This window comes from Anaerosporobacter faecicola, from assembly GCF_012070565.1.
GTDB lineage: Bacteria > Bacillota > Clostridia > Lachnospirales > Lachnospiraceae > Anaerosporobacter > Anaerosporobacter faecicola.
Window position 1 is genome coordinate 1 of the sequence record NZ_JAAQRO010000049.1, and the last position, 57,671, is coordinate 57,671.

Genomic DNA, 57,671 nt, shown 5'->3' on the forward strand with positions numbered 1-57,671 from the left:
ACTTTCCATCAAAATATTCTTTGCATGCTGCTAGCCTTATTTCTGTCGTATATTTGGACATAAAAATTTCCCCCTAAGTAGATTTGGTTATTTACCTTGTCTACTTAAGGGGAATCATATCAGTTTAGCTCTCTTGGCTTTTTAATCCTACAAGCAATCATTCTTGCGTATGGGGAGCGGGTATCTGCAGCATTTAGTCTTGGCAACAAGATTTCTAATTTATTATTAATACCAGTGTCAGCTTTAGGATCCGTTTTGGCAGCATTTGTTGGACAGAATGTTGGGGCAAGAAACAAAGAAAGAGCAAAACAAGCATACAAAGTAAGTCGAAATGTTGCAGTTGGAATTGCTTGTATCGGTGGGGTAATCATATATCCATTCAGAGAGACCTTACTAGGATTACTTACAAATGATGGAAAGACACTTTCCATAGCAATGGAGTATTTGTTTTGGGTGCTGTTGACGCAACCACTCATGTCTTTATTTCAAAATTATATTGGTGTATTTAATGGGTCAGGGAATACCCGATATTCCTTCTATATTGCTACAGCTAGGTTATGGGTAGTGCGTCTGCCTTTGATTTTGTTTATGCGTAATTTTACGAACTTTGGAAGAAGTGGGATTTGGTATGCGATGGTGATCAGTAACTTTATCATCATCTTATATGCGAAATACCTATTCCGTAAAGTTGATTTTGAACCAAAAATTACAACATAAAGGAATAAAAGACGAAACCCAAAATCATATAGATTAAGAATCATTCATTAAGTATCATAAAGTAAAAGAATAATTCCCAATTTTAATTTGATAAGAGTTCAGCAATAATCTGGAGACCTTTCTGTAAGTCTTCCATTGTCTCAGCAGCAGATAGGGAAATTCGTATATGGGTTAGCTTTGCTTTGCTGCCTACAACGAATTTGTAAGCAGGCATTACAGTGATGCCTCGTTTGCTACAAGCCTTGGTAAATGCTTTTGGTGTCCATTTGTCCGGTAGTTTGTACCAGGCGAACATATTTCCCTGACAGTAGGTCAAAGAAGAGGAATCTAGATATTGATTTAGTAGAGAGGAGCGGAGCGCAAGTTCTGCCCTCTTTTTTTCTATAATGGAATCCACAAGATTGCTGGTAATACAATTACATAATAAGGCAACATTCAACGCAGAAGCCATGGATACGGTATCAATAATTGCTTGACAGATGAGGTGTCCAAAAGAAGCGTCTGCAACAAGGAACGCAGTACGAAGTCCAGGATAGCAAACCTTTGACATACCCGCAAGATAAATGCTTTTTTCTGGGTAATAAGCAGCAATTGGAACTTGTGTATGTTCTAGTAGATAACCATACATATCATCTTCAATGGAGATGAGATCATATTCTCGAATAACGGTTAGAAGTTGCTGTGTCCGTTTTTCACTTCGAAGGGCACCTGTGGGATTTTGGATAGAAGGCATTGTGTAGACACCTTTTATCGTTGTCCGATGACAGATTTGACGAAGACTGTCTGGTGTCATTCCTTCGTCATCCATCTCTACGGCTTCTAGCTGGATGCCCAGTCGCTTGGCAATTGTTTTGATTCCTGGATACGTATAACAGTCCACAGCTAACTTATCTCCTGGTTGAAATAAAGCAGAAAGAATACAGGTAAGAGCGTGATTGATTCCACTGGTGATCAAGATACGGGAAGAGTCGGTATGAATATGGAAACGACTGATCCAAACAGCACCAACTTCTCTATGAGAAAGGAGACCTTGTGGAGCAGTATAGCCTAGAAGATGCATAAAATCCTTCTGTTTCGTTAATTGGGATAGAAGTGGCGTGAGATCTGGATCTAGTTGCTCTAGTGGTTTTACTAATCCAAGGTCGATATTTTGGTAATATGTAGTTAGAGAATGAGCGGTGCTTGCATCAAGAAGGGCAGCTTGTGTACCTACATCACCTGCGATATAGGTACCATTACCAACGGATGCAGCAAGTAAACCGCGTTTGGTTGCTTCTTTGTAAGCACGGGTTACAGTGGTGACGTTAACACCAACAATATGCGCCAGTTCACGTTGTGTTGGTAATCGGTCTCCTGGTTTTAGAACGCCATTGTGAATATCACGTTCAATCGCATCTGCAATGGCAAGGTATAATGCCATATCTGTATTGATTTCTTTTAAATTCCACATGTTGCACCTCCTGTTATGTATTCTGTATATCATTCCGATTTATTAAATCGTACCATTTGTATATTGTGAAATCAATCATAAAATGAAGATACATTGTCTTACCTACAATGCTTCATTGACGGTGCGATCGGTTCGTTCTATAATCCAGGTAATCAAAGAAGTAGAGGAGGAGTATTTGATGAGAATAGAACAAATGAAACTAGAACAAAGGGATGGAGAATTATTAGATCAGGTGGTATCTTATGCGAAAGACTATTTAAAAGAATTAGAAAAATTGCAGGTGTATCCAGATGAAAAATCGCTTAATCAATTAGAAGTATTTGATGAGGAACTGCAAGCAGAAGGAACGAAAGCACAAACGGTTTTAGAGATGTTACAGAATTACGGGAAAGATGCTACGGTTAACCATGGAGGGGGAAAATATTTTGGTTTCGTAATGGGAGGGAATCTTCCCGTAAGCCAGTATGCTAGAGTATTGGCTGATATATGGGATCAGAATGCAGGCTTATATCTATCCTCTCCTATTGCTGGTAAACTGGAGGAAGTTTGTGAAAGATGGCTGGTTTCTCTACTGGGGCTACCAGAACATACAGCAGCTTCCTTTGTAAGTGGTTCTAGTATGGCAAACTTTTATGCTTTATTAACTGCTCGAAATGAAGTACTAAGACGCCAAGGATATGACGTGGTACAACAAGGGTTATATCATACGAAACCAATTCGAGTAGTTTTAGGGGAAGAGGCACATTCGTCTATTATAAAAGCATTGGTGTTGGCTGGTTTTGGGAAGGAGAGTATGGAGTTTGTACCAGTGGATGACCAAGGGAGAATGCGGGCAGACCAAGTGCCGGAATTGGATGAGAATACGGTATTGATCCTTCAAGCTGGGCATGTTAACACGGGAGCCTTTGATCCATTTGATGAATTATGTGATAAAGCAAGAAAAGCAGGTGCATGGATTCATATCGATGGTGCATTTGGATTATGGGCAGCGACATCAAAGACGCGGAAGAATTTGACGAAAGGAATTGAGAAAGCCGACTCGTGGACAGTGGATGCCCATAAGACATTGAATATTCCATACGACAGTGGAATTGCATTTTGCAGAAATCGTGAAAGTCTAGTACGAACGATGCAAGCATCTGGTTCTTACATACAATTTAGCGAACATAGAGATGGAATGCTCTATGGGGTTGAGATGTCGAGAAGAGCAAGAGGAATTGAATTGTGGGCAGCACTAAAATACTTGGGAAGAGATGGTGTTGCGAAACTTATTGATACCTTATGTGAACAAGCCAGTTATCTTGCTAATCGATTGAAAGCAATGGGCTTATTGGTGGAAAATGAAGTTGTATATAATCAGGTAATTGTAAGAAGAGAGACAGAGGAAGAAACGCAACAGTTACTGAAAGCAATTCAGGATTCCTGTGAAATCTGGTGTGGTGGAGCCATACATCAAGGTAGAAAAGTAATTCGCTTTAGTGTGTGTTCTTGGCAGATGACAAGAGAAGCATTGGATCAAAGTGTTGCTTGCATCAGTAAGTTACTGTAGTGGGGTTGCACTTCGTGATTTGACACCCTTACCAAACGGTCTGCAGTGTGCTATACTTTATTATTATTGAGCCGTTAGGAAGGAGAGAGAGAATGAAACAAGCAATTGTACATATCGCATTAGTCGTAAGAGATTATGATGAAGCAATCCAATTTTATACGGAGAAGCTACATTTTACTTTAGTAGAAGATACATACCAACCAGAACAAGACAAGCGTTGGGTCGTCGTATCCCCACCAGGAACCAATGGAACAACGATTCTATTGGCGCGTGCATCGAAACCGGTTCAAGAACCATTCATTGGAGATCAAGCAGGAGGCAGAGTGTTCTTGTTCCTTGGAACGGATGACTTCTGGAGAGATTTTGACGAGATGAAGGAAAAGCAGATTGAATTCGTAAGAGAACCAAAAGAAACAGATTACGGAATCGTTGCAGTATTCAAAGATTTATATGGAAACTTATGGGATCTGGTGCAATTCAAAGAGGGACACCCTATGTATAAACGAGTTATGAAGGAATAATAAGGTATTTGATCCTTTATCCGTAAGAAAGAATGATATAGAGATGGATTGGAAGATGTAGATGAAAGAAAAACGTAAGAAAAGCGCAATGATTATATTACATGAGATATATGGTATGAATCCGTTCATTCAAGATATGGTTTCTAAGTGGAAAGACTTTGGTTATGATGTTGTGGGTCTTGATCTATTGCAACGAGACTCCTTTCCCTATGAGAAAGCAGAGGAGGCGTATTCCTATTTCATCAACCAGGTTGGATTTGATGCCTATATACAAGTCAATGAGCAGATCCATGAACTTAAGAAAAACCATGAGAACGTCTATGTATTAGGATTTAGCGTAGGAGCAACGATTGCATGGAGATGTTCTGAAAATCCAGAATGTGATGGAATTATAGCCTGTTATGGTTCACGGATTCGTGACTATATGAATGTGAAGCCAGCATGTAAGGTGAAATTGATTTTCGCAGAGCAGGATTCTTTTCCTGTTGATCTGGTGATGGAGAGATTACAGGGAATTCCAAACGTGCAATGCGAAAAGTGGAAGGCACATCATGGATTTCTAGATTCCTATTCCATGTATTATCAACCAGAGTATACAGAGAAGATTTTAGGTGAGATGGAAGAATTTTATGATGCCTGTGAGTAGATGATTACGAAGGAATTCGTTCCAATACACTACGTAAGACTGGTTTGTTAGATTCCCGAGCTCTAACAATTTTATGGTGGCAAGCTTAGTTGGAAAAGAAATTTTGGGACAATAATGTAGACGAGTATCAAAATTAGAAGAAATGAGTAGGAAAAGCACAATAAGAGAATATCAGGCATACAATAATAATAAACTATTCGTTTTGAGGTGCTTATACAGTGAAATCATTTCCGAAGCCATTAAGCACCACCGAGGAAAAGTCTTATCTCATGCAATACAAGAACGGAAGTCAGGAGGCTAGAAGTATCCTGATTGAACGTAATTTACGTTTAGTTGCTCACATTGTTAAGAAATATAGTGCCCCAGACAAGGAAGTGGACGATTTAATTTCGATTGGTACCATTGGATTAATCAAAGCTATCGATACGTTTGATGCAGATAAAGGAATTCGTCTGGCTACCTATGCTTCTCGTTGCATAGATAATGAGCTTCTTATGATGCTTCGGAGCGGGAAAAAACAGTCGAAGGAAGTTTATCTGTATGAGCCAATTGGTGCCGATAAGGAAGGAAACGAAATTAATCTCCTGGATATCATTGAGTCAGTAGACGAGGATATCGTTGATACGATGGATACCCGTGAGAATATCGTAAAATTAAAACAATTTGTGCATAAGTTACTAACCGATCGTGAGAAAGAGATAATAATACTACGATATGGACTGGGAGGCAGAGAAGAAGTAACCCAACGAGAAATTGCTGTCAGACTGGGTATTTCAAGAAGTTATGTGAGCAGGATTGAAAAAAAGGCATTGAGGAAATTACGTGAGAAATTTGATAAGTAAGATATGGAAAAAGAAAGAGTGTGATGAAATCGAGCATAGGATTTCATGAACACTCTTTCTTTTGTATGGATAAGATTCGATAAATGATTTCGTAAATAAGCAAGCAAAAGGAAAGGTTTTGTTCATAATTGTTCATAAATTCCCTATTTTTATTTCAGAATTCCTTGCTAAAATAGTATTTGTAAGTAAGATACAAAATACTAGGAGGGAAGAGTATGTGGTTACATAAATTAAGAAAAAGAAAAGGACAGGTATGTGTAATCTTCTTGATGCTGTTAACATCAACTTTGCTCATGGCAGGATCGTTGGGGATATTTACTTCGTTGATAAAGCCTTATGAAGAGTTTGTTGAGGAGACCGATGCACCTTCTGTTCGTGCATTCTTATATGAAGAAGGGCAGGAGGAGAACGTAGAAATGTTTACTCGCTTAGAGGAAGTTGCGCGTGTAATTCCGTTGAAACGATATATGGTGGAGGAAAAAGTAACCTATCAGGAGAAGACGGTTAATGAGACGATCGCTTTGGTAGAATACCAGGAAGAAGCCTTTGCGAATATCCGAATGATTCAGGGGGAGAACACTAGACCGAATGAGGAGGAATGTCTGATGCCATATGCATTAGCCAATTCCTTGGGGATGAAAGTTGGGGAGCAGCTTTTCATACAAGTAGGGGAAACAAGGAAGCAATATACCATATGTGGATTCTATACTGCACCATATTCCTGCAATATTCTCTATCAATCCGAGATCCTTGTGGCCAGTTTACCAGAGGGGGTAACACAGACAGTTAGTTATTCTATCTATGGGAAAGATTCCTATAGTGGTCAGGATATTGTAGATGCTTATGTGGCAGCCAATAATGGGATAATGGATGGCCGATTCGATACCATTGAAGATGTGGTCAGCAACATTACATTAAATGAGAAAATCCTTGGAGGTATTTTGCTAGCGTTAAGCGTGATTGCATTTCTTGTCTGTGTGGTCATGATTCGGTTCTTAATAAAAAATGCACTATATCATGATCGGAAAACAATTGCAGTATATAAAACAATCGGATACCAACAACGGGATATCCTTCATATGTATATGAAATTCTATATGAGCATCGCATTGGTAGGTACATTCGTGGGAGCGGTAGCATCCCCAATCTTGTCATCTAGTTTTATTAAGCCAGCTTTTCGAAACATTGGATTAGAAAAGACGTCCATCAGTTGGTGGCCAAGACTTATTGTTATGATAGGAGTTCTAATACTAATTGCCATACAAGTATTACTTGGTGTTCACAAATGGAAAAAGGTAAAACCAGTCATCGTACTCAATGATCGAGAAAGTACGTTGGGCGTTAAGAAAGTGAAAAATCCCAAATGGAAAGGCAGTATGGATTTTTCTCCAATGCATATGGCACGCCGTTTAATCCAGAGAAATAAAAAAAGTACCATCTATGTAATTATTACCTGTTTCTTATCCATCTATATGGTGAATTTCGCAATTGTTGCATATACCAATGTAAGCAGCATGCCAGAGAATAATTATTATTGGTTAGGATTTGACGAGCATGATGTATCTCTAATTACGATGAATCATGCAAAATTTCAAGAGAATTGTGAAACAATTGCCCAATTACCAGAAGTGGATCGATTGGTTTTGAATAAATTTGATTTCCATGCTTCAATGAAATGGCAGAAAGGGATGGCAAATCCTAATATTGAATGTATGGTCTATGATACTTATGAAGGAATTACAATGCCAATGGTAGAAGGAAGAAACCCCAAAGCTGAGAACGAAATCGTAGTTGGGAATCTTTTAGCGAAGGAACTTCACAAACAGATTGGAGATTATATTGATCTATACTTTGGTACGGATAAAAAAGTAAGCTTGTTAATCGTCGGTACCTTCCAAAGTTTTATGAATATGGGGAGATGTGTTCGCCTACTGGGGGATACCATACTAGGAGCAGGAGTTGACTTCCATTATACCGATGCTTCTGTCTATCTAAAGGATTCGTGTACACCACAAGAATTTGTTGATGCATATGAAGCAGATTATAAAGATAGTATTAAGATACAAAAGAGAACCGATAAGTATGATGAAATGCTGGACGAAATCTGCGACCCACAGTTGGCAGCGATTGGACCTTTTATAGCCATTGTTTTGGTGATTGGTTGTTTGAATATCATCTGTATCATCTACTTACAGAATATAACGAATAGAAGAAAATATGCAATCTACAAGAGTATTGGGTATTCGGTTTCCCACCTAATTCGAATGAATATCTGGTATGTGGGGATAATCGCAGTAGCCTCCGTAATCGTTGCGGTACCAATTTTTGTCTTTGCTTATCCAAAGATCATGACCTTATCCATGAGTATGTTTGGATTTGCAAAATACCCTGTATTTTTCCAACCAGGGATTATGTTTTTTGGGAACCTAGCCTTAATGGTTCTGTTCTTAATCAGTGCCTTATTGACATCAAAATCTCTTCGAGGAAGTCAATTGAAAGAACTAGCACAAGAGTAATCAGGCAAATTGTATAGCAGTTGGTGCAATCCATATTGGAAATATCACATAGAAATGAGAGGGAGATTTATGAAGAATACAATGATACATACGGAGTTATTATGCAAGAGTTTTGTAAGTGATGGAGAAGTCAACAATGTAATTAAGAATATGACATTGGATATCAAAAAGGGTGACTTTACCGTAATCATGGGGAGCTCAGGTTCAGGAAAATCAACGTTACTCTATCTGTTAAGTGGAATGGATGAAGTAACAAGTGGTAAGGTGGAGTTAGAAGGAAAAAACCTTACAGGATTAAAGGAAAAACAATTAGCAGACATACGTAAAGAGAAGATGGGATTTGTGTTCCAGGCAATCAATCTGGTACCAGATTTGAATATCTACGAGAATGTTGCTAGTCCTACATATAAGAATGGAAAATCTCGAAGTGAAAATGCAAATAAGATTACAAAGCTTTTGGAAACAATGGAATTAACCCAGCATGAAAAGAAATATCCAAATCAATTATCAGGTGGACAAAAGCAAAGAGTAGCAATCTGCCGAGCATTGGTGAATGATCCAGAAATCTTGTTTGCCGATGAGCCAACAGGGGCACTAAATTCTGCACAAGGAAAAAATGTATTGGATACCTTCACTTCCATTCATGAGGCAGGGCAAAGCATTGTTATGGTTACGCATGATTTGAAGGCAGCACTCCGTGGAAACCGCATCATTTATCTTAAGGATGGACGAGTTGATGGAGATCTTCGACTGGAGGATTATGAAGAAAATCAAAAAGAAGAAAGAGAGAAAGAAGTCTACCGCTTCCTAAAGGAAAGAGGTTGGTAAAAGAGGAAAAGCATAACTGGTTTTTTCGGTTATAATCTGATATGATTAAGATAGCTATACATTTTCGGGTCAAAAATCAAACAAGATTTTTGGCCCCTAAAGCATGTAGAGTTACGATCATGTAGAGTTACTATAAGTAGAGTTACTATAATAAGAAGGAAGAGATATGCGATTAGATCGATATTTAGCAGAGTCCAATCTAGGAACACGTAAACAGGTACGTCAGTATGTACAGGAAGGAAAAATCAAGGTAAATGGAATCCTTGTGCAGGATCCAGCTAGGGAGGTTATTGAGCAAGAAGAGACCATTACGTATGATGGAAGAATCGTGAAGCATGAGGGAAGAAGATATCTTATGTTTCATAAACCTTCAGGGTGCATTACTGCCAAGACAGACGAAATGCATAAAACGGTTTTTGCTTATTTTCCCGAAGAGGAAGCAAAAGGGTTGTTCCCAATTGGCAGATTGGACAAAGACACAGAAGGGTTGTTGCTGTTTACCAATGATGGAGAATTCAATCAACAACTGATGCATCCAGATCATCATGTCTCTAAGAAATATTTCTTCTGGGTGTTGGGAACATTAGGAGAAGCGCAGATTGTCAAATTACAAGAAGGAGTCTCGCTTAATGGTCAACCAATGACTAGCCCTGCACAGATTGAAATCCTTCATGCAGGAACATATGAGGAATGGAAGAATCAGATTCCGGTAGGAACGTATGATTTTTCAAAACTTGGAACGAAACGAGAAACACAGCTTGTAACAGCAGGTTATATAAGCATAACCGAAGGACGAAGGCATCAAGTAAAGAGAATGCTTAAAGAGATGGGGTGTTATGTGATCTATTTGAAACGAGTTCAGATTGGAACGCTTGTCTTAGATGAAACACTGAAACCAGGAACGTATCGGGAGTTGACTAAACAAGAATATGAAAAGCTGTTATCTTAAATCGAGTAGTATGTAAGATTGGATTTTTGAAGTCATTCACCTACAGAAGGGAGGAGTTCAAGTGAAGATTATCGGATTTCAGGAAATCATGGAACTGAATCGTCTACTGGATGAGAAAGGTTTACATTTTAAGATTCATCTCCGAGATGCCTGTGGCAGGCAGTCCATGTGGATCGAACCATTAGGTAACTGTGCCTGCGAAGGCAGATATGAGGAGATGTATCAGGAATTGGAACAATATTTTCAGAGCAATGGTTATTCGATTGCATATAGTGAGGATCGACTCAATCTATGGATTGTTAATTAATAATCTGTGTTTGTATCGAACATTTTAATGAATCGCTGCCCAATATTGGAGAGATAGAGGTCTTTTCGATAGATGGCGGCGATTTTTGTGTATAGGGCAGGGACATCAATGATTTTGTAGATGAGATGATTACCAGGAATTGCAGGTGTTATGGATCGAGGGGTAATTGCAACGCCTAGACCAGCTTGTGCCCACATTAAGGAGGTTCTGGCATCATCATTTTTACAATAAACTTTGGGTACTTTTCCGATTGTTTTAAAAGAGTTCATCAGTAAATTTTCAAAACGACGATAATAGATCAAAGGGACGTCGGTTAACTGCTCTAAGGTAATGGTATCGGTTAGAAGATGACCTAGATATTCTGTTGAACCTACTGCCACCATAGGTTCTTCTTCTAAGTAGATACAAGAGAAACCTTCTTCATGAAATGGAGTTCGTACAATGGCAATTTCGATGGAACCGGATTTTAGTTTTTCCAGAAGTTGAAAGGTATTTCCTTCGTAAAGTTCAAAACTAACGCCTGGATATTGATCATGAAACTGTTTGAGATACTGGTCTAATAGAACAACACCACAAGAAGAGATGGTACCAAGATGAATGGTCCCTTGTAAGCCAGAACCTAGATCGGTGATTTCTCTTATAGCCGCACTGGATAGATCAACAATGGTCTGTGCACGATTATACAGAATTTCACCGGCATAGGTTAAGGTGATTTTTCTTGAACCACGCTCAAAGAGTTGCGTTCCAAGCTCCTCTTCCAATAGGTGCATCTGGTTACTAAGAGGGGGTTGGGAGATATGTAATCGTTTGGCTGCAGCAGTTATGCTACCTGCTTCTGCAACCATAAGAAAATACTGTAATTGTTTGATGTTCATGAGACGTTACCTACTTTCTAAGACATATCCTTTTGATATGAATTACATACTAAATAGATATTTTTCATATAGTTTTTTGTATGTTATTATAGTAAGGTGTGAGTAAAAAGTCAAATACATATGAATTGTGGTCAAACAATGTCTTGACCATATGATGCCTATGGATCGTATCGCATTTTATGCGTCAATATTCTTGCATCATTATACATTGAACGAGGAAGGAGTACAAGGAAGTATGAAAAAGCTGGTACGTTACTTAAAGGATTTTAAGAAACAACTGATCATTGGACCATTCTTTAAGTTACTGGAAGCAATTTTTGAATTGATCATCCCACTAGTAATAGCAGATATCATTGATCATGGTGTCGCCAATGGGGATAAAGCATATGTTCTAAAGATGGGAGGTGTGATGATCTTACTTGGTGTTCTGGGTTTGTGTTTCGCCCTGATCTGTCAATATAGTGCAGCACGGGCCTCGCAGGGCGTTGGTACCAAATTAAGAAATGACCTATTTTCCCATATTAATCACCTATCCTATAAAGAGATTGATGAATTAGGTACCAATTCGCTGATTACGAGGATAACCAATGACGTAAATCAAATGCAGGTAGTTGTTGCAATGTTGATTCGTTTAGTTATTCGTGCACCATTCTTGATTATTGGATCTGCTGTCATGGCATTGTTTATTGATTTAAAGCTTGGCTTGATTTTCTTAGTAGTAGCTCCATTGGTAGCAGGAGTTCTATACTGGATTATGAGCCGTTCCGTTCCATTTTATAAGGTAAGACAGTCAAAGCTTGACCGCGTTTCCTTAATTACACGTGAGAACTTATCAGGTGCGAGAGTCATTCGTGCATTCTCTAAAAAAGAACAGGAACAGAAACGTTTCGATGAAGCCAATGATGAGGTAGCGGATGTGGCAGTACGTGTTGGTAAATTATCAGCAATCCTTAATCCAGCAACCTTTACAATCTTAAATGTAGCCATCATCATCATCATTTGGTTTGGTGGAATTCGTGTAGACCATGGAATCTTAACACAAGGGGAAATCATAGCATTTGTTAATTATATGACGCAGATTTCTCTTGCATTAGTTGTAGTTGCTAACTTGGTTGTAATATTTACAAAAGGTAGTGCAAGTGCAGCAAGAATCAATGAAATCTTTCAGACAAAGACGTCCATCATGGAAGGAACAAAAGATAAATTACCAAAAGAGCAGCAGAAAGCGCAAACACCGAAGATTGAATTTCGTGATGTTTCCTTTTCTTATCTTGGAAATGAAGAATATTCGTTAGAGCATCTAAACGCAACAATTGAGCGAGGTCAAACCATCGGTATTATAGGTGGTACGGGTTCAGGGAAAACGACATTGGTTAATCTTATGCCTCGTTTTTATGAAGCCACGCAAGGGACGATTTTGGTTGACGGAGTAGATGTGCGAGAATACTCTTTTGAAGCTTTGAGAAAACAGTTTGGTATTGTACCTCAAAAAGCAGCGCTGTTTAGTGGAACAATCCTTGAGAATTTACGTTTTGCAAAAGAAGATGCTACAATGGACGAAATTCAAAAGGCAGTTAGAATTGCCCAAGCAGAGGAGTTCATTCAAAGTAAGCAGGAGGGCTTTGATACGGTAGTAGCACAGGGTGGAAAGAACCTGTCAGGAGGACAGAAACAGAGATTGACCATTGCGAGAGCACTGGTAGGAAATCCGGAAGTTCTGATCTTAGATGATAGTGCAAGTGCGCTGGATTTTGCTACGGACGCAAAACTTCGTACGGCCATTCATGAGAATTGTAAAGGTATGACCGTATTTATCGTATCTCAAAGAGCCAATGCCATTAAGTATGCAGACCAGATTATCGTGTTAGATGATGGAGTTGTGGAAGGAATCGGCACACATAAAGAATTGTTTGAAAGCTGTGAAGTTTATAGAGAAATCTGCTTATCACAGTTAAGTGAAGAGGAGGTGCAACGATAATGGCAAAAACAATGGGAAAGAATCAGGAAAAACAAGATGACCAGATGGCTGTTTTAAAGCGAATCTTGCAATATGCAAAACCATATCGTGGTTACCTCATCTTAGCATTTGTTAGTGCATTTATAAGTGTGGTTGTAAGTCTACTTGTTCCTGTATTGATTGGTCGTGCTATTGATAAGATTATTGGAAAAGGAAATGTTGATTTTAACGGAATGAAACAGATTCTGCTTGTCATGATTTTTACCATTGGAATCAGTGCAATCTTCCAATGGATCATGACGTATTGTACCAACAAGATTACATTCTTTTCTGTACGAGATCTTCGTATGGCAACTTTTAATAAACTAACGCAGGTTCCTTTGCGGTTTATTGATCAGAATTCGCATGGGAATATCATGAATACGATGATTAATGATATTGATCAGATATCCGATGGGCTATTGCAAGGATTTGCCCAATTATTCACTGGTGTACTGACGATTGTTGGAACCTTAGTGATTATGCTAGTGGTTAATGTTAAGATTGGCTTGATTGTAATCATCATGACACCATTGTCCATGGTAGTGGCTTCCTTTATCTCAAAACGTACGTATAACAAATTTAAAGAACAGTCGGCTATTCGTGGAGAAATCGGTGGTTATATTGAAGAAGTAATTGGAAACCAAAAAGTAGTCTCTGCTTTTCATTATGAAGATCGTGCCCAAGAGCATTTTGAAGAAATTAATAAACGGTTATACGATTGTGGTGTTATGGCACAGTTTTACTCTTCTCTAACCAATCCATGTACAAGATTCGTTAATGGACTTGTCTACGCGGTAGTGACCATCAGTGGAGCAGTTTCCGTTATTGGAGGAGCATTTTCAGTAGGACAGTTGACTTGCTTTTTGTCCTATGCAAACCAGTATACGAAACCATTTAACGAAATCTCTGGTGTTATTGCAGAATTACAATCCGCATTTGCATCTGCAAGAAGAGTATTCGCCTTATTGGATCAAGAAATAGAAGAAGATATAGAAGAGGAAGTAACAGCAAAAGCAACACTTGGAAAGATCAATCTTCAAGATGTATCCTTCCGTTATAACAAAGAAGTTCCATTGATTGATGAATGGAATCTGGCAGTGGAACCAGGACAACGGATTGCAATCGTTGGACCTACAGGGTGTGGAAAAACGACGATCATTAATCTCTTGATGCGTTTCTACGATGTAGATGGAGGAAGCATTCAGGTAGATGGTCGTAATATTAAAGATATGAGCAGAAAAGAATTACGAAGCAAATATGGTATGGTATTGCAGGAAACTTGGTTATTCCATGGAACCGTACGTGAGAACATCGCATATGGAAAAGAAGATGCAACCATGGAGGAAATCATTGCAGCAGCAAAAGGTGCGCATGCCCATAGCTTTATCAAGCGTTTACCCAATGGATACGATACGGTCATCTCTGAAGAAGGAGATAATATCTCCCAAGGACAGAAACAACTTCTATGTATTGCAAGAATTATGTTAACGAAACCGCCAATGCTAATTCTTGATGAAGCAACAAGTAATATCGATACCCGTACAGAGATTCGAATTCAGAAGGCATTCAAGAAGTTGATGGAAGGAAGAACAAGCTTTATCATTGCCCATCGGTTATCTACCATCAAAGATGCCGATCGCATCCTTGTAATGGATCGTGGACATATCATTGAACAAGGAAATCATGAAGAATTGTTGCAAAAAAATGGTTTCTATGCACAGCTGTACAATAGCCAGTTTAAGCAAACCGTTTAGGTGTAAAAGATTACTGCAAGTCTTGGAAATAGTAATTCGTACGTAATTTTCTTGTTAGCCAAAAACTATTATATATAAAACAACCTCTCTATAGGTAAACGTAGTAATCCTACAGGATTATGTATATGCTATCGTACCTATTGAGAGGTTGTTTTTTGTTCAAACTTCATACAACAATCGTAATCTATGTGTTAGAAATTGTAAGTGCAAAGAGTGAACTTCTTAATACGAACAACGAATGAACCGTTGTTATTCAATTGTATAGACAAAGTCAAGCTGCTTCATGCAAGCTTCAATCTGTAACATCTCTTGTGAGGTTACTGGTCTTCCAGAAAAATAGTAGTCCACTGTTCCTAGATGGGTAGGATCAGACGAGCAAGGAAGAAGATGAATCAACTGATTGATGGTACCCGTATTCCCGTCTACAAAATGTACAGGATGTGAGAAAATCTGTTGAAAAGCTTCTTTAAAGTAATTAAAATGTGTGCATCCCAAAACGATGGTGCCCACTGCAGTAAGATCATATTCTTGTAATGCGGTCTGTAGGTAAGAAAGAACCGCTGGTGACTGAAAGATTCCCTGCTCTGCAAAGGTTACAAGACCTGGTAGGGCAAGCAATTCTGTTTCGCCTTCTGCATCCACCTGCGTGACTAATTTCTGTAATTTGTCTCCATGAATGGTAATTGGTGTGGCAGCAACTAAAATCTGTTTTTTTTCATCTTCGTATAAATCAATTGCTTTTTTAACAGCGGGTTCCATACCAACGATTGGAATTCCAAAACTTTTACGATATTCTTTATCCAAGAGACTAGTAGCGGTATTACAAGCAATTACAATCGCATCAACCTCTTTCTCCTGTAAGAATGAAAAAATATCGGTGATGAAAGCCTTCACTTGTTCCGGTTCCTTTTCTCCATAGGGAACATGTTCTTTGTCGGCATAATAGATAAAATCAGCATTGGGAAGTCTCTTCCGTGCATTATGTAAGACGGACAAACCACCAAACCCTGAATCGAATACTCCTATTTTCATTTTCTTTGGTGACCCTTCTTTCAAAATTCTAATTCAAACGACATTATTATACCATAAATGTTCTAGAAAGTGGGAGTAAAATAGTATAATTCTAACCGTAAAATTGACATGGTTTTCGGTCTATAGTAATATTGCTTATAGAGGAAACATTATGAATGCAAAGGTCAAAAAGTCTGCATATGATGTACAGGGGAGAAAAGGAGAATTTTCATGGAAAATCGAATGGTTTTGATCATAGAAGATGAAAAAGAATTGGCACAAATTTTAGGGGATTACTTAGAGGTGGAAGGGTTCTTTAGTGAGCTTGCCTACGATGGAGAAAGTGGATTACGTATGTTTCTGGATAAGAAACCAGATATGGTAATTTTGGATATTATGTTACCGAAGATGGATGGAATTGAAGTTTGCAAACGAATTCGTGAGGTATCCGATGTGCCAATTTTGATCTTATCCGCAAAGAACGGGGAGATGGATAAAGTAATTTCCCTTGGAATTGGTGCGGATGATTATGTAACCAAACCATTTGGAGCATCGGAACTGATTGCCCGTGTAAAAGCCCATATTCGTCGTTATACAGCAAAACAGGAGAAACAGGATCCAGCGAAAAAAGAGACATTATGTATTGGAAATCTTAAGTTGAAGAAAGATTGTTACGAAGCATCTTTTGGAGAACAGTCTCTCGATCTGACAACCAAGGAATTTGAGGTGCTTTATTTCTTTGCAAGTCACCCAGGTCAGGTTTTTTCAAAAGAACAGATTTACGAACAAATTTGGGGTTCCAATGAATATGGGGATTTGAGCAGTGTTGCAGTGTACATAAAGCGTTTACGTAGAAAATTAGAACAATTTGAAGCAGATTACATTAAGACGGTATGGGGAGTCGGATACAAATTCGTTGCTTAAGGGGAGGCTTCAACTATGAAAGAAAAATCATATCATATCAGAAAAAGCAGTTTAATTCGTTTTCTCCTTGGTTGTATCATAATCGTTCTTGTCTATGTTGGAGCATTTACCATATCCTATCGTCGATATACAAAACAAGATTATGAACGTTTTTATAATAATGCGCGAATCCTAGTAAATGAACAGTACCAAGAACGAATCAAGAGGGAAGAAGGAACAGAGAATGCTCGTAAAGAGAAGCAGAGTGAGGGAAAAGCAGATACGCCATACTGTATCTTGAATCTACAAGGAAAGGTAACAGAGGTATGGGACAATACCTATTATGCACTTGGAGAACAGGTGAATCTACAAGAAGTACTGATGTATGATGCCTCTTTTGCTTCACAGCATCAGGAAATAACCAAAGTAACATTTCCTTTAATGGAAGAGCAGACAACAACAGGGTATGTCATTTATTTTCTAAAGACAAGCGACGTATGGAAAAGCACGAGAGGACAGCGGGCATGGCAAATCATCAAACCATTTGCCTTTGCAACAGGGGTGTTGCTCTTGTTCCTTGTATATGGTATCTATTATTTTGTAGTGAAAATCCGCAAACCGATTAATCTGATCAGTGAATCTGCACATGCTATCATCGAAGGAAACTATGATAGGCAGGTATTGAAGATGCATAGTGGGGATTGGCAAGGAGATGAGGTTGATCAGCTCGTTTATGTATTTGAATTAATGCGTGACGAACTAAAAGACCGACAGGAGAGGGAAGAGAAGTTAAAACAATCCCAAAAAGAGTTGATTTCCTGTATCTCACATGATCTGAAAACACCAATCTCGACCATTAAAGCATATAGTGAAGGAATCCGAGATGGTTTGGCGAAGAATCCAGAGAAACAAAGAAATTATGCAGAAGTAATCGTGAGAAAGAGTGAAATTTTGTCACAAATGATCAGTGATTTGTTAGACCATTCCAATGCAGAGCTGAATGAATTGAAGATTTACAAGGAAGAAGTTTATATGCGATTATACCTGAAACGAACGCTGGAAGAGATGGAACCCTATGTACGAAAACAGGGTATTTCCTTTACCTATGAGAATATGAAAGAAGACGTTCTTGTTAATATGGATGAGAGAAGAATTACACAAGTTTTGTATAATCTTGTGGAAAATGCAATGAAATACATGGATAAAGAAGTTGGAAGGATTCATCTGCGTTGTTGGTATGATGCAGGGGAAAAATCCATAGGAATTATGGTGCAGGACAATGGAAGTGGAATCCGTATGGAAGATATTCCTTATGTATTCAACCGCTTCTTTCGCGGAGAAAAATCTCGTAATATGAGCGTTCCAGGGTGTGGATTAGGATTGTCCATCTGCAAATACATCGTAGAGCAGCATGGAGGAACCATCACCTGTAACAGCAGGCGTGGAGAAGGTACAGAATTCTATGTGACAATAAAAACGGAATAATTATGGAGATATGTATGCCGAGATTATATGGAGAGGAATCATCTATATAATCCGGCTTTTTTATATAATCACAGCATAAAAATGTATTTGATCATGAAAGTTTTTTTGTGTAGATGAGAATGTACTTAAGCGGTGAAATCAGAAAGGAGAGCGAATCACTGGTTGAAGTTGCTTCCCTTCCAATGCCATCTCGATGGTTGGAACAATCAAATCCGTATGAGCAATCATGGAGTTCGGCTTTTTCACCCAATCATCTTGCCCAAATGGTACAAAATAAATGTTCTTCGTATTCAACAGACTGCCAATATTCTTAAAATTCATTCCAAGGGCATCGTTGGTAGAGAGGGAGATTACAAGAGGTTTCCCGTTACGAATATGTCCCTTGGCTGCCATTAGTACAGGCGTATCCGTTATTCCGTTGCAGAATTTCGCTAAGGTATTTCCTGTGCAGGGAGCAATTACAAGGATGTCAATCATGTTCTTTGGACCAAGTGGCTCGGCATCTTCTATCGTAAGAATCGGTTCATTACCGGTGATTTCTGTAATCTGTTTCATATAATCAGCAGCTTTGCCAAATCGGCAGTCGATCGTCTGGGCATTATAGGAGAAGATTGGCTTTACTGTCCCATTGGCAGCGACAATTTCTTTTACTGCAGTTAGGATACGAGCATTGGTACAGAAGGAACCGGTAAATGCAACACCGATTGAAAGACCGGATAACGTCATAGAATCACTTCTTTCTTTTCTAGATAACAGGCGGATTGATGAGGGGGGGCATCTATTCATTCATTACAGCTAGCACGTATGGTTTGTAATTGATAGAACAATGGAATTCAGTATATCAGCAGATGTCTCTGGAGCATATTTTCCTGGTAGACCAAGGCAAAGGGAAGCACGAATTCCGTATTGTTTACAAGCATCAAAGTTAGTGCCACCTGGTTTGGAGGCAATATCGATTATGATTGTGTTCTTATTAAGCAATTTAATCAACGGTTCCTTAAGAATTTGTTCTGGAATCGTATTGAATATAAATGTATACGAATGAATGGAACTGGATAGATCTTTTAATGGAAGTGTTTGAAAACCAAGGGAATCCGCATATGCAAGCGATTCTTCACTTCGGGCACAAACCGTAGTATGTGCATGTAATCCTTTGAGCTTATCGGCTAGGACTTTCGCACATCGTCCGTACCCTAATACAAGGCAGGAACTACCATGAAGATTAACGGTACTTTGTCGAATAGCTTCTGCAATGGTACCTTCTGCTGTTGCAATAGCGTTTTTTATACTCACTGTTTCCAAATCCATTAGGTCGTAGCACGGAATATTTTTTTCTTTACAGGCTTCTCTGATGCAAGGTAGAACAACACCACCAAAGAAGATATGGTTTGAATTGAGATTTTTGATTAGATTTGCTACCGTCAGATCAGCGTAGTCCTGTTCACTGGTTATGTGCTCCTTATCGTGAGAGATTGGTACTGGACATACAATGATATTTCCGAAATTTAGTGCAGATTTTAAGGAAGAAGCTCTGTAGATCAAGTCATATTGTTCTTCAATATCAAGTCCATATGTTGCAACAAGATAGCCATTTGCAACTAATTTTTGAACCATATAACTTTGACGCAAATCTCCACCTAAGAATACGATACGTTGCGTTTCTTTCATGATTACCCCCTCATGGAATGCTTCTTTATGTATTAATATATGAATTTTATATGGAGTTGTGAGGAAAAACTAAAACTGATCTTCGGCTGGAAAACTTCAGATGTGCAATGTAGGTGTAGGTATTTGTACGCACCTCATTTTTGAAAAATACAGGATTAATTGTAATTCTATTCTACATTTGTAGTTGACACTCTATATTATTAAAGATATAATGCCTATATATTTCATAAGGATAAACTACATAGAAAAGGAGTAATTTTATGTACAAAAATAAAAGATCAACGATTCGCAGAAAATTGTCAATTAAAGTAGGAATTTTAGTTACAATTATGATGGCTGTTTTAGGTGGATTAGGTCTTTATTCACTTAGAACAATAATTCAATCAAGAAACGAAGAACAGATTAATGCGCAAGCGGATTCATATAATCATTCTATTGAGGGATGGGTTAATGGTATATTAAATGAAGTTAATACTGTTTATTCCTCTTTAAAAAATACAGATTTATATAACAATAAAAAAGAAATGTTAGAATATCTAAAAAAGGTTACCTTAGATATGGATAAGAATATTCCACTAGGAATGTATGTTGGTACGGAAGACGGGCAATATTATGATCCAACAGGATTTGAACCAGATGACAACTATATTGTTAAGGAAAGAACCTGGTTTCTTGAGGGGAAAAAGTATGACACGATGACATTTGGTTCACCTTATTATGGAACTTATGGAGATAATATGTATGCGAATATGGTCAGTGCATCAGCTAAATTAGATGATAATACAGTACTATCAACGGATATCGTATTAGAAGATATACTTAAGCAGGTGACTAATCTTGATGTAATGGGTGAGGGATATGGGGTCCTTATCGATAAGCAAACAGGTTTTGTTGTAGCTCATAAGAACCCAGAATTTGTTGGTAAAGAAGTGAAGGAATTAAATGATTCATTTCTTCAAAGCCTTTTTGATAAAAGAGATAATGTTGAGGAGGTGATGGAGTTATCTGACAATGGAACTCCTTATCTTATCAAACTTACTGCTGTTAAAGGTACCAATTGGGTGCTTGCAACCTGTGCACAAAAAAGAGTGTTATTTAAAGAATTATATACCATGGTAGCTATCTTAATTAGTATAGTAGTAGTCTTTATTTTAATAACGGTTGTACTCGTGTCGTTACAGGTAAAAGTTATTACAACACCATTGAATGGCTTAACGAACATCATTACGGAAATTACCCAAGGAAACTTTACGGTTGTCCCCGATGCAAAGGGGAATGATGAAATAACGGTCATGACAAAAGCTTTATCTTCCTTTATCGAAATGATGCAAAAAACCATTAAGGAATTGAAACAAGTTACTTATGTGCTAAATGATGAATCAAAATCTAGTGAAAATGTTTCAAATGAAATTAATTTGTCTGTAAGTTCAGAGACGGAAGCAATGAAACAATTAAATGTTATTGTTGAGGAATTAGCTCGATCAGTAGAAGAAATTGCAAACGATGCAACCGCTTTAGCGAATACAGTATCAGAAGTGAACATAGAAAGTTCTAGTGCGATGGATATGATTCAAGAGACAGTTAGCGCTACAAATAGTGGGAAAAATGCAATTAATCAAGTAACTGTAAAGATGGATACCATTGATGAAACAATGAAGAATCTAGATCGAGTAGTAAAAGAAGTTGGAGAATCCTCAAAAGAAATTAATAGCATTACAGCAATGATTGGGGAAGTTGCTTCTCAGACTAATTTATTAGCACTCAATGCAAGCATAGAAGCAGCAAGAGCAGGTGAAGCAGGAAAAGGATTTGCGGTTGTTGCTAGCGAGATAGGAAGTCTTGCAAATGCATGTGAAAGTGCGGTAAAAAAGATCGAGGAATTAATCTCAAGAGTGACAAATCAAGTACAGGATGTTGTTATAATAACGGAGGAATCGGTAGAGGATATCTCACAGAGTAGAGAATTGGTAAATCATACATTAGATACCTTTATGAATATATACAAAAAAGTAAATGATACGAATGCTAAAATAGAGGTTGTAACACGTAAAATGCAAGAAGTGGATAAAGTAGCTACAAATATGGCTGCAATTACGCAGGAACAATCCGCAGGAACGGAGGAGATTCTTGCTACTTCGGAAAGTGTTTACGGTCAATCGAAAGTGATTTCCGAAAACACGGAATTATTAAAAGATACAGCAAGTAAATTGAATGTTAGTGCGGCTGCCATTCATGATCGTATTAAATTATTTAAAATCTAAGTTTATAGATAGGAAAACACCTAATAAATCTTTCTGCCACCAGATTTAAATTTGGTGGCAGTTTTTATGCTACATAAACATTGCATTTCGTCTTACAAAGTAGCTTCTCGCTTTACAAGTTACTATAGACATTCTTTTGATAATAAAACGACAAATGTTTTCTTGTAAGAACAAGAATTATTTTCAACTACAGAAATTACTATGTTTTCAACGTGTAATAATTGGAGGTGTTTCGTAGTGAAAATCAGAGAAGGAGATTGAAATAGGACTATTGGATTACATTTTAAATTGTGGTACAATATGATGCAAGGGTCAAATGGTCAGATTGAACACACAAACGAGGAAAATTGTAGATCAGGGAGGATGACATATATGGGAGAACAGTTCGATGAGGGTGGAATGAAATACTGCCCAAGTTGTCGAAATATATTAGAATATCATGGAAGTGGAAGATATGAATGTTTATTGTGTTGTACGCATGTGGTAGTTTTGGACAAAGATCCAGACATTTACTATGAGATTCCATTTACACAAGAAGAAAGAGAAGCCTATTATCTAGCGAGAAAAGAAGGAATACGGAATCGCGTATTCTTTGAGAGAGAACGAGAACGAGAGGTGAAGAAGAAAGAGGCTGTTCAAAATGAACGATTTGGTGTACAACCGATAGAGAATAAGAATGAAGTATTTCGGTCATTTATGACGATGACACAGGATACAGATGAACCGGTTAAAACGGAGCAAGAAGAAAAGCAAGAAGAAAAGCATGAAGAAGTGTCACCATATAGGAAATGCACAATCTGTGGAAAAGCAATCAAATCAGGTTCCTATTGCAAAGAATGTACCTTTGAACAGATCAAGAAGATGCAACGGAAAGATTTAATGCATGGAAGGAGTACCGATAATTATGGGAACATGCGGTACAAAGGGTATCGTGATTAATTGCTATAGAAAAAAATGGTTTAAAATGCTTGACAATTGCTACCAATATGGTAAAATAGCTTAGTAAAAGTAATGATAGAAATCTTATTACTATAATTTATGTTAATAGGATTGTATAAGAATGTAGGAGATACAGTATCGAAAAGAACATGTATCATCGTACATAAGAACGAAAGGAGATATGTAATTATGATGAATTTGATGAGAAAGAATAGAATGGTGAGCAGCAAATAATTGCATATAGACTCGATACGTATGTATCGATGAGAATCCTTTTTCGTGTCAATAAAAAGTGAAGGAAGCTTGTTTCAATTTGTGTTGGAGCAAAGCTTTTTTGAATATTGAAAAACACGTTAATAAGGCGTGTTTTTTTTGTACTCTTTTTTAGGCATCGTATTGAGAAAAAAGGCATTATTGCTGTATTAAATCGGTAAGAATTAAGGGAAAAAAGTATAATAAAAAAATGACAAGAGGGGAGAAGCATACTTAAATGAGAACGAGATTTAAGCAGATTTTCATAAGGAATCGAAACATTGGTATAACAAAAATAGTCGGGGTGAACGATGGAAACGAATTAAATAAATTAAAAAGCAAAACAAACAAAGAAAACGAATTAAGTGAAGTAAGTGAATCTAAAAGAGAATACGGATCAAGTAAATTATGTGAATCAAAAGGAGGAAACGTAGTAAGTAGAACAGGAAAAAGGGGAGACAGAATAATGACAGAATTTCTAGAGAATCCAGATATACACCAAAACGAAAAATTACAAGAAAATCAAATCATAAATAGGAAAGAGTGTGAACGAATGATGAGTACAATAACAATAAATGAAACAACAAATGCAATCATGAATTTTCAATATGGTTTTCGTAAAGAAGACAAAGAAGAAGCAATGCGTTACTTGAAAGAGGAACGGATTCAGGAAAAATTAATACCAGCAAGAGTAACCCAAGTTCATCGGGAAAGATACCTTATATTAAGTGAGTTCGGGGAAAGTGGAGCAAAATTGAAAGGCTCCGTATTCTATAATGGAGAGAATAATCCACAGTATCCTGCAGTAGGCGATTATGTAATGATTCAGTATAATCCACAGGGGGATTCGGTAATCTACACCGTATTACCACGGAGATCCTATTTCTCAAGACTTGATCCATCTACCCATCAGACAGAGCAGTTGATTGCAACGAACTTTGATTATGTATTTATCATGGTATCCTTAAATCATAATTTTAGCACGGGAAGGATTGAACGATATGTAACCGCTGCATGGCAAAGTGGTGCAACACCTGTAGTTGTATTAACCAAAGCAGATTTGGTGGAAGATGTGTGGAAGTACATTAGTCAGGCAAGTTTAGTAGCACCAGGTGTAGAAGTGGTCGCCATCAGTGCTCTAAAGAATCAAGGTATGGAAGATTTGAAACGCTTTGTGTGTATTGGGAAAACCATTGTGTTTCTTGGATCTTCAGGTATTGGTAAATCGACTTTAGTAAATGCCTTGGCAGGGGAAGAAATCATGAATACCAATGGAATCCGGGAAGAGGACAGCAAAGGATATCATACCACCACTCATCGTCAGATGATTGAGTTGAAAAATGGTGCCATGATTATTGATACGCCAGGAATGCGTGAATTAGGAATGTGGGAGGTCAAAGAAGGATTAAAAGAATCTTTTGCTGACGTGGAAGAATTAGTGGAACAATGTAGATTTCATGATTGTACCCATGGAAATGAACCAGGATGTGCTGTAAGAGTAGCATTAGAGGAGGGGACATTAAGTGAAAAACGATTTAAAAACTATGTGAAATTACAAAAAGAGTCAAAGATGCGGGAACAAAAGGAAGCATTAAGACAATCTCGGCTCGATCGAAGTCGTAGAAGAAAAATTTAGAAAATTAGTTAATTTCACGAAGTTTTCTAATGAATCATTAAGAAAATGTTAAAGTTTGCACACTTGGATTTCAGATACAACTATGATAAAATTGGGTTAGCTTATTGAGGATACGAGTGAATAAATCTTGTAGAAGTAACTTCAAGATTTGTGGATACTCGAATGAACCTGATATAAAATGTGTTTTGTATAAGGACATTCGAAAATGATTGAATAAGGAAGGGCTTATGAAATACAGTCAAGAAATGAACGTAACCAATGATTGGAAAGAAAAACGTAATCTTTTACAGGAAAAATTTCAGCGGTTTTGTGGAATTCTAATGCAGAAGGAAACAATCGCTTACATCATTGTAGGGACATTAACGACATGCGTGAATCTGGCTTCCTATTATTGGTTCTGCAATATATGTGGAATTCAGAATTTGGTTTCGAATGCATTTGCATGGATCGTTGCAATGGTGTTCGCATATTTTGCTAATGCAAAATATGTTTTTAAACCTGCGAAGAAAAGTTTCATAGGGGAAATTGTACAATTGGGGAAATTTTTTACAGCTCGATTTATCTCTTTCTTGGTAGAAGAAGCAGCGATGTTTGTGTTTGTGGATCTTCTTTGCGTTAATAATATGCTGATCAAAGGCATTATGAACGTAGTTGTAGTGATCATTAATTATTATTTCAGTAAATTACTTGTGTTTAAGGATTAGTATTATCGTCAGCAAATACCTTTCTGCATGAACCAGTAAAGTATTAATGTCGCTTATACTAGGCGTCACACATGAAAAGAGGAACTATGGAAATTGAAAAAAAGTATCGAGTAAAACAATTACCAAGTGATTTGGAACAGTACGAAAAAAAGGAACTGGAACAAGGATATTTGTGTACCAATCCAATTGTTCGAATTCGTCGTAGCAATGAGGATTATATTCTTACGTATAAATCCAAATTCGGACTAGAAGATAAGCGAGATAAAAACCTGTGTATCGCCAATGAAATTGAAGTTATGTTAGGACAGGAAGGATATGAACATCTACGTACAAAAGTAGATGGACAATTGATTACGAAGACAAGATATTGTATTCCTCTTGGTGAGGGGTTAACTGCTGAGTTGGACCTATTCAAAGGGCAACTTGCGGGATTATATTTTGTAGAAGTGGAGTTTCCTGATGAAGAAACAGCAGAACGTTTTACTCCACCAGATTGGTTCGGAACAGATGTAAGTAAGGATCGACGCTTTAAGAACAATTATTTATCGACTATTGATGGATATGAAAAATCGATGTTTGATTAAGAATCATTAAATGAAAACGAAAAAATCTTCAATGAAGGAAGATCACCATGTAGACAATCGAGCTCTTGGTGAATGTAACTTCATTGAAGATTTTTTTTACTCGGAGCAAAGAATCTTATTAGTAGATTCGCGGAAAACTAACAATGGCCTTGAAAAGGTCTCCATCAAGTACAATCGTAAAGGTACCATTTTGCAAACTTGCCAGGCTCTGTGCAATTGACAAACCTAAGCCGGTTCCTTCCGTGTTACGGGAGGTATCGCCGCGAACAAAACGTTCCATTAACTCATCAGCTGTTATATTAAGCTTGGTTGCAGAGATGTTCTTAACGGATACACTAACTTGTTCATCGGTTGCTTCTAAATCAACATAAACACGGGTTCCTTTTAACGCGTATTTATTTACATTGGAAAATACATTTTCAAGGATTCGGAAAGTACTACGACCATCTGCATAGATGTAGAGTGGGGTTTCTACATCGGAGAGATCAATTTCTAGATTACTTCCTGCCAATCGGTCTTCGAATTCCCCGATGGTTTGTTTGATCAATTCCACAAAATTTAATTTCTGCATATGAAGGGTGATTGAGCCACTAGAAGCTTTCGATGCCTCTACGAGGTCTTCAATCAAGGTCTTTAATCGCTGGGATTTGGAATCTAGTACCTCAATGTATTGATTTGCTGTATCATTGTTCAGTTCCTCTTTTTTTAGTAGATCAACATAATTAATAATGGAGGTTAACGGTGTTTTAATATCGTGGGAAACATTGGTGATCAGTTCCGTCTTAAAACGTTCACTTTTCAGTTTTTCATCTACGGCAGTAGATAATCCATTACTAATGTTATTGATGGAACGACTTAGAACACGCATACTTGGCATAACTTCATTCTCATTAATCTTGTGTGTCAGATCTCCATCACTGATCTTTCTGGTCTCCTCAATCAGATAGCTTAAGGAAGTGACCGCCCGCATTAAGTATTTACCAAAAACAAGAAACAGGATGATGAGAAGTAGAAAGCTTAGTAAAGTAAATCCTGGAATCTTAAATAAAAAGGCGGTAATTGAAGTCAATATAAAAAATGTAATCCAAACATAAGTGGCATGATACGTTAGTTCTTTATGAGAGAAGTAACGAACAGTCCAGCGAGAAAATTTAGCAAACATTTTTATAGTTAACATATTACTCCGAACGGTATTGCACTTAACTCGTCGAACGAAACTATAGAAATTATAGATAAAGATCGGGAATGTAGCAATATATACGCCGAATAGGCGGAGCAAGTATTCATACTCATCAGAAAACTTGGAGTTGATTAATTGAAACACATTATTCAGCAGAATGAAAAAGGAAACCATCATGATCAATGCGGCTGTTTCAGTATTTAATTTATCATAAGTTACAAGTTGTAACGATTGGGTACGATGACTATATCCTGCAAACTGAACACCAAGGATCAAAAATGCTAAGAAGATGATGAAGATAATCGGCAAGTACAGGATTGCTGTTTTGTAGGAACGATGCATGGTCTGAAAACTACGAAAAGCTTGTGCAAAATCATCTCCGTTGTAAGGGAAGTCTGCAATTGTAGCGGTGTAGAAGACGTAATCATCATTTATGTTACTGTCCGTATTGGTTAGGCTATTATCTACTACAGTAGAATCATTGCTTTCATTATTAGAAGATACGGAAGTTGATGATGAGGAATCAGCGTCTGTGGAGTCCAGGTCTGTTTTTACGCAGGCTGACATCCATTCCAATGTACGAGAGTCTAAAAGTCCCCATTTGGTTACGTTGGTATTATAGATGGTACTATTGGTATTGAGCACCAGATACGCATCGCATTTGGATATATTTTTCTGAAAATCAGAGATATTGTGCTGGAGGATGACGTCCTCACTTGCGTTGGATTCTTTTGTACTCTGGTTGTTCGTAGAATCTTGCATTCGATAGGCGCTGATATACTTATTTGATCCAAGATTGGGTGAGTAATACTCAGCACCAGTGGTAAGATTCTTCACGTAATAGATAAAATTACTATCTTTTACATTAAGAATCTGGTTGTAATAATCAAATTTGTCTTGGTCACTGACCAATTCATTTAAAAAGAAGGTTTCATTAATATGGGAAGTAGGAAAATCCTCACCTGACTGCAGAGCAGTTGTATAATTGTTCTCTCGATACATGACATAAGCTGCAACACGCTCATTATATTTGGCAAATGTTTTTTCAAAATAATACGTTTCTGTAAACTTTTCATCATTGCTTCCATAGTAATCTGGATAGTGAAAGATATGATAGATACACAGTAAAAGAAGAAAGCCAAATATGGCAAGCCCAATTTGAGTGAAACATTTCATTGATAGGGAATACTTTATTCGTTTCATGGAATCCTCCGTACTACAGGTCTTCAACCTTGTATCCAATACCCCATGCTACTTTTAGATATTTGGGGTCTTTTGGATTGATCTCAATCTTTTCTCGAATATGTCGGATATGCACTGCTACAATGTTATCCACACCAAAGGAAGGTTCATTCCAGATCTGTTCATAGATTTCTGAGATGGAGAAGACTTTCCCTTTATTTTTGACTAGTAATTTCAAAAGATTGTATTCAATTGGTGTGAGTTTGATCAGTTCATTATCAACCCATACTTCTTTCTTTTCATCATCAATAATCAAACCTCCGGTCTGGTAGATATTCTTGTTTTCAGGAATGCTGCCAAACTTCGTGTAGCGTCGCAGAGCAGATTTTACTCTTGCAGTTAGCTCCAAAGGGTTAAATGGTTTGGTAATATAGTCATCAGCGCCTAAATTAAGCCCTACAATCTTATCGGTATCTTCTGATTTGGCGGAGAGGAAGATGATTGGTAGGGGATTATCTTCTTCACGTAGTGTAATCATGGTATGAATCCCATCTAATATTGGCATCATGATATCCAATATTAGAAGATGTACTTCCTCATTGTGAATAATGTCTAACGCTTCTTTTCCATTATAAGATTTCCGTACCTGGTAATTTTCTTGTGTCAAATATATTGCAATTGCATCGACGATTGCTGCGTCATCGTCACAAATTAGTATTGTATACATAATAATCCTCCATATTTACTTTTGTGGGTATTCCTAGATATAAAGTAGGATGCCTCGGTACAATAGAAGTACTCCAAATAGTTCCTATTAAATGTTATACCATAAACAGCTCTTTTTGTAAGCAACTTTTTTTACCTATTGCGTTTAAACAGGAATATGTATACATATATCATTCATAAATTTGGTAATAACCTGTTTAGAGGTTCTAGTTGGGTAATGTATAGAATATGATGGTGATGGGAGGAAACAGTTAAAGTTTGGCACATTTCTTATATAGTTACACAAGAAAAATAAAAAAAACTAAAATTAATACTAAATTACATCTGATTAAAGGGTATTAGTTAAAAATTATACAAAGAAAAATGGAAAGTTAGAACAAATATGAAAAAAGAGTGAAAATAAAATGTTAAAATTATGTAAAAAGTATAAAAAGAAAGTGTTATTTCGACAAAACAATTTAAATTTTGCACAATTTGTATTGAATATACTGAAAAGTGTGTTATAATATAGACAATACAACAAAATAGTATTACATAATATTTAAGGAGGACATGCAGTATGATGAGATTTACATTACCAAGAGATATGTATTATGGAAAAGGTGCTCTTGAACAGCTGAAAAACTTAAAAGGTAAAAAAGCAATCCTTGTTATAGGTGGCGGTTCAATGAAACGTTTTGGTTTCGTTGATAAAGTGTTATCTTACTTAAAAGAAGCTGGAATTGAGACACAACTATTTGAAAATGTTGAGCCAGACCCATCTGTTGAAACTGTAATGAAAGGTGCAGCACAGATGAGAGAATTTGAACCAGATTGGATCATTGCAATGGGTGGCGGATCACCAATAGATGCAGCAAAGGCTATGTGGGTATTCTATGAGTATCCGAATACAACATTTGAAGAAATCATTCAACCATTCTCATTCCCAGAATTAAGACAAAAAGCAAAATTCTTAGCAATTCCTTCTACTTCTGGTACTGCAACAGAAGTAACAGCATTCTCAGTAATAACAGATTATGCAAAGGGTATTAAGTATCCTTTAGCTGATTTTAACATAACCCCAGATGTAGCCATCGTAGATCCTGAATTAGCAGAAACAATGCCAGCAAAATTAGTAGCACATACAGGTATGGATGCGTTGACTCATGCAATTGAAGCATATGTTTCAACTTTGAACTCACCATTCACTGATCCTCTTGCTATAAAAGCAATTCAGATGGTTATCAAGTACTTACCAGAATCTTATAAAGGAGATATGGAATGCAGAGAACAGATGCATTATGCACAATGTCTTGCAGGCCAAGCATTCTCTAATGCATTACTTGGAATTGTTCACTCTATGGCACATAAGACAGGAGCTGCATTCTCTACAGGACACATTCCTCATGGTTGTGCCAATGCAATCTATCTTCCATATGTAATTAAGTACAATGCAAAAGTTGCAGAAGGAAGATATGCAGACATCGCTCGTTCTATTGGTATTGAAGGAACAGATGCAGAATGTGTTAAAGCATTATGCGCAAAGATTGATGAATATAATGTAATATTAAACATTCCAAAGACATTAAAAGATTTTGGAATTAATGAAGACGAGTTCAAAGAAAAGATTGCTCAGATTTCTGTTAATGCAGTTGGTGATGCTTGTACAGGTTCAAATCCAAGACCAATTACTCCAGCTGAGATGGAAAAATTGTTTACTTGCATTTATTACGGAACAGAAGTTGATTTCTAATTCATTCGTAAGATAACAAAGTCTGTAGTAAAATTAGTATAGAATACGAAATGCAAAAAACAATCTTCAAGAAGGAAAGTCTTGACATAGATACCCTATGTCGGTGCAGGACATATTCGTTGAAGATTGTTTTTTGGATGAATCATTCCTTAACTGCATTGCTTCAATTTTAAATAGATTCAATTCTATTACGTATAGATCCTTGTATTTATTAATGAATTAAAGTGAAAAAGTGTAGGGAAGTACTAGATTTTTGTAAAATTATAAACTATAATTATGAATTAAGGGCAATTATGTCACGACAAGATTATAGGTATGGAGGAAAGTTATGTTTACAATACGTAAAAAGGAAGTTTTAGCAAACAATATCTATCTAATGGATATTGAAGCTCCAAGAGTAGCAAAATCATGTTACCCAGGTCAATTCATTATTGTAAAAATGGATGAAAAAGGAGAACGTATTCCATTAACAGTATGTGATTATGACAGAGAAGCGGGTACCGTTACGATTGTATTCCAAGTTGTTGGTGCGTCTACAGAAAGAATGGCTGCTTACGAAGTAGGCGATACATTCAGAGATTTTTCTGGCCCACTTGGTTGTAAATCAGAATTAATTGACGAAGATCCAGAAGTACTGAAAAAAAAGAAAATCTTATTCGTTGCAGGTGGAGTAGGTACTGCACCAGTTTATCCACAGGTTAAATGGATGCACGAACAAGGGTATGATGTTGATTGTATCATTGGTGCACGTAATAAAGACCTGATCATTCTTGAAGATGCAATGAAGAAAGTTGCAAAGAACGTGTATGTTGCTACCGATGATGGCTCATATGGCTTCAAAGGTAATGTAAATGATAAAATTAAAGATTTGGTTAATAATGAAGGAAAACAGTATGATCAAGTAATTGCCATCGGACCAGTTATCATGATGAAATTCGTATGTATCTTAACAAAAGAACTGGGTATACCAACAATCGTTAGTATGAACCCAATCATGGTTGATGGAACTGGAATGTGTGGTGCTTGCCGTCTGACTGTAGGTGGAGAAGTTAAATTCGCATGTGTTGATGGTCCTGAATTCGATGGACATCTTGTTGATTTCGATGAATCGATGAAGAGACAACAGATGTATAAGACAGAAGAAGGAAGAGCATTGTTGAGACAAAGAGAAGGAGCCACTCATAAAAATGGTGGTTGCGGATGCGGAGGTGACCACTAATGGATATGTTAACAAGAATCCCAGTTAGAGAACAAGAACCAAAAGTACGTGCTACAAACTTTGAAGAAGTATGTCTTGGATATAACCAAGAAGAAGCACAGATGGAAGCAACAAGATGTTTGAAGTGTAAAAATCCAAGATGTCAACAAGGTTGTCCAGTATCCATTGATATTCCAGGATTTATTCGCCAGGTTGAAGAAGGCAATATAGAAGAAGCCTATCATGTAATCAGCATGTATTCGGCACTTCCAGCAGTATGTGGTCGTGTATGTCCACAGGAATCACAATGTGAAGCAAAATGTGTTCGTGGTGTCAAAGGCGATGCAGTTTCAATTGGTAAATTGGAACGTTTCGTTGCTGACTGGGCAAGAGAAAACAATATCAAACCAAAGGCTGCAGAGACATTGAACGGTAAAAAAGTAGCGGTAATTGGATCTGGCCCTGCAGGACTTACATGTGCAGGAGATCTTGCAAAGCTTGGTTACGAAGTTCATATCTTCGAAGCACTTCATGAAGCTGGTGGTGTATTATCTTATGGTATTCCAGAATTCCGTCTACCAAAACAAACAGTTGTTCAAAGTGAAATTGAAAACGTGAAAGCGCTAGGTGTTAAGATTGAAACGAACGTTGTTATTGGTAAATCCACAACAGTAGATCAATTAATGGATGAAGAAGGATTTGATGCAGTATTCATCGGTTCTGGTGCTGGACTACCTAAATTCATGGGTATCGCTGGTGAGAATGCCAACGGTGTATTCTCTGCAAACGAATACTTAACTCGTAACAATTTAATGAAAGCATTTGATGAAACATATGATACACCAATTGTTGGTGGTAAGAAAGTTGCAGTTGTTGGTGGTGGTAATGTTGCAATGGATGCTGCAAGAACTGCATTAAGACTTGGAGCAGAAGTTCATATCGTATACAGAAGAAGTGAAGCAGAACTTCCAGCCAGAGTAGAAGAAGTACATCATGCAAAAGAAGAAGGAATCATTTTCGATCTACTTACGAATCCAAAAGAAATCCTTGTTGATGATAACGGTTGGGTGAAAGGTATGAAGTGTGTGAAGATGGAACTTGGTGAAGCAGATGCTTCTGGTAGAAGAAGACCAGTTGAGGTTCCAGGCTCTGAATTCGAACTTGAATTAGATACAGTAATCATGTCACTTGGTACAAGTCCTAATCCATTAATTTCTTCCACAACACATGGCTTGGATACAAACAAATACAGATGTATCGTTGCTGATGAAGAACATGGTAAGACTTCAAAAGAAGGTGTTTATGCAGGTGGAGATGCTGTAACAGGTGCTGCTACTGTAATTCTTGCGATGGGAGCTGGTAAAGCTGCTGCTAAGGGAATTGACGAATACCTTACCAATAAATAATTAATAGCAAAAGCGATCGAATAGTAAAACTAGTAAAACATAATTATAGTTTTAGACAAAAGCCCTATGTGAGGAATAGGAATAATACATATCCTACACATAGGGCTTTTTAACATTTCTTAACAATCACGTTTATCTCGAAATTCAATAATTGTTCCTTCTGGAGCCTGTAACTTGAAAAGTTTTCCACCATTTACTTCATATATATTCTGTCCGTGATGCAGGAGAAAGCTTTGTATTCCTTTCTTTTGCAAGAGCGATTGTTGCTTTTCAATATCATTTACCCAAAAACAGAGGTGCGAAATCCCTTCATGTTGTGAATCAGTGGGTTGAAATGTTTTTCCTCCAAGTGTTGTTGTTAAGTAAGATTTAATCATTCATATGTAGTTCGTATTTACTAAGAAGAGATCCTGCGAACATATTATCTATCATAGCAGATGGGAAAGAATCTGTCATTTCTTATTTCATTGTGTAGTGTCTGGTTATCGTGTATTCAAACCGTATATCCGTGCTTACCATCCAACATAGTCTGTATTACTTTAAATGTTTATAGTTTGGCACAGGGATTTAGGAATCCCACCAGTATAAAAAATATAGACCTTAACAAAAATTCACACCCTTTTATCTTGTAACAGTATTTTTATAATGGAAGTAGAAAGAAACATTCGAAGTAAGAAAGAAAAATTGACTTTTACAGGAATAGAAGATATAGGAGGAAATGAGATGGATATATGTAGATTTATTGATCAGACAGGGAGATTTCAATTGGCTGATCCAGAGATGGTTAGTGGATTGTATTTTCCCATTGCCAATGAACAGGGGTTGAAAAGTTGCACGTCCCCAATGCTTGGTGGAGACAGCAAGTTGGATCAGAATCATTTCCTATTGCAACCGGTTAGTATTGAAGACTTGCACAATAACAAATCCAGCCGGAACTTTTGGTGTAATGTGAAAGGAAAGGGATTGTGGTCAGCTACAGGTATGTCCTATGGGCAGTTAGGAAAACAAGGTACTCCTCAGAAGGAAAAGACACTTGTAGAAGGAGGTTTTCTTTATCAGAAGATGTATCGAGTTTCCATGGAATGGGGGATTGGGGCTCAGATTCTTAGTTATGTTTCTACAGAACAGAATGTAGAAATCATGAAAGTAGAGATCCGTAACCTTGGAAAAGAAGCCATCGAATTCGAGGCAACGGCAGCCATACCAATCTATGGTCGTTCAGCAGATAACATACGTGATCATAGACATGTAACGTCCTTGCTACATCAAATCGAAACAACAGAAGATGGAGTCTTTGTAAAACCAACCTTTTCCTTTGATGAGAGAGGTCATCAAAGAAATGAGATGAACTACTATGTGTCAGGTTGTCTGCTTGATGAGAAAAAACCGATCGGGTTTTACCCTACAATTGAAGAATATATTGGGGAAGGCGGGGATCTTCTGAGACCGGAAGCATTGTATACCAAGAAGGAGAAGACAGTGCGTGGTGTAAAGATCACAGGCTATGAGGCACTTGGAGGAATCTGTTTTGAAGAGGTACGTTTACTACCTAATGAGGAATGTAGTTTTCTGCTTCTTATCGGTGCAGATACGGATCGTAAACGAATTGTAGAGACAATAAACAAGTATCGCAGCGAGGTAGCTGTGAAACAAGATTTTGATCGTATGCAACAGTATTGGGCAAGTCAAAAGAGAATTCAGATACATTCGAAACAGACATCATTTGATCAAATGATGCAATGGGTAAGCTTTCAGCCAATACTTCGACGAATCTATGGTTGTTCCTTCTTGCCTCATCATGATTACGGAAAAGGCGGACGTGGATTCCGTGATCTCTGGCAAGACTGCTTGGCACTTACGCTGAGTGATCCGGAGAGTATAAGAGAGACAATCATTAACAATTATTCTGGCATACGATTTGATGGAAGTAATGCAACAATCATTGGATCGGGACTAGGAGAATTTCTTGCAGATCGGAATAACATAACGCGAATGTGGATGGATCATGGTTTTTGGCCGCTTCTTACCACCAATCTCTACATACAACAAACGGGTGATTTTGCAATTTTACAAGAGGAGACAACATATTTTAAAGATAAGCAAATCCATCGTGGAGAAGCAGTGGATGAAGATTGGAAGTTTAAGGAGGGCAATTTCCTACGAACGGAAGAAGGAACAATATATCGAGGGAATGTAATGGAACATATCCTCGTTGAAAATCTGGCAGCTTTTTATGATGTTGGAGAGCATAATCATATGCGTTTACGAGATGCAGATTGGAATGATGCGCTTGACATGGCTGGAACAAGAGGAGAAAGTGTTGCATTTACCGCAGCATATGCAGGGAATTTCCATATACTTCACGACTTGTTCGTACTTCTGGAGAAGAAGGGGATACATGAGATTGCAGTTGCACAGGAATTGCAGGTGTTACTTGAACCATCGGTAGCGATCTATGATGAAATAGAAGAGAAGAGACAACTATTAAAGAACTATTGTACATATACAAGTAAACGAATAAGTGGAATGAAGCGAAATCTTTGTTGCAAGCAAATTGCCAAGAAGATGACAGAGATGGAGCAGTGGATCAAGCAGCATATTCGCCAACAGGAGTGGATCAGTGATGGCGAAGCAGGCTGGTTCAACGGTTACTACGATAACGATGGAAAGCCTGTGGAGGGAGTAGCATTGACGGGAAACCGCATGATGCTTACAAGTCAGGTATTTACCATATGGTCGGAAACCGCAACGAAAGAACAAGTAAAGAAAATGGTGCAGGCAGCAGATCGGTACCTGTATCAGAAAGAATTAGGCGGTTATCGGCTTAATACGAATTTCCATGAGGTGAAAGAAAATCTAGGGCGAATGTTCGGATTTGCCTATGGGCATAAAGAAAATGGCGCGGTATTTTCCCATATGACTGTGATGTATGGGTATGTATTGTATCAGAGAGGATTTGTGAAGGAAGGATATAAAGCAATTGCAACCTTGTGTGAACATGCCAACACATTTAAAGTGAGTAAGATTTACCCTGGTATACCTGAATATTTTAATGAGAAAGGAAGAGGTATGTACCACTATCTGACGGGAGCGGCAAGTTGGATGACATTGACTGTTGTAACGCAGATGTTTGGTGTTCGGGGAGAAGAAGGAGACCTTGTATTAGAACCTAAATTGTTGCTAGAGCAATTTGATGAAAAGAAACAGGTAAGTATCCGTACCATGCTAAGTGGACATTTCATAGAAGTGATATATCGAAATCCAAAAGAAAAAGAATATGGCGATTATGAAATCAAAGAAGTTAAAGTAAATGAAGAAGATGTGCAGCAAGAAACTGCATGCCTGCTTAGAAAAGGCAGCAAGGTGCGTTTTCCAAAAAGTATAGTGGAGCAGTATCCAGTTGAAGCAACGATTCGGATTTCTATAACACTTGGGTAATAAAGCGAACAACACAGCAAACCGTAGGAAAGGAAGAACAGACATGCTAGACCAAAAGAGAAGATATGAGATAAAGAATTATGGAGAAAAAACAACCTTCGCCAGTTTTTTACCTGGAATTGCAGGAGAAAAAGGAATTCCAATCTGGTGTTATTACGTAAATCGTGGACAGGCAGTGACTAGCTTTGGTATCGACTGTAAAGACCGTGCAATCATGGAATTCTTTCCAGCACATCAGGCATATCAAAATGTAAAGGTACAGGGATTTCGAACATTTCTTAAGAAGAACGGTGTATATAGTGAGCCATTTCAAAATGATGAGAGGGACACCATAATGGCGATTGGGAAGAATGAGCTAGAAATCAGACAAGTGGATTTTATGCAGGAGTTAGAGACTACTGTTGTCTATTCCATTCTTCCTAATGAAAAAGTAGGTGCCCTGATGCGAAAATTGATGGTAACCAATCGTTCTAAGGAGAGTTGTGAGTTAGAAATCCTAGATGGTATGCCAGCAGTAATCCCTTATGGAGTCAATATGGGCTCAATGAAGGAGATGGGACAGACGACAAAAGCATGGATGCAGGTAGAAGATATTTCAACGAAAATACCGTATATTCGTGTTCGTGTTAGTATGGAGGATACGGCAAGTGTACAAGATGTAACGGGTGGTAATTTTGGATTCTGTATAACAGATCAGGGAAAACAACTTTCTCCTTTGGTAGATCCGGAGGTGGTATTCCAGTATGATACAGGATTGGAAAAGGCACGGGGGTTTATGGAGCAGTCCATCAATTCATTGCTTCAGATAAAACAAGTAACCCAAAATAATTTACCATGTTGCTTCTTTGGAGAGAAGAGAACACTAGCACCTGGAGAGACATTGACATTATATGAACTATATGGACAGGTTGAGGATAAGGAACGATTACAAGCTTGTAAAGAACATTTTTTACAGCCAGAGTACTATGAAAGAAAACGGAATGAAGGAAATGCGATCATTGAAGCAATCTGTGATTCCATCCATACGTGTACAGGAAATGCTTTGTTTGATGAGTATTGTAAACAAACCTATCTAGATAATGTCTTACGTGGAGGGTATCCTGTTTCTCTAACAAAGGACAAAGTATTCTATCTTTATTCAAGAAAACATGGAGATATTGAACGAGATTATAACTATTTCCGTATGTTGCCGGAGTACTATTCCCAGGGAAATGGTAATTACCGTGATGTCAATCAAAATCGAAGAGAAGATGTACGATTCCAGCCGAAGGTAGGAACTAGTAATATCAAAACATTCTACAATCTGATACAGGTTGATGGTTATAATCCTCTTTCTGTTGATCTGGTGCAGTATACGGTGGAGCCAGGAAGAAAAGAAAAACTATTGCGGAACCTTTCCAATGAAGAGAAGGAAGTTCTTAATGAGGTTTTAGAAACTGCTTTTACACCAGGAAGATTATATATGAAGTTGGAAGAAAAGCTGGAAAAAAGGAAGGAAAAAGTGCAAGAACTCTTTGAACATGTGCTGAATGAAGCAACACAGGACACTGCTGGAACCTTTGGAGAAGGATATTGGAGTGATCATTGGACGTATAATCTAGATCTAGTTGAGGAATACCTTCGCATCTATCCTGAGAAGGAAAAAGAGTTACTATTTGAAGATGATAGTTATACCTATTTTGACACGAAGGTTGTGGTATTGCCTAGAAGAAAACGATATGTGAAAACAGAGAAAGGTCTTCGACAATATCAATTTCTTGACCGTACGAGAAAACAGGAAATGCATAATGAGAAACTTCGTAGTGCATATGGAAATGGAGAAGTGGTAACAGGTACATTGGCAGAAAAGTTATTGTTATTAATCACCCTTAAGTTTGCTACACTGGATCCTTATGGTATGGGAATTGAGATGGAAGGTGGAAAGCCGGGCTGGTATGATGCTTTAAATGGTCTGCCAGGAATCTTTGGATCTTCCATGGCGGAAACGTATGAATTGAGCCGTATGATACATTTCGTTATTGAGGAATTAACAAAATATACCCAGTCTGTCATTGTAATGGAAGAGTTGGCGTTGCTAATGGAACAGCTTGAGGAGATAACGGATCAACAAAATACACAACAAAAACAACAGAATGTACAAGAGGATCAAATCCTTACATTTTGGAATGCGATCAATGACAGAAAAGAAGAATATCGGGAGAAAACGGTATTCGGTGTTTCGGGAAAGAAACGTGCTTTATCCAATGGATACCTGCTTCAATTACTACAAAAATGGTCTCTGTTTATCGAAGAGGGAATTCAAAAAGCGGTCCGATATGGCAATGGTTTATGCCCAACGTATTTTTCTTATGAGGTACGTACATATGAAGAGCAAGAGAATGGGATTCTTCCAACAAGCTTTGATGTGACTAAGATGCCTTACTTCTTAGAAGGACCAGTACGGTATATGAAGATTTTGAAAAAAGAAGAGGATAAGAAATCCTTATATCAGAAAGTTAAGAATAGTGAACTCTATGATCAACAGTTAGCAATGTATAAGATTAATGCTCCACTTAAGGAAGTTTCTTATGAGATTGGACGTTGCAAGGCATTTACCCCAGGGTGGTTAGAGAATGAATCAATTTGGCTCCATATGGAATACAAATATCTGTTGGAATTGTTGCGAGCTGGTTTATATGAGGAGTTTTTCTGTGATATGAAAACAGCATGTATCCCATTTTTACAGTATGAGAGTTATGGAAGAAGCGTCCTTGAGAATTCTTCTTTCTTGGCAAGTAGTGCAAATCCCAATGAAAAGATACATGGAAAAGGTTTTGTGGCTCGATTAAGTGGGTCTACAGCAGAATTCTTAACGATGTGGCAGATTATGATGTTTGGGGAACAACCTTTTGTTATGGAAGAAGGCACACTTGCTTTTCAATTGAAACCGGTGATTCCTGCTTATCTGTTACCTCCATCATTAGAAATTGAAGCTCGATTATTCGAAAAGACAACGGTACGCTATCAATTCTCAGAAAAGAAAGATCAGGTTCCAGGGGGATATGAGCAAACCCAGATTACGATTCTTTGGGAGAATGGAGAACAACAACAATGGAAGGAAAATCGGATTCTTGGTGATGCGGCAATTCGTGTTAGAAATGGTGAAGCGAGAGAGATTTCAATCGTGTGCTAAGAGAATTCAACAAATCCCCATAGGAGGTAAAACGAAATTGAAATATACAATGATCACAACGAATTATGCAGAACAACAATTTTTAGAGACCACAGGTGTAGTGAATTCTACACCTGTAGGAAACATGAATGTGGTGAACCTATATCCAGAGAAAACCAAACAATCCATGAAAGGGTTTGGAGGTGCATTTACCGAAGCAGCAGGGTATACCGTTTCACAGATGAGTGAAGAGCAGCAGAAGGAAATTGCAAAGGCATATTATGGAGAAGAAGGGATTGGCTATACATTAGGGAGAGTTTCCATTAATAGCTGTGATTTTGCATTAGGTAACTATGCGTATGTGGAAGAACCACAGGACTTCACGTTGGAGACTTTTTCAAGAGAGAGGGATCAACAATATGTGGTACCATTGATTCGTTTGGCACAGGAAGCAGCACCTGGCAAGATTGAATTTCTGGCATCTCCATGGAGCCCACCAGCATTTATGAAGACGAATGAAGAGATGAATCATGGTGGAAAATTAAAAAAGGAATATCGAAAACTTTGGGCAAAATACATCTGTCGTTATATAAAGGATTGCCATTCACAGCAGATTAATGTCACAAGAATCACCGTGCAGAATGAACCAGAAGCCGTACAGGAATGGGATTCCTGCCATTATAGTGGAGAGGAAGAGATGCAGTTCGTACGAGATTATTTGGGACCAACATTGAAAGAAGAAGGCTTAGAAAACATCAAGATCTTTATATGGGATCATAATAAGGAACTTCTATATGAACGAGCTGATGAGATTTTGTCAGATCAAAAAGCATCTCGTTATGTTGATGGAATTGGATTCCATTGGTATACCGGAGATCATTTTGAAGCGATTGAAATGGTAGGAGAACAGTATCCGGACCTGGAATTGTTCTTTACAGAGGGGTGTGTGGAATACAGTCGTTTTATGGATTCAGATGATGTATATAAAGCAGAGATGTATGGCCATGATATTCTTGGAAATCTGAATGCTGGCATGGAGGGATTCCTTGATTGGAATCTAGTTCTAGATGAAAAAGGTGGTCCCAATCATGTAGGCAATTATTGTGCAGCGCCTATTCACCTTAATGCAGCAAATGGAACATACGAGAAACGGTTGTCCTATTACTACATTGGACATTTTAGTAAGTTTATCAAGCCAGGAGCAAAACGATTCCTGGTGACCCGTTATACGGATCGTATCGAAGTAACTGCATGGATCAATCCAGATGGGGAACAAGTTGTTGTTTTATTAAACCGACAGTCAGAAGATCTTCCTGTAGTATTACGGCATTATGGAGATGGAGCGGAACTTGTAGTGAAGGCACATAGTATTGCTACAGTACGAATTACAAAGTAATAGTTATATGATTGGGATTTGCTGCGGCAGAAAAGAGGAGAAAGATGAAGAAAAAATATATGGGACTTGTAGGTGTGCTCCTTAGTCTTTTGATAGTAATAGGTGTTGGTACAATTCTGTTAAGAAAACCAAGTGAAAAAGACGTGTATGATGGCAGAAGTACCATTGTTCTTACTATTGATGATACGTCACTCTACCTTAATGAATTAATGTATCATGTCACTTTATCAAAGATGCAGGGGCAATTGTATGCATCCTTTATGAATGATAAAGAGTATATGCAACGAGATTATGGAGACGGAAGAACCATTGGGGAAGTAATGAAGCAAGAAGCTATGGACAACGCCATTCGATATGAATTGCTTTATAAGCAAGCTAGAATAGAGGGATATGAGTTAGAAGCGGAAGAAATCACTTCTAGTAAAGAAAAGGCAAGTAATATTCTGTTGACGATTCCTAAGGAAGAGCAGGAGAAGATGCAGCTATCGGAAGAAGAACTGGTTCAGATTCAGGAAAAGATTGCATTAGCCACACGGTATTACCAAGAAAACTATCAAACGAAGGACTTAACAGAAGAGAAAATCGATGAACAGATCAAGGAAGGACATAGGATTACCATTCAAAAGAAAGTTTGGAATTCGGTTTCTTTTTAAATAATAATGGTTGGAATGCCAATACCAACGATGTCATGCACGTACTCTTCATACGATGTCCAAACAGTTCCCCACTAAAAAAATGACACCTAATTAAAATTACGGTCATTAACTGAAAAAATGATACCAAGTATAATAATGGTATAAAGAAGACGGAGGGATGAAAATGGCGGATACAGCTATGATAGCAAAGCAACCGAAAGGAAGGCACAAAAGAAAAGGAAACTTCAAACAGCGTCTCCTTAATCAAAAATACTTACAGATCATGGCCTTGTTAGGTGTGCTATGGATGCTTGTATTTAACTACATACCTATGGGAGGCATCGTGATTGCATTTAAAAAGTTTAAGATTACGAAGACAATCGCGGAAGCTCCTTGGGTCGGATTAAGGTACTTTAAAGAATTCTTTGCAGATGATAATTTTGTAAACATCATGCAGAACACATTAGGAATCAGCTTATTAAAATTACTCATTGGTTTCCCATTACCAATCATATTTGCATTATTACTAAATGAGATTCGAAATGTTAAGTTTAAGAAATTGGCACAGACGATTTCGTATTTACCACATTTTCTATCCTGGGTTGTACTTGGTGGTATCTTAGTTACCTGGTTATCCAAAACAGGGGTGGTCAACGATTTCCTTGTTTCGGCACATATTCTGAAAGAACCAGTATCTTTTTTAGGTGATCCGAAGTATTTCTGGGGGTTATCCTTAATCTCGGATAGTTGGAAAGAACTTGGTTGGTCAGCCATTATCTATCTGGCGGCAATTGCAGGAGTTGACCAGCAGATGTATGAGGCAGCAACGGTAGATGGTGCAACGAAGATGCAGAAAATCTTAAAGATTACATTACCATCGATTACAGGAACCATCGCCTTGATGTTGATTCTACAAATCTCCGGATTGTTAAATTCGAATTTTGACCAGATTCTGATTCTTAAAAATCAAATTAATGTATCAAGAAGTCAGGTTATCGATACATATGTTTACCAAGTTGGTATGACAATGGGGAAATACTCCTTTGCTACAGCAGTCGGACTCTTTAAATCAGTCATTGCATTGATCTTGTTATTCCTCGCGAATAAGACAAGTAAAAAGTGCCTTGGCAGATCATTATACTAGGAGGGATTCGATGAAAATGAAAAGTAAAATTAAACGTTCCCGTGGAACAATCATATTCGATACATGCAATGTTATCTTCATGCTAATAATATGTTTCTTATGCTTATATCCAATTTGGTATGTCATTGTGAATTCATTGAATGATGCAACGGATGCATTGCAGGGGGGAATCTATTGGTGGCCAAGAAAATTTTCCTTAGCAAATTATAAGAGCGTATTCTCTAACAGTAGTGTGTTGCAGTCTTTTAAAGTGACGATTGCAAAAACGTTAATTGGTACAACGGTCAATGTATTATTTACCGCAATGGTAGCTTATCCATTATCGAAGGCAAATCTAATTGGACGGAAATACTATATGGCAATCGGTACAGTAACGATGTTCTTCTCAGGAGGATTGATACCAACATTCTTATTGTTTAAGAACATGCATTTACTCAATAACTTTTTAGTTTACATAATACCAGCAGCATTTAATTTCTTTAACTTGTTGATTTTTATCAATTTTTATAAAGAGATTCCCGCAGCACTGGAAGAATCAGCGAAGATCGATGGAGCAAATGATCTAACGATTTTCAGACGGATCATTATTCCATTATCGAAACCAGTGTTTGCTACAATTGCCCTCTTTTCAGGAGTAGGACAATGGAATGATTACTTTGGTGGATTGATGTATATGACCAATCGAACGGACCTAGAACCAATCCAAACTTTCTTATATCGTTTGGTTGCCCAAGTACAGTCCTCACAGATGGCAGGAAATATATCGGTACAGGTTCAGACGTCAGATACAACATCAACCTCAATCAAATTGGCCGCAATGGTCATCACTACTTTGCCTATCTGCTGTGTCTACCCATTCTTGCAGAAGTATTTTGTAAAAGGTATGATGGTAGGAGCAGTTAAGGAATAGATTTCAATCATAATGTAAAGGGAGGAAACACTATGAAAAAACAGTTCAAAAAAGGTATTGTTTTGTTACTAGCTGCAACGATGGTCCTTTCAAGTGTCGGCTGTAGTAAGAAGAAAAATGACAACAATTCCAAAGAAAATCAAACGGTAACAACAGAAGCAACGGAAACGGATGCTGCAACAACAGAAGCAACAGATACAGAGCAGACAGGAGAAGCTACACCAGGTTGGCAGGAACATGCAGATGAAAAAGTTGATTTCACTTGGTATATCAATTTCTCATGGTTTACCACTCCATGGGGAGAAAATCTGGTATCTAAGAAGATTACAGAAGAAACAGGTTGTAATATTGAGTTCATCGTACCAGCTGGTAATGAAGCTGAAAAATTAAACTCTTTAATCGCTTCTGATACATTACCTGATATCTTAACAATTGGTTGGTATGAAGGTCAGGTTAACCAAATTATTGAAGATGGTATGGTTTATGCACTTGATGAACTTGCTAAAGAATATGATCCATACTGGTTCACCGTAGCTGACGAAGGACGTGTTGGCTGGTTTACAAAAGAAGATGGACATATCTATGGTTATCCAAACTCCTCTTTCTCACCAGCTGATTATGAAAAATACGATAACATTTCTTCCAACCAGACATTCCTTGTAAGAAAAGATATCTATGAAGCAATTGGTAGCCCAGATATGACTACACCAGAGGGATTCAAAGCAGCAGTAAAGGCAGCCGCTGAAAAATTCCCAGAAGTAAATGGACAACCATTGATCCCTGTGGGAGCACATGAATTTGGTGCAACTGGTAATGTATCATTTGACCAGTATTTATGTAACTTCTTAGCAATCCCTTATGAAAAAGATGGACAATACTATGACCGTTACACAGATCCAGAACTTGTTCGTTGGTTGAAGACATTCCGTGAACTATGCCAAGACGGATATTTAGTAGATGATATCTTTATTGATAAGAGAGCACAGATGGAAGAAAAGATCGCACAAGGACGTTACTTCTGTATGTTATACCAAAGAACAGACTTACAAGATCAAGAAAAAATCTTATATGCCAATGACCCAGACAGTATCTACATTGCTGTAGATGGACCAAAGAATTCCAAAGGTGATGCTTATACATTACCAGGCACTGGTATTAATGGTTGGTGTGTGAATATGATTTCGAAAAACTGTAAGAATCCAGACCGTGCAATCCAATTATTCTCTTACCTTATGAGTGAACATGGACAACATATGACTTGGTTAGGTGTTGAAGGAGAAACATGGGATTACGATGCAAATGGTGTTGAAACCATGCATGATGATGTAAAAGAATTATGTAATACAGACCGTACAGCATATGATCAAAAATACGGTGCAGACTCAACATATTGGATGTTCCAAGATAACGCGATGGCATTAAAATGGGCACAACCTACTCCAGAACCACTTGGACAGATGGAACGTTGGACATATCCTTATGTAATGACAACTTCTCAGTATGATATTTCCTTAGTAGCTGATTCAGAAGAAGCAGATATAAAGGCTAAGATTGATAATGAATGGGGTGTTGTATTACCAAAATTATTGTTATCTGGATCAGAAGAGGAATTTGATAAGATTTGGAATGACTTCATCCAAAAGAGAAAGGATTATGGTTTAGATACATTAATAGAGAAACAAACAGAATTAATGAACGAAGCAAAAGGAAAATTAGGACTTCAATAATCCCTAGGATGCAAAGGGGATACCCTTTAACCCCCAACATCATTTCTTATAGAGTAGGCTATTCATAAAGAATTATGGATGGCCTGCTTTGTGTTGTTGAATAAGGTTAATTTATGTCGAAATAGATTGGAACAGAAGTCGTACTATGGTAAGATAAAAGAAAAGAAAAGAAAGGCATGAGAATACGATGACAAAGATACAAAAATCATTGAATCATATGAAGATTACAAAGAAAATATCAGTTACTGTATTTTGTTTTGCTTTTGTTCCTATTCTTGTATTGTTCCTTGTCATTTTAGGAAACATCGAATCCCGTGATACGAAAGACAAAAGTTTCTTAGTACAGTCCTCCGCAAATCAAGTGTATGCTAATGTACAAAAGAGCGTGGAATTGTGTAATATGTCAACACAGGTTTTTCTTAACAATGTGGGATTAACTTCTTTTATCGAACGTGTACTTTCAAAAGAGAAGATTCCGGTGGAAGACTTAATGCAGTACAATCGGGAAGATATTGTAAGCATGGAACGCCTTGTTAATAGTAATCCTTATCTCTATGCCATTCATGTTTATGTGGATAGTGAGGAGCTCATGGAGATGATGCCAATTCTATACCACACACGTAGAATGAAAAACCAGAAGATTCAACAAGAGGAACAGCTACAGTCTTCTTGGATTTTTAATTATGTAGATGATATGTTCCGAAATGCCTATGTGAAACCATCAGAACATATCATGTCTTTAACAACGAAGATACCAAGTTACACCTATGGGAATTTAGGATATGTGGAAGTTGCAGTTGAGATGGAGAATGTATTTCCTAATTTATTTGATACAAAACAAGAATCATGGGCTTGCTTTATTGATAAAGAAGGACATGCGTATTATGACGAGAATGAACAAAGCCGTTGGGTTCCCTACATAGATGCTGTTATGGATATAGCAAAAACGAAAGATGGAGAATATAAGGACAAGACACAGAAGATTTCCCTTCATGGAGATAATCTAATCTTGTGTGTGAAATCCATTCCGGAATTAGGTGGAACGTATATTGAAGTGCTATCACTTGATGTGTTGAGTGGTGCATTTTCCAAAATGATTTGGCATTATATTGGTATATTCCTAGCGATCATGGCACTGCTTGCACTTGTGATCAATTATGTTGTAAGAACCATGGTAAAACGATTCTATAAGATCTTCCAAGCACTGAAAGAAGTACAAGGTGGTAATCTGGATGTTGTTATGCCGAATTGTGGAACGGACGAACTTGGCGAGTTATCGGATCAGATTGGTATCATGTTAGATAAGATTCGCCAATTAATGAAGGATAATCTGAATCGGGAGATACTGGCAAAGAATTCAGAAATACGGGCATTGCAGAACCAGATCAATGCACATTTTATCTATAATGTACTGGAATCCGTTAAGATGATGGCAGAAATTGAAGAAAAATATGAGATAGCCGATGCAGTTACCTCCCTTGGAATCCTGCTTCGGTATAGCATGAAAGGGTTGGCAAAGAATGTAACCCTACGACAAGAAATCGAATATATACAAAATTACGTAGCATTGATGAACCTACGCTTTGATTATGAAATCTATCTATCCCTTAATATTCCTGATCTTTTGTGGGAACAGGAAATCCCAAAGATGTCCTTGCAACCTATTATAGAGAATGCAATTACACATGGGATTGAAGACTTAGCAGAGGATACAAACATTTATATTAAAGGAATCGTGGAAAAGGATGTATTCGTTATTGAGGTATCGGATCAAGGAAAGGGAATGACGGAAGAGGAAGTTAAACAGTTACGGGAAAGAATCCAACAGGATATCGATATTAATGTAGGAAAGGGAAAAGGAATTGGCTTAAAGAATGTACAGGATCGAATCCAGATTCATTTTGGAAAAGAGTATGGCATCCAAGTTGCATCGAAACTAGGGTGCTATACAAAAGTATCCGTGCGAATTCCGATTACGAAACGGTCCTTTGAACCAATTTTTGAACCGGTACAATAAGAACAGAAATATAGATAGCATAGGGGGGATTAGGCTGAATACATTGCTGATTGTTGAAGATGAAAAAATGATCCGACAGGGAATCAAAGCGATGGCGTTGCGTTCTGGCGTACCAATTGCAATGGTTATGGAGTGCAAGAATGGTATAGAAGCTTTGGATATTGCTCAGACGCAAGAAGTAGATGTGGTCATTACCGATATTCGAATGCCCAAAATGGACGGAATTACGTTGGTAAAAGAATTACAGAATTGTAAACATGTGCCGTTGGTGGTCGTTGTTAGTGGCTACGATGATTTTTCTTATGCAGTAGAATTGCTTCGATATGGGGTAAAGGATTATCTACTTAAACCAATTGAGAGAACCCAATTAGCGGAAATTCTGAATAAATTAGAAGAAGAACTACAAAAGAATCAGCAAACGAAAAATGCGATGCAGAACATTGGCTACCAACAGTTGAAAGAATTAATGCTTCATGATGCCAATGATACAGATTCCTGTAAATTGATTATAGAACAAGTCTCATCTAACTTTTTAAGCGGTTCCTATCAGCTCTATTGTACCAATTATGAAGGAGAGTATGAGAAACAGGAGGGCGTTTGGTATCTTCCCAATGTCAACCAACAGAGTATCTTTATCGTGGAAATAGAGCAGGGAGAACGTTTGCGAAAGACAGAACTTCGAGGATACTATGTGGGAAAAAGTCAAGAACACAGAGGCTTGGAAGAACTACATACGGCTTACAAGGAAGCCTATACTGCAAGATTGCATGCATTTCTTGCGGATAGTGAACTGATCGTTTATGAACCATGTATGGAAAAGGAAGGGATATATAAGGAACTAGAACAGGAAATTGAGCAGATCGTGCAGATGGTAGGTACGGATAAATGCCAGGAAGCATGTAAGAGTTTGGAGTATATCAGTTATCAGTTTCGAATGGGACAATTGGCAGCGGATCTTACAGAAAAAACCTTTGGTACGTTGCGAAAAAGAATCTATGAAACATACCGCAATGCATTCCAGGAATCTATTGACCAACAGATACCAAGTCCCGTTCTTTCCATAGACTGTTTATCAGATTATGTAAAAATACTTCGCTCTTGTATGGAAGAATTAAATCAATGTATTATGACACAGTATGATGATTTTCGTAATAAGCAGAAGATTCAAACGGCAATTTCTTATATTAAAGAACATTATACCGAAGATTTGAACATGGCAGTTGTGTCCAATCATATCTCTATGAATTACTCTTTGTTTTCTTTATTATTTAAGCAATATACAGGGAATAATTTTGTTCATTATCTGAAAGAAATTCGTGTGGAAGAAGCAAAACGGCTTTTGTCCAACACCGATATGAAAATTGCCGATGTGGGAAAAGCCGTTGGGTATGAGAATGATAAACATTTTATGAAGATTTTTAAAGGACAATGTGGAGTATCCCCTACGGAGTACCGTAAAAATGCATTACTGGGGTAGTAAGTGTTCTAAGTCCTCTATCGTCACGATTGCATAGTCATAAGTAAAGGGAAGCGTATACTCCTTTTTATGAATGTGCACATAGTTTTGTACATATTTTTCTATTTTATTCTGGAGGCTGATTGCCTCATCCTCTGATAGGTTAGGAAGGAGCAAGAGAAAGGTATCTGTATTGGTTTTGGAACAGAGTGCCCCCTCATCAAGATTACTCTTGATTCCTCTTGCAATTACACCGATACACAATTGAGCTTCTTCCTGCCCATATCGTTCTTTGATCTGTTGTAGTTCATGAAGTTGCAGATTGATCATGGTAATTCTTTGCACGGTTGTATCGGTTCTAGCTTTCAGAAGTTCATACTGTTTGCGTAGTCCTTTGGCATTCCAGAAGTTTGTTAATTCATCTCGAAGATAAAGGGTTTCTAATTGCTGTACCAAAGCCGTGCGTTCCTGATTGGTTACGATTGTTTGAAGCATATTATTGATGTTGCGAAGCCAAAGCATATAGCTGAAACTGTGTTTTACAGAGTTTCCTTCGTAGGAGAGCGCAACATAGCCAAAGGTTTTGGTTTTGTAGTACAATGGCAGATAGATATAAGCAGCTGTTGCATCTGAATAAAAAGGAAGTGGTAACACCATTTCACTTTTGAAGGTGCACTCTGGCACTCGTTTTTTGTTATGCAAGCCCATTTTAAGAAGAAGCAGATCCTGATTTGGTATTGGGTCTTCGGTTTCTGTCATGCTTCGAATGGAATCGGATAACGCATCCCAATCTGGGTAGAGACATAAACAAAAATCGCTTAGTCCGTCCATCTTTCGTAGGAATTCTTCTAAAATCTCCAAACCTTCATCCAAATCCGTTATGTTGACAAGAGAAGCTGATAAATTAATATCCATAAACATCTCTCGTTCCCTTTTCGATATGGTATCGATTAAAGTAAGATTGTAGTGATTAAAGGACTGTCTTTGCGTTTGATAGCAACCACAAGAGCTGCGAAGAACAGGGTGGGCTGGTACGATGGTATGTTTTGGTATCGTTTCTCCTGAATATAGTTGTAAGATTGCATCGACTGCCAACTCGCCTAACTGGGTGATAGGAAACTCAACGGAAGTGATGGAAGGAATGTTGAATTGAGCCGTTTCTAAGTTGTCATATCCCGTTATAGCAATATCATAAGGAATTCGATACCCTTGTTCTTCTAAAACTTTGGAAACGATCAGTGCGATGGAATCATTGTAGCATACAATTGCGTCAGGAACACCATGAGGATTTTCTAGTAACGAATGGATAGCTGTTTCTACGGAATTCAGTTCGGGTATGCACCAGGCAAGAAAAGAATCATAAGTGGGAAGCTGTTCTTGCTGAAGTACTTCCTGATAGGATTGGTAACGTTCCATGGAGAATTCTTTTTCTTGCAAATTCCCGAGGTAGGCAATCCGTTCATATTTATGGGAGTGAATTAAGTGGGTTACTAATTCCTTCATGGGTTCTTTGTTATCAATGGAAAAGGTATAGAACTCTCCAGGCTCTTGATTGATCTCTAAAATCGGACAGGAACAGGAAGCTTTAAGTGTTTCTGTAATCTGTTCTTTCAGATGAAGGTCAAGGTATGTTCCAGAAGCTACAATGACACCACAATAATCTTTGAAATGTGGAATCTTCAAGATGTTGCTTTCACCCTGTCCAAGTTCTTCTGGTGATTCACCGTCGTTTGTGGCAAAGATGTCAACCTGATAGTTGTACTCAGCGGCTTTGTTCATAATACCAGCATAGAGATTTCGCTGGTACTCACCGAATATGTGTGAGATGAATAACGCTATTTTTTTCTTAGTTATCATAGTTGTCTCTCCTGAATATGGTAAGTAATTGTGCATAATGACGAAAATGCATCAGTAAATTTCCTTTGAAATATCGTATTTCTTATAAAATTATACCATAAACCTGGCTTAATGCAAAAAGTTTTCGTAAAATTCGGAAGTTAACGTTAAAGAATAATAAGAAAATATGAAAAAAAGTTGGAAAGGTTTATAAACTATGGTATAATCAGTAAGAATCATTTTATAGTACATTGGTACTAATTTCTAGTTGGGGAGGTAAAAGTTGTGGCTATACAGACGGGTATACTAGTTAATGGAAGCCATATTTACGAAATCGATCGAACCTTGGGTAATATTATAATTGCTTTAATTATAGTATTAGTTATTGTAATCCTTGCACTAGCTATAGCAGTGAAACGACGAGCTATTGCGCAATATAAAACCAAATCAGCGGAAGAACGATTAAAAGAAAGTTATAGTGAACTAGAGAACGCTTATAAAAAAGTGTCAAAAACACAAAAAGAACTTTCTACGAAATATGAAGAGTTAAAACGTAGTGAAGAAAATAATAGAAAAATAGCATATACCGATTATTTAACGGAGATTCCAAACAGAACAGCATTTTCAGAAAAGTTGGATGATGTGATGAATACCCTTCGTAAAGAAGAAGTCGTTGCAGTGATGTATATTGATCTTGATAATTTTAAGAATATCAATGATGTTTTGGGACATTCCTATGGAGATGAGTTGTTAATCGATGTTAGTCATCGACTAAAACAAGCCATTGACGAGAATGATTACCTGGCACGTTTTGGTGGAGATGAATTTATTGTATTATCACAAAATATCGAAGATGTAGGACTATATGAAGAGAAAATTCGTAAGATACAGAAAGTATTTTCGTATCCATTTGTCTTATCCTTAAAGGAATTCTTCGTCACGATTAGTATTGGTGTTGCATATGCACCAAGAGATGGAAAAACGACGCAGAGCTTGATCAAGAATGTTGATTTGGCTATGTATACAGCAAAGGAAAAAGGAAAGAATACGTATTGTTTTTATGAAGAAAGCATCAATCAACGTTTGATGAATAAGATTGAATTGCAGTCAGAATTAAGACAAGCCATCGATTTTAATGAATTTGAAGTGTTCTATCAAGCCCAGATTGATTTGGATACCAATCGAATCGCTGGTTTTGAAGCACTGGTACGCTGGAATCACCCAACGAAAGGCATCATACTTCCAGGAGATTTTATCCCGATTGCAGAACAAACAGGTCTGATTGTACCAATTGGTAAGTGGGTTATGTTTGAAGCATGTAAACAATTGAAGAAGTGGGAAGAGGAAGGTTTTGATGATATTACGATGGCAGTGAATCTGTCAGGAAGACAGTTCTTTGATACCGATCTTGTTGCGATGGTAAGAGAAGCACTGGATACCACAGAAATCAATCCAGCGCATCTTGAACTTGAGATTACAGAAACCGTCGTGTTAGATAATATAGAATATTCCATTGATGTAATTGAGCAGATTAAAGCGTTTGGCGTACATTTTTCATTGGACGATTTTGGTACAGGATATTCCGCGATGAATTATCTGCGTATGTTGCCAGTAAGCAATCTTAAAATCGACAAGAGTTTCTTGGATCGTCTTATTGAAAACCAGTGTGATCAGAAAATCGTAGCCAGCATCATCAATCTGGCTAGAAATCTGGAGATGGATGTCATCGCAGAAGGTGTAGAATATGAAGCACAGGCAGACTTTCTACGCAGTGTTGATTGTAAATTGGCACAGGGATTTCTCTATAGTAAGCCAATTCCTAAAAAGGCTGCGAATGATCTTTTGGACCAATATAATAAAATGTAGAGGAGAGAAAGAATGCAAACGATCATATTCTTAGGATTGCAATTAGTGAATTATATTTCCTTTCTAATGATTGATCTATGTGATGGCACTGCTCATACGAGTTCCATCATCAAATATACAAGTATTCTTTTATGTTTCCTCTATGTTCTCTTAGGGAAAAAACAGAAGAGGTCTGTCTATATGTTGGCAGGTCTCTTTTTTACGTTGGTCTCTGATTACTTTCTTCTATTTACAGATGAATTTGCTTTTGGATTGGTAAGTTTTTCTGTTGTACAGACGATATATTCGATGTATTGTAGTGCGAAGAAGGAAGCATTTTTCAAAAAAGAAGTAGTACATCTTAGTGTTTTAGCGGTCTTACTGATAATGCTACAGTATGTGTTACACATACCACTTGATATCGTTCTTGTACTTTGTGGGTATTATGGGATTCATCTGATCAGCAATCTGATCATGGGGTGGAGACGCAAGAGAGAAAGCAGGGAACGTTGTTGGTTTGCTATTGGTATGACTGCTTTTGTACTGTGTGATATTCATGTGGCAATCATGAATGCGGGAGCCTATCTGACAGTTAGTTCTACGAACTGGTATCAGCAATTGTACAATCTTGCTGTAGTTGCTTGTTGGTTTTACTATTTGCCATCGCAGGTATGCTTGGCGATGATTGGACATGGAGATTTTAATAATGGAAAGGAGGATATGTGATGCTAACTTTTGGCTTGATTGGGATGGTGGCTGCTTTACTAGGGGTTAGTTAGAGAGTGGAATCGTCTTTCATCAATGCGAGAGGAGTTCCCTTCAATCGATTGATTGAAGGGGGGGATTACCGATGATCGGGCCTGCGGATTATCCATATGGTTTACATTCGTGTTTTGTAGCTAACCGGAGGGTAATTTGTTAAAATCGTTGCCTCGTTTGCTTAATAGACGAGGGCAGGCAGTAAAGAGGGGGAGATTTATGTATCTTTATCATTATTATGACAAAACAATTGGTCCATTTCGTAATCTATCGGACGTGACGGTAGAAGAAGCAAAAGAAATCTTGGCAAAAATCAAAGTGAATAAACCCCATGTTCAATGTGCGAAACGACAGGACACATATGTGGAAGATCGTCTCCATTATGAAGCAATCTTGCGTGAGAAGTTTCTGGAAAAGGGTGGTGTGATCAAACGGCAAGTTCCACATTATATGGTTGTAGAGCATAGTCCTTGGTTAAGTACTTGGTTCGAAAATTGTGCATACATTAAGATTCCGATAGAGGAATTCGATTTGTCTACCGTTTCCTTTACCTATGGGGATTCCCATCCGACATTCAGTCCACGTGTTACCGATCAGAAAGAATATCGGAAAAAGCTCTATCGTTACGAGGAGATATTAGATATTATCGACCGATATGGAATGCCTCAGGATTGGAATGATGATGGACGATTTGGACCAGAACGGTACATTGAGGCACATATATGGAGTGATGAAACGATAATGAGATATCGATAGGGGAGGAATTTTACATGAGAAGAAAAGATAGAGAAGTAACAGATTTTAAGAAGATTAAGGAGATCATTCAGAAATGCGACACCATTCGTCTTGGATTGTCAGATGGACTTTATCCGTATGTTGTACCGTTGAGTTTTGGGTATGAGTTTGTTGACGAGCAGATTTATTTTTACATACATGGTGCAATGGAAGGCAGAAAACTTGACTTGATGAAAAAGAATGGCGTTTGTTCTTTTGAGATGGACTGTGGGCATGTAATGGAGCTGATGCCCAAACTTAAGGATGTTACAATGCGATATAAGTGTTTAATGTGAAAAGCGAACATTAAAATTCTTGACACAGAAGAGAAACAAAGAGCCATTGATTTCTTAATGAATCGACAGGAAGAAACACGACATTTTGATTACAATCGGAATGTCATCGAACGTACGATGGTTGCCAAATTAACGGTAACCGAATATAGCGGGAAGATTAATGCAAGTATTGGTCAAACAGAGTAAGTAAGATGGATTGCTAATACTTCAAAATTAAACGGTCAGTAAAGCGTATAATAATTCTAAAACAAAAACAGAGGTGATAATTTTTTATATTGTCACCTCTGTTTTCTATGTTTATAAATGCCATAATAATAGGATTTGACAGGTTATGTAATGGTTATATATAGAATCCGCTTGATTCCCTAATCTTTTCTATGGCTTTTCTATGTCAGATATTTAGCTGTCAGATATCTAAGCCGCGTTGATAACCGTTATTCATATTTGATTTACAAAATATAGAAAATAGTATTGTAAAATAAGAGTATGATATGGTATAATTAGGAAATGATTGAGCGAGAAACCGTTTTTTCTCCCTTAATTGCCTCAAATCATTCTTAAGTTATTCATTTTCACTAGAAGAGAAGGTAGTTCTTTACATTCTCAATTCTTAATAATCTAAATCTCCCAATAAGAACTTCCATTTTAAGAGAATTACATAACCAATACGTCATGATTGCAAAGACTTTTTAAGTTGATTTGCATGTTTTGTTGAGTAGTCTTTGCGCTATTTCATTTAATTAGAGTAACAATAATTGTTTTGATGTACTATGAAAAGCAAGGGCAATATTTCATTTGGTTAGAAGTGAAAAAGTGAATAAAAAGGTTAAAAGGCATGAAAATACAAGTGAGCTTACATGGAGGAATTCGTTTGAAAAATAAGTGTAAAGGAAACATTGGAATTATTCTGTTACTTGTACTTACAATTCTGGTAATACCAAAACAAGTGGCAACTGCAACAACCAAAAACATTACAATCGAGCAGTATTTTGAACTACTGATCAAAGCTATGAACGTTACGGTTGATACGACACAAGATAAACCCTATATTACGGCAGCGATGAAAACAGGCTTATTAGAAACAGAAAATGAATTTACATATGAAAAAGAAATGACAAGAACAGAGTGTGCGGTACTTACAAATCGGGCGGACATATATCTTAATGGAAATGAAGTAACAAAACTATATGAGAATATTGTAAACCTTAAGAGAATATCGGATTTAAGTAACATAATGAAAAATTACCGAGATGATGTGGTACAAGTATTTGGGAAAGGAATCATCATAGGTTATACAAATGGAAAATGCACCCAGGATCGAGAATTTAGAGGAAACAATACAATAACCCATAGTGGTGCAAAAGCAGTTATTAAAAAACTTGTTAATAAGAAAAAAAGAAGTGTGATGTCACCAGATGGTCAACTAACAAGGACCACGAAGTTACCAGTGAATGCGAAGGAGTTTGATTATATATTGGCAAGTTTTCCGAATAGTTTTTATTTGATGAAGTTTAGATATGAAAGAGTGAAAAGTAATTCAAAATTTGTACTATATGAAACTTATTGTCCCCCAGTAGAAATGAAAAACGATAAAGCTTATAAAGGTACAGTACAAGAAAATAGGCAGATGTTAGATAAGTATTTATACTATTGGTGTGATATTGTAAAAAAGAATCTTACATACCGGCTAAATGTAAACTATAAGAAAATTAATGATAAATGGGTAGAGAAATTATGTGCTACTTATAAAAATGGTTCAGTTAGTGATATAAAAAGATATGTTAGTGACATGAAAAAAAATAAGGTTATTATAAAGTCAGAAATTATCTCAGTAGAGCCTTCATCGCTATATAGTAGTATGGGAACATATGTAAGAGCTTTTGTAAAGTTTAAAGTAACTAGTGCAAAAAATATAAAAGATAAACTTGTTTATGGTGACGTTTATTTTAAAAATCTTGAAATGGATCAATGGCATGAAGGTTATTATGATATTGAGATAAATGGCAATACATACGGAGATGGTAGTGAATATCGGGTTAGTTCAGATGCATTAAACGACTACTTTCAACAATATAAAACAAAAATATTAAAACCTACATTTAATAAAAATGGTGATGAAGATTTTCCCGATGGTTATTATTTTTGGAAGTAGGTGTTTATGTATTTTGAAATTAAAGTACCTATGTTTCAAATTGTCATGAATAGTAATGCGGAAGGGGTGTGATGATTAAAAATATGATTTAAGCAGTTATTTAATATCATAGTAAAAATGAAAAAAAGTATTTATAAATTAAATTACATGGAGGAATTTATTATATGAAAAATATGTGTAAAAGAAACATTGGAATTATTCTATTACTCGTAATGACAATTCTGTTAATACCCAAACAAGTGGTAACTGCAGCAACCAAAAACATTACAATCGAGCAGTATATTGAATTATTGATCAAAGCTATGAACGTTACGA

General features: G+C 37.3%; 45 protein-coding genes and 1 pseudogene (1 of these 46 running past the window's edge). 37 read left to right on the forward strand and 9 right to left on the reverse strand.

Annotated features, from left to right (window positions below):
• Nucleotides 1-138: 138 nt before the first annotated feature.
• Nucleotides 139-717, forward strand: a pseudogene (locus HBB17_RS18560) (MATE family efflux transporter); the annotation flags it as partial.
• Between the two features lie 82 nt (nt 718-799).
• On the opposite strand, the gene HBB17_RS18565 reads toward HBB17_RS18560, so the two are convergent.
• Nucleotides 800-2,167: an aminotransferase-like domain-containing protein gene (locus HBB17_RS18565; RefSeq protein ID WP_167958990.1), complete on the reverse strand. Its 1,368-nt coding sequence runs from the start codon at nt 2,165-2,167 to the stop codon at nt 800-802.
• A 178-nt stretch (nt 2,168-2,345) separates the two neighbouring features.
• On the opposite strand from HBB17_RS18565, the gene HBB17_RS18570 reads away from it, so the two are divergent.
• The 8 genes from HBB17_RS18570 to HBB17_RS18605 all read left to right on the forward strand — a co-directional run bounded on the left by HBB17_RS18570 (nt 2,346) and on the right by HBB17_RS18605 (nt 10,325).
• Entirely contained in the window at nt 2,346-3,716 is a 1,371-nt protein-coding gene (locus HBB17_RS18570; protein WP_207717378.1) for a pyridoxal phosphate-dependent decarboxylase family protein, read from the forward strand.
• Nucleotides 3,717-3,808: 92 nt separating this feature from the next.
• On the forward strand, nt 3,809-4,237 hold the full coding sequence (locus HBB17_RS18575; protein WP_167958991.1) for a VOC family protein: 429 nt from the start codon (nt 3,809-3,811) through the stop codon (nt 4,235-4,237).
• A 61-nt stretch (nt 4,238-4,298) separates the two neighbouring features.
• Nucleotides 4,299-4,883 (forward strand): dienelactone hydrolase family protein, encoded by a 585-nt coding sequence (locus HBB17_RS18580; RefSeq protein WP_167958992.1) that lies wholly within the window; start codon nt 4,299-4,301, stop codon nt 4,881-4,883.
• A gap of 218 nt (nt 4,884-5,101) precedes the next feature.
• Nucleotides 5,102-5,725 carry an RNA polymerase sporulation sigma factor SigK gene (sigK, locus tag HBB17_RS18585; protein ID WP_167958993.1) on the forward strand — a complete coding sequence of 208 codons (624 nt, stop codon included), beginning with the start codon at nt 5,102-5,104 and terminating at the stop codon, nt 5,723-5,725.
• A gap of 215 nt (nt 5,726-5,940) precedes the next feature.
• Nucleotides 5,941-8,241, forward strand: a complete 2,301-nt coding sequence (locus HBB17_RS18590) for an ABC transporter permease (protein WP_167958994.1) — start codon at nt 5,941-5,943, stop codon at nt 8,239-8,241.
• 69 nt (nt 8,242-8,310) lie between these two features.
• On the forward strand, nt 8,311-9,069 hold the full coding sequence (locus HBB17_RS18595; RefSeq protein ID WP_167958995.1) for an ABC transporter ATP-binding protein: 759 nt from the start codon (nt 8,311-8,313) through the stop codon (nt 9,067-9,069).
• Between the two features lie 166 nt (nt 9,070-9,235).
• Nucleotides 9,236-10,018: a pseudouridine synthase gene (locus HBB17_RS18600; RefSeq protein ID WP_167958996.1), complete on the forward strand. Its 783-nt coding sequence runs from the start codon at nt 9,236-9,238 to the stop codon at nt 10,016-10,018.
• Between the two features lie 61 nt (nt 10,019-10,079).
• Complete coding sequence (locus HBB17_RS18605) at nt 10,080-10,325, forward strand: RDAC family protein (RefSeq protein WP_238483805.1); 246 nt, start codon at nt 10,080-10,082, stop codon at nt 10,323-10,325.
• On the opposite strand, the gene HBB17_RS18610 is transcribed toward HBB17_RS18605, so the two are convergent.
• Nucleotides 10,322-11,200, reverse strand: a complete 879-nt coding sequence (locus tag HBB17_RS18610; protein WP_167958997.1) for a LysR family transcriptional regulator — start codon at nt 11,198-11,200, stop codon at nt 10,322-10,324. The genes HBB17_RS18605 and HBB17_RS18610 overlap by 4 nt on opposite strands.
• A gap of 235 nt (nt 11,201-11,435) precedes the next feature.
• On the opposite strand from HBB17_RS18610, the gene HBB17_RS18615 reads away from it, so the two are divergent.
• A complete protein-coding gene (locus tag HBB17_RS18615; protein ID WP_167959042.1) occupies nt 11,436-13,178 on the forward strand; it encodes an ABC transporter ATP-binding protein in 1,743 nt (580 codons plus the stop codon).
• Nucleotides 13,178-14,953, forward strand: a complete 1,776-nt coding sequence (locus HBB17_RS18620) for an ABC transporter ATP-binding protein (protein ID WP_167958998.1) — start codon at nt 13,178-13,180, stop codon at nt 14,951-14,953. The genes HBB17_RS18615 and HBB17_RS18620 overlap by 1 nt, the downstream gene beginning before the upstream one ends.
• A gap of 249 nt (nt 14,954-15,202) precedes the next feature.
• Here HBB17_RS18620 and murI read toward each other — a convergent pair whose 3' ends face one another.
• Nucleotides 15,203-15,985, reverse strand: a complete 783-nt coding sequence (gene murI / locus HBB17_RS18625; protein WP_167958999.1) for a glutamate racemase — start codon at nt 15,983-15,985, stop codon at nt 15,203-15,205.
• Between the two features lie 210 nt (nt 15,986-16,195).
• Here murI and HBB17_RS18630 point away from each other — a divergent pair, with 210 nt between their 5' ends.
• Together HBB17_RS18630 and HBB17_RS18635 are read left to right on the forward strand one after the other, a co-directional pair.
• On the forward strand, nt 16,196-16,888 hold the full coding sequence (locus HBB17_RS18630; protein WP_167959000.1) for a response regulator transcription factor: 693 nt from the start codon (nt 16,196-16,198) through the stop codon (nt 16,886-16,888).
• 15 nt (nt 16,889-16,903) lie between these two features.
• Nucleotides 16,904-18,352 carry a sensor histidine kinase gene (locus tag HBB17_RS18635; protein WP_167959001.1) on the forward strand — a complete coding sequence of 483 codons (1,449 nt, stop codon included), beginning with the start codon at nt 16,904-16,906 and terminating at the stop codon, nt 18,350-18,352.
• Between the two features lie 138 nt (nt 18,353-18,490).
• Here HBB17_RS18635 and HBB17_RS18640 read toward each other — a convergent pair whose 3' ends face one another.
• Both HBB17_RS18640 and dpsA read right to left on the reverse strand, forming a co-directional pair.
• Nucleotides 18,491-19,078, reverse strand: a complete 588-nt coding sequence (locus tag HBB17_RS18640; protein ID WP_167959002.1) for a dipicolinate synthase subunit B — start codon at nt 19,076-19,078, stop codon at nt 18,491-18,493.
• Between the two features lie 69 nt (nt 19,079-19,147).
• Complete coding sequence (gene dpsA / locus HBB17_RS18645; RefSeq protein WP_167959003.1) at nt 19,148-20,020, reverse strand: dipicolinate synthase subunit DpsA; 873 nt, start codon at nt 20,018-20,020, stop codon at nt 19,148-19,150.
• 260 nt (nt 20,021-20,280) lie between these two features.
• Here dpsA and HBB17_RS18650 point away from each other — a divergent pair, with 260 nt between their 5' ends.
• The 5 genes from HBB17_RS18650 to HBB17_RS18670 all read left to right on the forward strand — a co-directional run bounded on the left by HBB17_RS18650 (nt 20,281) and on the right by HBB17_RS18670 (nt 26,396).
• A complete protein-coding gene (locus HBB17_RS18650) occupies nt 20,281-22,281 on the forward strand; it encodes a methyl-accepting chemotaxis protein (RefSeq protein WP_167959004.1) in 2,001 nt (666 codons plus the stop codon).
• A 372-nt stretch (nt 22,282-22,653) separates the two neighbouring features.
• On the forward strand, nt 22,654-23,220 hold the full coding sequence (locus tag HBB17_RS18655; RefSeq protein ID WP_167959005.1) for a hypothetical protein: 567 nt from the start codon (nt 22,654-22,656) through the stop codon (nt 23,218-23,220).
• 490 nt (nt 23,221-23,710) lie between these two features.
• The gene (gene rsgA, locus HBB17_RS18660) at nt 23,711-25,108 is read left to right on the forward strand and encodes a ribosome small subunit-dependent GTPase A (RefSeq protein ID WP_167959006.1); all 1,398 of its coding nucleotides are present in this window, start codon (nt 23,711-23,713) and stop codon (nt 25,106-25,108) included.
• A gap of 227 nt (nt 25,109-25,335) precedes the next feature.
• Nucleotides 25,336-25,812, forward strand: a complete 477-nt coding sequence (locus HBB17_RS18665) for a GtrA family protein (RefSeq protein WP_167959007.1) — start codon at nt 25,336-25,338, stop codon at nt 25,810-25,812.
• Nucleotides 25,813-25,898: 86 nt separating this feature from the next.
• Nucleotides 25,899-26,396 carry a CYTH domain-containing protein gene (locus HBB17_RS18670; RefSeq protein ID WP_167959008.1) on the forward strand — a complete coding sequence of 166 codons (498 nt, stop codon included), beginning with the start codon at nt 25,899-25,901 and terminating at the stop codon, nt 26,394-26,396.
• Nucleotides 26,397-26,514: 118 nt separating this feature from the next.
• Here HBB17_RS18670 and HBB17_RS18675 read toward each other — a convergent pair whose 3' ends face one another.
• A complete protein-coding gene (locus HBB17_RS18675) occupies nt 26,515-28,779 on the reverse strand; it encodes a sensor histidine kinase (protein ID WP_167959009.1) in 2,265 nt (754 codons plus the stop codon).
• 13 nt (nt 28,780-28,792) lie between these two features.
• Nucleotides 28,793-29,485, reverse strand: coding sequence for a response regulator transcription factor (locus HBB17_RS18680; RefSeq protein ID WP_167959010.1), 693 nt, complete (start codon nt 29,483-29,485; stop codon nt 28,793-28,795).
• A gap of 558 nt (nt 29,486-30,043) precedes the next feature.
• Between HBB17_RS18680 and HBB17_RS18685 the strand changes: the two genes are divergently transcribed.
• The 3 genes from HBB17_RS18685 to gltA all read left to right on the forward strand — a co-directional run bounded on the left by HBB17_RS18685 (nt 30,044) and on the right by gltA (nt 33,820).
• Nucleotides 30,044-31,216, forward strand: a complete 1,173-nt coding sequence (locus tag HBB17_RS18685) for an iron-containing alcohol dehydrogenase (RefSeq protein WP_167959011.1) — start codon at nt 30,044-30,046, stop codon at nt 31,214-31,216.
• Between the two features lie 328 nt (nt 31,217-31,544).
• Complete coding sequence (locus tag HBB17_RS18690) at nt 31,545-32,435, forward strand: sulfide/dihydroorotate dehydrogenase-like FAD/NAD-binding protein (protein ID WP_167959012.1); 891 nt, start codon at nt 31,545-31,547, stop codon at nt 32,433-32,435.
• Complete coding sequence (gene gltA / locus HBB17_RS18695; protein WP_167959013.1) at nt 32,435-33,820, forward strand: NADPH-dependent glutamate synthase; 1,386 nt, start codon at nt 32,435-32,437, stop codon at nt 33,818-33,820. Before HBB17_RS18690 ends, gltA begins: the two co-directional genes overlap by 1 nt.
• 119 nt (nt 33,821-33,939) lie before the next feature.
• On the opposite strand, the gene HBB17_RS18700 is transcribed toward gltA, so the two are convergent.
• Nucleotides 33,940-34,197 carry a VOC family protein gene (locus HBB17_RS18700; protein WP_167959014.1) on the reverse strand — a complete coding sequence of 86 codons (258 nt, stop codon included), beginning with the start codon at nt 34,195-34,197 and terminating at the stop codon, nt 33,940-33,942.
• A gap of 346 nt (nt 34,198-34,543) precedes the next feature.
• On the opposite strand from HBB17_RS18700, the gene HBB17_RS18705 reads away from it, so the two are divergent.
• The 9 genes from HBB17_RS18705 to HBB17_RS18745 all read left to right on the forward strand — a co-directional run bounded on the left by HBB17_RS18705 (nt 34,544) and on the right by HBB17_RS18745 (nt 49,715).
• On the forward strand, nt 34,544-37,258 hold the full coding sequence (locus HBB17_RS18705; protein ID WP_167959015.1) for a GH36-type glycosyl hydrolase domain-containing protein: 2,715 nt from the start codon (nt 34,544-34,546) through the stop codon (nt 37,256-37,258).
• 43 nt (nt 37,259-37,301) lie between these two features.
• Nucleotides 37,302-40,430, forward strand: coding sequence for a hypothetical protein (locus HBB17_RS18710; protein WP_167959016.1), 3,129 nt, complete (start codon nt 37,302-37,304; stop codon nt 40,428-40,430).
• A gap of 37 nt (nt 40,431-40,467) precedes the next feature.
• Nucleotides 40,468-41,805: a glycoside hydrolase family 30 protein gene (locus tag HBB17_RS18715; protein ID WP_167959017.1), complete on the forward strand. Its 1,338-nt coding sequence runs from the start codon at nt 40,468-40,470 to the stop codon at nt 41,803-41,805.
• Between the two features lie 44 nt (nt 41,806-41,849).
• Nucleotides 41,850-42,458 (forward strand): hypothetical protein, encoded by a 609-nt coding sequence (locus HBB17_RS18720; RefSeq protein WP_167959018.1) that lies wholly within the window; start codon nt 41,850-41,852, stop codon nt 42,456-42,458.
• Between the two features lie 166 nt (nt 42,459-42,624).
• Nucleotides 42,625-43,584, forward strand: a complete 960-nt coding sequence (locus tag HBB17_RS18725) for an ABC transporter permease (RefSeq protein ID WP_238483806.1) — start codon at nt 42,625-42,627, stop codon at nt 43,582-43,584.
• A gap of 10 nt (nt 43,585-43,594) precedes the next feature.
• Nucleotides 43,595-44,494, forward strand: a complete 900-nt coding sequence (locus tag HBB17_RS18730; protein WP_207717379.1) for a carbohydrate ABC transporter permease — start codon at nt 43,595-43,597, stop codon at nt 44,492-44,494.
• Nucleotides 44,495-44,526: 32 nt separating this feature from the next.
• Complete coding sequence (locus tag HBB17_RS18735) at nt 44,527-46,221, forward strand: type 2 periplasmic-binding domain-containing protein (protein ID WP_167959019.1); 1,695 nt, start codon at nt 44,527-44,529, stop codon at nt 46,219-46,221.
• Between the two features lie 187 nt (nt 46,222-46,408).
• Nucleotides 46,409-48,238 carry a sensor histidine kinase gene (locus HBB17_RS18740; protein ID WP_167959020.1) on the forward strand — a complete coding sequence of 610 codons (1,830 nt, stop codon included), beginning with the start codon at nt 46,409-46,411 and terminating at the stop codon, nt 48,236-48,238.
• 43 nt (nt 48,239-48,281) lie between these two features.
• Nucleotides 48,282-49,715, forward strand: a complete 1,434-nt coding sequence (locus HBB17_RS18745) for a response regulator transcription factor (RefSeq protein WP_167959021.1) — start codon at nt 48,282-48,284, stop codon at nt 49,713-49,715.
• Here the strand turns inward: HBB17_RS18745 and HBB17_RS18750 are convergent.
• Nucleotides 49,704-51,551: a substrate-binding domain-containing protein gene (locus HBB17_RS18750; RefSeq protein ID WP_167959022.1), complete on the reverse strand. Its 1,848-nt coding sequence runs from the start codon at nt 51,549-51,551 to the stop codon at nt 49,704-49,706. The genes HBB17_RS18745 and HBB17_RS18750 overlap by 12 nt on opposite strands.
• Before the next feature lie 264 nt (nt 51,552-51,815).
• Between HBB17_RS18750 and HBB17_RS18755 the strand changes: the two genes are divergently transcribed.
• From HBB17_RS18755 to HBB17_RS18780, 7 genes are all read left to right on the forward strand, one after another.
• Nucleotides 51,816-53,396 carry a putative bifunctional diguanylate cyclase/phosphodiesterase gene (locus HBB17_RS18755; protein WP_167959023.1) on the forward strand — a complete coding sequence of 527 codons (1,581 nt, stop codon included), beginning with the start codon at nt 51,816-51,818 and terminating at the stop codon, nt 53,394-53,396.
• A gap of 12 nt (nt 53,397-53,408) precedes the next feature.
• On the forward strand, nt 53,409-54,101 hold the full coding sequence (locus tag HBB17_RS18760) for a lysoplasmalogenase family protein (protein WP_167959024.1): 693 nt from the start codon (nt 53,409-53,411) through the stop codon (nt 54,099-54,101).
• 252 nt (nt 54,102-54,353) lie between these two features.
• Entirely contained in the window at nt 54,354-54,890 is a 537-nt protein-coding gene (locus HBB17_RS18765) for a hypothetical protein (protein ID WP_167959025.1), read from the forward strand.
• 14 nt (nt 54,891-54,904) lie between these two features.
• Complete coding sequence (locus HBB17_RS18770; RefSeq protein WP_167959026.1) at nt 54,905-55,204, forward strand: pyridoxamine 5'-phosphate oxidase family protein; 300 nt, start codon at nt 54,905-54,907, stop codon at nt 55,202-55,204.
• 57 nt (nt 55,205-55,261) lie between these two features.
• Complete coding sequence (locus HBB17_RS20675; protein ID WP_274380800.1) at nt 55,262-55,390, forward strand: hypothetical protein; 129 nt, start codon at nt 55,262-55,264, stop codon at nt 55,388-55,390.
• 685 nt (nt 55,391-56,075) lie between these two features.
• A complete protein-coding gene (locus HBB17_RS18775) occupies nt 56,076-57,356 on the forward strand; it encodes a hypothetical protein (RefSeq protein WP_167959027.1) in 1,281 nt (426 codons plus the stop codon).
• Between the two features lie 164 nt (nt 57,357-57,520).
• Nucleotides 57,521-57,671: the start of a hypothetical protein gene (locus tag HBB17_RS18780; protein WP_167959028.1), read on the forward strand. The gene runs 1,133 nt beyond the window's last position; only the first 151 of its 1,284 coding nucleotides appear in the window; its start codon is at nt 57,521-57,523; its stop codon lies beyond the right edge, outside the window.

What these genes read in the sequence shown, in the direction of transcription:
- HBB17_RS18685 (WP_167959011.1), top strand. Translation starts at nt 30,044, where the DNA reads ATGATGAGATTTACATTACCAAGAGATATGTATTATGGAAAAGGTGCT.
- HBB17_RS18690 (WP_167959012.1), top strand. Translation starts at nt 31,545, where the DNA reads ATGTTTACAATACGTAAAAAGGAAGTTTTAGCAAACAATATCTATCTA.
- HBB17_RS18710 (WP_167959016.1), top strand. Translation starts at nt 37,302, where the DNA reads ATGCTAGACCAAAAGAGAAGATATGAGATAAAGAATTATGGAGAAAAA.
- HBB17_RS18705 (WP_167959015.1), top strand. Translation starts at nt 34,544, where the DNA reads ATGGATATATGTAGATTTATTGATCAGACAGGGAGATTTCAATTGGCT.
- HBB17_RS18680 (WP_167959010.1), bottom strand. Translation starts at nt 29,485, where the DNA reads ATGTATACAATACTAATTTGTGACGATGACGCAGCAATCGTCGATGCA.
- gltA (WP_167959013.1), top strand. Translation starts at nt 32,435, where the DNA reads ATGGATATGTTAACAAGAATCCCAGTTAGAGAACAAGAACCAAAAGTA.
- HBB17_RS18650 (WP_167959004.1), top strand. Translation starts at nt 20,281, where the DNA reads ATGTACAAAAATAAAAGATCAACGATTCGCAGAAAATTGTCAATTAAA.
- HBB17_RS18725 (WP_238483806.1), top strand. Translation starts at nt 42,625, where the DNA reads ATGGCGGATACAGCTATGATAGCAAAGCAACCGAAAGGAAGGCACAAA.
- HBB17_RS18635 (WP_167959001.1), top strand. Translation starts at nt 16,904, where the DNA reads ATGAAAGAAAAATCATATCATATCAGAAAAAGCAGTTTAATTCGTTTT.
- HBB17_RS18595 (WP_167958995.1), top strand. Translation starts at nt 8,311, where the DNA reads ATGAAGAATACAATGATACATACGGAGTTATTATGCAAGAGTTTTGTA.
- HBB17_RS18720 (WP_167959018.1), top strand. Translation starts at nt 41,850, where the DNA reads ATGAAGAAAAAATATATGGGACTTGTAGGTGTGCTCCTTAGTCTTTTG.
- murI (WP_167958999.1), bottom strand. Translation starts at nt 15,985, where the DNA reads ATGAAAATAGGAGTATTCGATTCAGGGTTTGGTGGTTTGTCCGTCTTA.
- rsgA (WP_167959006.1), top strand. Translation starts at nt 23,711, where the DNA reads ATGAGAACGAGATTTAAGCAGATTTTCATAAGGAATCGAAACATTGGT.
- HBB17_RS18735 (WP_167959019.1), top strand. Translation starts at nt 44,527, where the DNA reads ATGAAAAAACAGTTCAAAAAAGGTATTGTTTTGTTACTAGCTGCAACG.
- dpsA (WP_167959003.1), bottom strand. Translation starts at nt 20,020, where the DNA reads ATGAAAGAAACGCAACGTATCGTATTCTTAGGTGGAGATTTGCGTCAA.
- HBB17_RS18615 (WP_167959042.1), top strand. Translation starts at nt 11,436, where the DNA reads ATGAAAAAGCTGGTACGTTACTTAAAGGATTTTAAGAAACAACTGATC.
- HBB17_RS18600 (WP_167958996.1), top strand. Translation starts at nt 9,236, where the DNA reads ATGCGATTAGATCGATATTTAGCAGAGTCCAATCTAGGAACACGTAAA.
- HBB17_RS18590 (WP_167958994.1), top strand. Translation starts at nt 5,941, where the DNA reads ATGTGGTTACATAAATTAAGAAAAAGAAAAGGACAGGTATGTGTAATC.
- HBB17_RS18620 (WP_167958998.1), top strand. Translation starts at nt 13,178, where the DNA reads ATGGCAAAAACAATGGGAAAGAATCAGGAAAAACAAGATGACCAGATG.
- HBB17_RS18740 (WP_167959020.1), top strand. Translation starts at nt 46,409, where the DNA reads ATGACAAAGATACAAAAATCATTGAATCATATGAAGATTACAAAGAAA.
- HBB17_RS18655 (WP_167959005.1), top strand. Translation starts at nt 22,654, where the DNA reads ATGGGAGAACAGTTCGATGAGGGTGGAATGAAATACTGCCCAAGTTGT.
- HBB17_RS18580 (WP_167958992.1), top strand. Translation starts at nt 4,299, where the DNA reads ATGAAAGAAAAACGTAAGAAAAGCGCAATGATTATATTACATGAGATA.
- HBB17_RS18565 (WP_167958990.1), bottom strand. Translation starts at nt 2,167, where the DNA reads ATGTGGAATTTAAAAGAAATCAATACAGATATGGCATTATACCTTGCC.
- HBB17_RS18570 (WP_207717378.1), top strand. Translation starts at nt 2,346, where the DNA reads ATGAGAATAGAACAAATGAAACTAGAACAAAGGGATGGAGAATTATTA.
- HBB17_RS18630 (WP_167959000.1), top strand. Translation starts at nt 16,196, where the DNA reads ATGGAAAATCGAATGGTTTTGATCATAGAAGATGAAAAAGAATTGGCA.
- HBB17_RS18760 (WP_167959024.1), top strand. Translation starts at nt 53,409, where the DNA reads ATGCAAACGATCATATTCTTAGGATTGCAATTAGTGAATTATATTTCC.
- HBB17_RS18640 (WP_167959002.1), bottom strand. Translation starts at nt 19,078, where the DNA reads ATGACGTTATCCGGTCTTTCAATCGGTGTTGCATTTACCGGTTCCTTC.
- HBB17_RS18610 (WP_167958997.1), bottom strand. Translation starts at nt 11,200, where the DNA reads ATGAACATCAAACAATTACAGTATTTTCTTATGGTTGCAGAAGCAGGT.
- HBB17_RS18770 (WP_167959026.1), top strand. Translation starts at nt 54,905, where the DNA reads ATGAGAAGAAAAGATAGAGAAGTAACAGATTTTAAGAAGATTAAGGAG.
- HBB17_RS20675 (WP_274380800.1), top strand. Translation starts at nt 55,262, where the DNA reads ATGAATCGACAGGAAGAAACACGACATTTTGATTACAATCGGAATGTC.
- HBB17_RS18665 (WP_167959007.1), top strand. Translation starts at nt 25,336, where the DNA reads ATGAAATACAGTCAAGAAATGAACGTAACCAATGATTGGAAAGAAAAA.
- HBB17_RS18670 (WP_167959008.1), top strand. Translation starts at nt 25,899, where the DNA reads ATGGAAATTGAAAAAAAGTATCGAGTAAAACAATTACCAAGTGATTTG.
- HBB17_RS18750 (WP_167959022.1), bottom strand. Translation starts at nt 51,551, where the DNA reads ATGATAACTAAGAAAAAAATAGCGTTATTCATCTCACACATATTCGGT.
- HBB17_RS18730 (WP_207717379.1), top strand. Translation starts at nt 43,595, where the DNA reads ATGAAAATGAAAAGTAAAATTAAACGTTCCCGTGGAACAATCATATTC.
- HBB17_RS18700 (WP_167959014.1), bottom strand. Translation starts at nt 34,197, where the DNA reads ATGATTAAATCTTACTTAACAACAACACTTGGAGGAAAAACATTTCAA.
- HBB17_RS18765 (WP_167959025.1), top strand. Translation starts at nt 54,354, where the DNA reads ATGTATCTTTATCATTATTATGACAAAACAATTGGTCCATTTCGTAAT.
- HBB17_RS18675 (WP_167959009.1), bottom strand. Translation starts at nt 28,779, where the DNA reads ATGAAACGAATAAAGTATTCCCTATCAATGAAATGTTTCACTCAAATT.
- HBB17_RS18575 (WP_167958991.1), top strand. Translation starts at nt 3,809, where the DNA reads ATGAAACAAGCAATTGTACATATCGCATTAGTCGTAAGAGATTATGAT.